At 66.0% G+C, this 57,131-nt stretch carries 53 protein-coding genes and 1 pseudogene (1 of these 54 cut by a window edge); 38 read left to right on the top strand and 16 right to left on the bottom strand.

Annotation, left to right across the window (positions count from 1 at the left end; translation table 11 throughout):
• Positions 1-498 carry the end of an ABC transporter ATP-binding protein gene (locus ACFXKN_RS18875; RefSeq protein WP_378947669.1) on the top strand. Its footprint begins 582 nt before the window's first position, so only the last 498 of its 1,080 coding nucleotides appear in the window; its start codon lies off the left edge, out of view; the stop codon is at positions 496-498.
• Between the two features lie 147 nt (positions 499-645).
• Positions 646-1,293, top strand: a complete 648-nt coding sequence (locus tag ACFXKN_RS18870) for an NADPH-dependent F420 reductase (protein WP_379433481.1) — start codon at positions 646-648, stop codon at positions 1,291-1,293.
• Here ACFXKN_RS18870 and ACFXKN_RS18865 read toward each other — a convergent pair.
• On the bottom strand, positions 1,290-1,820 hold the full coding sequence (locus ACFXKN_RS18865) for a winged helix-turn-helix transcriptional regulator (RefSeq protein WP_379433480.1): 531 nt from the start codon (positions 1,818-1,820) through the stop codon (positions 1,290-1,292). The two genes, ACFXKN_RS18870 and ACFXKN_RS18865, sit on opposite strands and share 4 nt — an antisense overlap.
• A gap of 84 nt (positions 1,821-1,904) precedes the next feature.
• On the opposite strand from ACFXKN_RS18865, the gene ACFXKN_RS18860 reads away from it, so the two are divergent.
• Together ACFXKN_RS18860 and ACFXKN_RS18855 are read left to right on the top strand one after the other, a co-directional pair.
• Positions 1,905-3,074, top strand: a complete 1,170-nt coding sequence (locus ACFXKN_RS18860) for a thiolase family protein (protein WP_379433479.1) — start codon at positions 1,905-1,907, stop codon at positions 3,072-3,074.
• 140 nt (positions 3,075-3,214) lie between these two features.
• Positions 3,215-4,180 carry an o-succinylbenzoate synthase gene (locus ACFXKN_RS18855; RefSeq protein WP_379433478.1) on the top strand — a complete coding sequence of 322 codons (966 nt, stop codon included), beginning with the start codon at positions 3,215-3,217 and terminating at the stop codon, positions 4,178-4,180.
• Positions 4,181-4,279: 99 nt separating this feature from the next.
• Here the strand turns inward: ACFXKN_RS18855 and ACFXKN_RS18850 are convergent, their stop codons facing one another.
• Both ACFXKN_RS18850 and ACFXKN_RS18845 read right to left on the bottom strand, forming a co-directional pair.
• On the bottom strand, positions 4,280-4,807 hold the full coding sequence (locus tag ACFXKN_RS18850) for a TIGR04338 family metallohydrolase (protein WP_379433477.1): 528 nt from the start codon (positions 4,805-4,807) through the stop codon (positions 4,280-4,282).
• 123 nt (positions 4,808-4,930) lie between these two features.
• On the bottom strand, positions 4,931-5,731 hold the full coding sequence (locus tag ACFXKN_RS18845) for a DUF2786 domain-containing protein (RefSeq protein ID WP_379433493.1): 801 nt from the start codon (positions 5,729-5,731) through the stop codon (positions 4,931-4,933).
• A gap of 271 nt (positions 5,732-6,002) precedes the next feature.
• Here ACFXKN_RS18845 and ACFXKN_RS18840 point away from each other — a divergent pair, with 271 nt between their 5' ends.
• The 6 genes from ACFXKN_RS18840 to ACFXKN_RS18815 all read left to right on the top strand — a co-directional run bounded on the left by ACFXKN_RS18840 (position 6,003) and on the right by ACFXKN_RS18815 (position 12,688).
• Entirely contained in the window at positions 6,003-7,280 is a 1,278-nt protein-coding gene (locus tag ACFXKN_RS18840; protein ID WP_379433476.1) for an ABC transporter substrate-binding protein, read from the top strand.
• A 45-nt stretch (positions 7,281-7,325) separates the two neighbouring features.
• Positions 7,326-8,303, top strand: a complete 978-nt coding sequence (locus ACFXKN_RS18835) for a carbohydrate ABC transporter permease (RefSeq protein WP_378947642.1) — start codon at positions 7,326-7,328, stop codon at positions 8,301-8,303.
• An 11-nt stretch (positions 8,304-8,314) separates the two neighbouring features.
• The gene (locus ACFXKN_RS18830) at positions 8,315-9,202 is read left to right on the top strand and encodes a carbohydrate ABC transporter permease (RefSeq protein WP_378947637.1); all 888 of its coding nucleotides are present in this window, start codon (positions 8,315-8,317) and stop codon (positions 9,200-9,202) included.
• A gap of 97 nt (positions 9,203-9,299) precedes the next feature.
• Positions 9,300-11,624, top strand: a complete 2,325-nt coding sequence (locus ACFXKN_RS18825) for a transglycosylase domain-containing protein (RefSeq protein WP_379433475.1) — start codon at positions 9,300-9,302, stop codon at positions 11,622-11,624.
• Between the two features lie 177 nt (positions 11,625-11,801).
• Positions 11,802-12,257 (top strand): GyrI-like domain-containing protein, encoded by a 456-nt coding sequence (locus tag ACFXKN_RS18820; RefSeq protein ID WP_378947631.1) that lies wholly within the window; start codon positions 11,802-11,804, stop codon positions 12,255-12,257.
• A complete protein-coding gene (locus ACFXKN_RS18815) occupies positions 12,257-12,688 on the top strand; it encodes a GyrI-like domain-containing protein (protein ID WP_378947628.1) in 432 nt (143 codons plus the stop codon). The genes ACFXKN_RS18820 and ACFXKN_RS18815 overlap by 1 nt, the downstream gene beginning before the upstream one ends.
• A 217-nt stretch (positions 12,689-12,905) precedes the next feature.
• On the opposite strand, the gene ACFXKN_RS18810 is transcribed toward ACFXKN_RS18815, so the two are convergent.
• Positions 12,906-14,015, bottom strand: a complete 1,110-nt coding sequence (locus tag ACFXKN_RS18810; RefSeq protein WP_379433474.1) for an inositol-3-phosphate synthase — start codon at positions 14,013-14,015, stop codon at positions 12,906-12,908.
• Positions 14,008-14,565 carry a PadR family transcriptional regulator gene (locus ACFXKN_RS18805; RefSeq protein ID WP_364410910.1) on the bottom strand — a complete coding sequence of 186 codons (558 nt, stop codon included), beginning with the start codon at positions 14,563-14,565 and terminating at the stop codon, positions 14,008-14,010. The genes ACFXKN_RS18810 and ACFXKN_RS18805 overlap by 8 nt, the downstream gene beginning before the upstream one ends.
• A 280-nt stretch (positions 14,566-14,845) precedes the next feature.
• On the opposite strand from ACFXKN_RS18805, the gene ACFXKN_RS18800 reads away from it, so the two are divergent.
• From ACFXKN_RS18800 to ACFXKN_RS18790, 3 genes are all read left to right on the top strand, one after another.
• On the top strand, positions 14,846-15,262 hold the full coding sequence (locus tag ACFXKN_RS18800; protein WP_378709354.1) for a DUF5318 domain-containing protein: 417 nt from the start codon (positions 14,846-14,848) through the stop codon (positions 15,260-15,262).
• Between the two features lie 930 nt (positions 15,263-16,192).
• Positions 16,193-18,370: a transglycosylase domain-containing protein gene (locus ACFXKN_RS18795; protein ID WP_379433492.1), complete on the top strand. Its 2,178-nt coding sequence runs from the start codon at positions 16,193-16,195 to the stop codon at positions 18,368-18,370.
• Positions 18,371-18,391: 21 nt separating this feature from the next.
• A complete protein-coding gene (locus ACFXKN_RS18790; RefSeq protein ID WP_379433473.1) occupies positions 18,392-20,131 on the top strand; it encodes a glycosyltransferase family 87 protein in 1,740 nt (579 codons plus the stop codon).
• A gap of 16 nt (positions 20,132-20,147) precedes the next feature.
• Here ACFXKN_RS18790 and ACFXKN_RS18785 read toward each other — a convergent pair whose 3' ends face one another.
• Both ACFXKN_RS18785 and ACFXKN_RS18780 read right to left on the bottom strand, forming a co-directional pair.
• Positions 20,148-21,701, bottom strand: a complete 1,554-nt coding sequence (locus ACFXKN_RS18785; RefSeq protein ID WP_378947619.1) for a TerD family protein — start codon at positions 21,699-21,701, stop codon at positions 20,148-20,150.
• A gap of 54 nt (positions 21,702-21,755) precedes the next feature.
• Positions 21,756-23,120, bottom strand: coding sequence for a TerD family protein (locus ACFXKN_RS18780; RefSeq protein ID WP_379433472.1), 1,365 nt, complete (start codon positions 23,118-23,120; stop codon positions 21,756-21,758).
• Between the two features lie 203 nt (positions 23,121-23,323).
• Here ACFXKN_RS18780 and ACFXKN_RS18775 point away from each other — a divergent pair, with 203 nt between their 5' ends.
• Genes ACFXKN_RS18775 through ACFXKN_RS18765 form a run of 3 tightly spaced genes read left to right on the top strand, consistent with a single transcriptional unit; the run spans position 23,324 to position 25,430 of the window.
• Positions 23,324-23,947, top strand: coding sequence for an AIM24 family protein (locus ACFXKN_RS18775; protein ID WP_378947611.1), 624 nt, complete (start codon positions 23,324-23,326; stop codon positions 23,945-23,947).
• A 9-nt stretch (positions 23,948-23,956) separates the two neighbouring features.
• The gene (locus ACFXKN_RS18770; protein WP_378947606.1) at positions 23,957-24,661 is read left to right on the top strand and encodes an AIM24 family protein; all 705 of its coding nucleotides are present in this window, start codon (positions 23,957-23,959) and stop codon (positions 24,659-24,661) included.
• Positions 24,662-24,665: 4 nt separating this feature from the next.
• The gene (locus tag ACFXKN_RS18765) at positions 24,666-25,430 is read left to right on the top strand and encodes an AIM24 family protein (protein ID WP_378947603.1); all 765 of its coding nucleotides are present in this window, start codon (positions 24,666-24,668) and stop codon (positions 25,428-25,430) included.
• A 45-nt stretch (positions 25,431-25,475) separates the two neighbouring features.
• Here ACFXKN_RS18765 and ACFXKN_RS18760 read toward each other — a convergent pair whose 3' ends face one another.
• Genes ACFXKN_RS18760 through ACFXKN_RS18745 form a run of 4 tightly spaced genes read right to left on the bottom strand, consistent with a single transcriptional unit; the run spans position 25,476 to position 31,152 of the window.
• A complete protein-coding gene (locus tag ACFXKN_RS18760; RefSeq protein WP_378948208.1) occupies positions 25,476-26,273 on the bottom strand; it encodes an HAD family hydrolase in 798 nt (265 codons plus the stop codon).
• A 38-nt stretch (positions 26,274-26,311) separates the two neighbouring features.
• Entirely contained in the window at positions 26,312-28,792 is a 2,481-nt protein-coding gene (locus tag ACFXKN_RS18755) for a phosphoribosyltransferase (protein WP_378947600.1), read from the bottom strand.
• Entirely contained in the window at positions 28,789-30,000 is a 1,212-nt protein-coding gene (locus ACFXKN_RS18750; RefSeq protein WP_379433471.1) for an HpcH/HpaI aldolase/citrate lyase family protein, read from the bottom strand. The genes ACFXKN_RS18755 and ACFXKN_RS18750 overlap by 4 nt, the downstream gene beginning before the upstream one ends.
• A 33-nt stretch (positions 30,001-30,033) precedes the next feature.
• Entirely contained in the window at positions 30,034-31,152 is a 1,119-nt protein-coding gene (locus tag ACFXKN_RS18745; RefSeq protein WP_379433470.1) for a hypothetical protein, read from the bottom strand.
• 288 nt (positions 31,153-31,440) lie between these two features.
• Between ACFXKN_RS18745 and ACFXKN_RS18740 the strand changes: the two genes are divergently transcribed.
• Together ACFXKN_RS18740 and ACFXKN_RS18735 are read left to right on the top strand one after the other, a co-directional pair.
• The gene (locus ACFXKN_RS18740) at positions 31,441-32,016 is read left to right on the top strand and encodes a TerD family protein (protein WP_379433469.1); all 576 of its coding nucleotides are present in this window, start codon (positions 31,441-31,443) and stop codon (positions 32,014-32,016) included.
• 69 nt (positions 32,017-32,085) lie between these two features.
• Entirely contained in the window at positions 32,086-33,201 is a 1,116-nt protein-coding gene (locus ACFXKN_RS18735) for a DUF475 domain-containing protein (protein WP_379433468.1), read from the top strand.
• Positions 33,202-33,261: 60 nt separating this feature from the next.
• Here ACFXKN_RS18735 and ACFXKN_RS18730 read toward each other — a convergent pair whose 3' ends face one another.
• Positions 33,262-34,638: a hypothetical protein gene (locus ACFXKN_RS18730; RefSeq protein ID WP_379433467.1), complete on the bottom strand. Its 1,377-nt coding sequence runs from the start codon at positions 34,636-34,638 to the stop codon at positions 33,262-33,264.
• Between the two features lie 170 nt (positions 34,639-34,808).
• On the opposite strand from ACFXKN_RS18730, the gene rpsF reads away from it, so the two are divergent.
• The 5 genes from rpsF (at position 34,809) to ACFXKN_RS18705 (ending at position 40,306) form a co-directional block, all read left to right on the top strand.
• A complete protein-coding gene (gene rpsF / locus ACFXKN_RS18725) occupies positions 34,809-35,096 on the top strand; it encodes a 30S ribosomal protein S6 (protein ID WP_056823926.1) in 288 nt (95 codons plus the stop codon).
• 87 nt (positions 35,097-35,183) lie between these two features.
• A complete protein-coding gene (locus ACFXKN_RS18720; RefSeq protein WP_378904447.1) occupies positions 35,184-35,756 on the top strand; it encodes a single-stranded DNA-binding protein in 573 nt (190 codons plus the stop codon).
• 32 nt (positions 35,757-35,788) lie between these two features.
• Complete coding sequence (gene rpsR / locus ACFXKN_RS18715; protein WP_056823934.1) at positions 35,789-36,040, top strand: 30S ribosomal protein S18; 252 nt, start codon at positions 35,789-35,791, stop codon at positions 36,038-36,040.
• Positions 36,041-36,057: 17 nt separating this feature from the next.
• Entirely contained in the window at positions 36,058-36,510 is a 453-nt protein-coding gene (gene rplI / locus ACFXKN_RS18710) for a 50S ribosomal protein L9 (RefSeq protein ID WP_378947581.1), read from the top strand.
• A gap of 784 nt (positions 36,511-37,294) precedes the next feature.
• Positions 37,295-40,306 carry a replicative DNA helicase gene (locus tag ACFXKN_RS18705; protein WP_379433491.1) on the top strand — a complete coding sequence of 1,004 codons (3,012 nt, stop codon included), beginning with the start codon at positions 37,295-37,297 and terminating at the stop codon, positions 40,304-40,306.
• A 79-nt stretch (positions 40,307-40,385) separates the two neighbouring features.
• On the opposite strand, the gene ACFXKN_RS18700 is transcribed toward ACFXKN_RS18705, so the two are convergent.
• Positions 40,386-40,817, bottom strand: a complete 432-nt coding sequence (locus ACFXKN_RS18700) for a hemerythrin domain-containing protein (RefSeq protein WP_379433466.1) — start codon at positions 40,815-40,817, stop codon at positions 40,386-40,388.
• Positions 40,818-41,121: 304 nt separating this feature from the next.
• On the opposite strand from ACFXKN_RS18700, the gene ACFXKN_RS18695 reads away from it, so the two are divergent.
• The gene (locus ACFXKN_RS18695) at positions 41,122-42,057 is read left to right on the top strand and encodes a phosphatase PAP2 family protein (RefSeq protein WP_379433465.1); all 936 of its coding nucleotides are present in this window, start codon (positions 41,122-41,124) and stop codon (positions 42,055-42,057) included.
• 49 nt (positions 42,058-42,106) lie between these two features.
• Here the strand turns inward: ACFXKN_RS18695 and ACFXKN_RS18690 are convergent, their stop codons facing one another.
• Positions 42,107-42,556: an SgcJ/EcaC family oxidoreductase gene (locus tag ACFXKN_RS18690; protein WP_379433464.1), complete on the bottom strand. Its 450-nt coding sequence runs from the start codon at positions 42,554-42,556 to the stop codon at positions 42,107-42,109.
• Positions 42,557-42,886: 330 nt separating this feature from the next.
• On the opposite strand from ACFXKN_RS18690, the gene ACFXKN_RS18685 reads away from it, so the two are divergent.
• From ACFXKN_RS18685 to ACFXKN_RS18665, 5 genes are all read left to right on the top strand, one after another.
• Positions 42,887-44,368, top strand: a complete 1,482-nt coding sequence (locus ACFXKN_RS18685) for a flavin-containing monooxygenase (protein WP_379433463.1) — start codon at positions 42,887-42,889, stop codon at positions 44,366-44,368.
• A gap of 24 nt (positions 44,369-44,392) precedes the next feature.
• Positions 44,393-45,541: a lipase family protein gene (locus ACFXKN_RS18680; RefSeq protein WP_379433462.1), complete on the top strand. Its 1,149-nt coding sequence runs from the start codon at positions 44,393-44,395 to the stop codon at positions 45,539-45,541.
• A 110-nt stretch (positions 45,542-45,651) separates the two neighbouring features.
• Positions 45,652-46,395, top strand: a complete 744-nt coding sequence (locus ACFXKN_RS18675) for a TetR/AcrR family transcriptional regulator (RefSeq protein WP_378947552.1) — start codon at positions 45,652-45,654, stop codon at positions 46,393-46,395.
• Between the two features lie 28 nt (positions 46,396-46,423).
• Positions 46,424-46,957, top strand: coding sequence for a hypothetical protein (locus tag ACFXKN_RS18670; protein ID WP_378947548.1), 534 nt, complete (start codon positions 46,424-46,426; stop codon positions 46,955-46,957).
• Positions 46,954-47,595 (top strand): hypothetical protein, encoded by a 642-nt coding sequence (locus ACFXKN_RS18665; RefSeq protein WP_378947545.1) that lies wholly within the window; start codon positions 46,954-46,956, stop codon positions 47,593-47,595. Before ACFXKN_RS18670 ends, ACFXKN_RS18665 begins: the two co-directional genes overlap by 4 nt.
• Positions 47,596-47,635: 40 nt before the next feature.
• Here ACFXKN_RS18665 and ACFXKN_RS18660 read toward each other — a convergent pair whose 3' ends face one another.
• Positions 47,636-48,064 carry a hypothetical protein gene (locus tag ACFXKN_RS18660; protein ID WP_378947542.1) on the bottom strand — a complete coding sequence of 143 codons (429 nt, stop codon included), beginning with the start codon at positions 48,062-48,064 and terminating at the stop codon, positions 47,636-47,638.
• A 67-nt stretch (positions 48,065-48,131) separates the two neighbouring features.
• On the opposite strand from ACFXKN_RS18660, the gene ACFXKN_RS18655 reads away from it, so the two are divergent.
• The 7 genes from ACFXKN_RS18655 to ACFXKN_RS18625 all read left to right on the top strand — a co-directional run bounded on the left by ACFXKN_RS18655 (position 48,132) and on the right by ACFXKN_RS18625 (position 54,242).
• Positions 48,132-48,443: a WXG100 family type VII secretion target gene (locus tag ACFXKN_RS18655; protein ID WP_378947539.1), complete on the top strand. Its 312-nt coding sequence runs from the start codon at positions 48,132-48,134 to the stop codon at positions 48,441-48,443.
• Positions 48,440-48,727 (top strand): WXG100 family type VII secretion target, encoded by a 288-nt coding sequence (locus ACFXKN_RS18650; protein WP_378947536.1) that lies wholly within the window; start codon positions 48,440-48,442, stop codon positions 48,725-48,727. The genes ACFXKN_RS18655 and ACFXKN_RS18650 overlap by 4 nt, the downstream gene beginning before the upstream one ends.
• 15 nt (positions 48,728-48,742) lie before the next feature.
• Positions 48,743-50,083, top strand: coding sequence for a putative toxin (locus ACFXKN_RS18645; RefSeq protein WP_378947533.1), 1,341 nt, complete (start codon positions 48,743-48,745; stop codon positions 50,081-50,083).
• Between the two features lie 110 nt (positions 50,084-50,193).
• Entirely contained in the window at positions 50,194-50,778 is a 585-nt protein-coding gene (locus ACFXKN_RS18640) for a HEAT repeat domain-containing protein (protein ID WP_379433461.1), read from the top strand.
• 125 nt (positions 50,779-50,903) lie between these two features.
• Entirely contained in the window at positions 50,904-51,281 is a 378-nt protein-coding gene (locus tag ACFXKN_RS18635) for a hypothetical protein (protein ID WP_378948205.1), read from the top strand.
• Positions 51,278-52,420, top strand: coding sequence for a cation:proton antiporter (locus ACFXKN_RS18630; RefSeq protein ID WP_378947527.1), 1,143 nt, complete (start codon positions 51,278-51,280; stop codon positions 52,418-52,420). Before ACFXKN_RS18635 ends, ACFXKN_RS18630 begins: the two co-directional genes overlap by 4 nt.
• Before the next feature lie 118 nt (positions 52,421-52,538).
• On the top strand, positions 52,539-54,242 hold the full coding sequence (locus ACFXKN_RS18625) for a cutinase family protein (RefSeq protein ID WP_378947522.1): 1,704 nt from the start codon (positions 52,539-52,541) through the stop codon (positions 54,240-54,242).
• Between the two features lie 82 nt (positions 54,243-54,324).
• Here ACFXKN_RS18625 and ACFXKN_RS18620 read toward each other — a convergent pair.
• Positions 54,325-55,504, bottom strand: a pseudogene (locus tag ACFXKN_RS18620) (MFS transporter).
• Positions 55,505-55,610: 106 nt separating this feature from the next.
• On the opposite strand from ACFXKN_RS18620, the gene ACFXKN_RS18615 reads away from it, so the two are divergent.
• Together ACFXKN_RS18615 and ACFXKN_RS18610 are read left to right on the top strand one after the other, a co-directional pair.
• Entirely contained in the window at positions 55,611-56,060 is a 450-nt protein-coding gene (locus tag ACFXKN_RS18615) for a MarR family winged helix-turn-helix transcriptional regulator (protein WP_378947513.1), read from the top strand.
• Between the two features lie 67 nt (positions 56,061-56,127).
• The gene (locus ACFXKN_RS18610; protein ID WP_379433460.1) at positions 56,128-57,009 is read left to right on the top strand and encodes a hypothetical protein; all 882 of its coding nucleotides are present in this window, start codon (positions 56,128-56,130) and stop codon (positions 57,007-57,009) included.
• Positions 57,010-57,131: the final 122 nt, after the last annotated feature.

Genomic DNA, 57,131 nt, shown 5'->3' with positions numbered 1-57,131 from the left:
GACCAGGTCGAGGCGATGACGATGGGCGACCGCGTCGCGGTCCTCAAGGACGGCTTGCTCCAGCAGTGCGCCTCCCCGCGCGACCTCTACCGCGATCCGGCGAACATGTTCGTCGCCGGGTTCATGGGTTCGCCCGCGATGAACCTGTTCACGCTGCCTGTCAACGACGGAACCGTCACCATCGGTGGGTACCCGGTGCGGGTGCCGCGCGCGGTGGCCGACGCGGGCGAGGGCTCCGTGGTGCTCGGCATCCGCCCCGAACACCTCGAGGTCGGCGACGGCGGCCTCGAAATGGAGGTCGACGTGGTGGAGGAGCTCGGCTCCGACGCCTACGTCTACGGCCGCGCGGTCTCCGCGGGTGCCAGCGGCCAGACCGGGGAAACGATTGTGGCGCGCGTGGATTGGCGTAACCCGCCGTCCAAGGGCGAACGCCTCTGCCTGACGGCCGACCCCGAACACGTGTATTTCTTCAGTGTCGACGGCCAGCGCCTGCGCTGATTCGAATGACGCGGGCGGCTCGTCGATCGAGTCGCCCGCTAACGATTGCGCTGTACGCGTAGACACGCGGCTCGATACCTGGTCCGGCCCTATGCTGATGCTCGGCCCGGTGATCGCCGGGCCGGTTCGCCGACATGAGGTAGTGACATGCGCATAGCAGTACTCGGCACCGGTCAGGTCGGCCGACGGCTGGCGAGCAAGCTGGTCGAGGTCGGGCACACCGTGACGATGGGATCGCGCACGACCGACAATGCCGACGCCGCCGCGTGGGCAGCCGAAACCGGTGGGGCACACGGCACTTTCGCCGATGCGGCGGCCGCGGCGGAGCTGATCGTGAACGCCACGTCGGGCACGGTATCGGTGGCCGCGCTCACCGCGGCCGGGGCGGACAACCTCGCGGATAAGATCATCGTCGACGTTTCCAACGCACTCGACTTCTCACAGGGCTTTCCACCCACACTCGTTGTCCCCGAGGCGGGCAGCGTCGCCGAGGAAATCCAGCAGGCCTTCCCCGGCACCCGCGTGGTGAAGACGCTCAACACCACCAACAATCAGGTGATGGTGGACCCGACCCGAATCCCCGGCCAGCACAACATCTTTCTCAGCGGCGATGACGCCGACGCCAAGAAGCAGGTGGCACAGCTGCTGAACTCCTTCGGCTGGGCCGACGAACAACTGATCGACCTCGGCGCCCTGAACACCGCCCGCAGTACCGAACCGGTGGTGCTGTTGTGGGTCAGCCTGTTCCAGGCTCTCGGCACCGAAGATGTGACCATCGGCGTGTTCAGCGCCTAGCTGTTCAGCTTCTTCTTTCGGCGCTCGTCGCGGTCGCGGAGGTAGTCCTGGTTGACCCGGACGGCCAGGCGTTCGAGGGGGATCTCGGTGCCGTCGGGGGTGCGCAGGTCGGCGCGGACCGGGGCGCCGGTTTCGGCGTCCACCCGCAGCAGGGGTGGGGGGCCCGGCTGGAGGTAGGTGTCGCCCCATTGCCAGAGGGCCACTACCGCGGGGAGTAGGTCTCGGCCCATGTGGGTGAGGGCGTACTCGTGCCGGGTGCGTTTGCCTTCTTCCTGGTAGGGGCGTTTTTCCAGGAGGCCCGCGGCGGTGAGTTTGCGGAGTTGGGCCGCGGCGGCGGCGTCGGTGATGCCCACTCGGCTGGCGAAGCCGTCGAAGCGGCTGGTGCCGTAGTAGGCCTCGCGCAGGATGAGCATCGCGGAGCGGGTGCCGATGAGGTCCATGGCTCTGGCGATGGAGCAGCCTGCCGTGTCCCATCTACTGAGATCGGCCAGAGGTCCTTCCATCACGGCTGCCATGAGAGACATCATAGCCAATCTGACTTGAGTCGATGATAGTTAGGATTTAAGCTGGCTATTGTCAACTAGAGTCAGTGTTGTCGAAAGAGGACTTCCATGCGAGACGCGGTCATCGTCGAAGCGGTACGCACCCCGATCGGGCGGGGCAAGCCGAACGGCGCACTTCACGACGTTCATCCTGTTGATCTGCTGGCGCACAGCCTGCGGGCGGTCGTCGAGCGCAGCGGGATCGATCCGGTGCTGATCGACGATGTGATCGGCGGCATCGTCACCCAGGTCGGGGAACAAGGGTCGAATATGACTCGGCGGGCCGCGCTGGCCGCCGGGTATCCGGAATCCGTGCCTGCCACGACGGTGGATCGGCAGTGCGGTAGCAGTCAGCAGGCGATTCACTTCGCGGCGCAAGGGGTTATCGCGGGGGCCTACGACATCGTGGTCGCCGCGGGCGTGGAATCGATGGGGCGAGTTCCCATGGGCGCCAACATGGTCGGGGCCACCGACTTGTCGGGCATCGGGTTCGCCGAGCGGTATCCCGACGACCTCGTCCCGCAGGGGATCAGCGCCGAACTCATTGCCGCGAAGTGGGGTCTGACGCGGACCCAGCTCGACGAATTCGCGCTCGCGAGTCACGAAAAGGCCGCGCGGGCAACCAAGGACGGGCTCTTCGCGAACGAACTCGCGTCGATCAACGGGCTGAACACCGATGAGGGAATCAGGGTCGGCAGCACCATCGATACGCTGGCGAAACTGAAGCCCGCGTACTACGACCCCGCGATGGCGGCGCGCTTCCCCCAGATCGGCTGGGAGATCACCGCCGCCTCGGCCAGCCAGGTCAGCGACGGTAGCTCCGCGGTGCTGATCATGTCCGGCGAACGCGCCGAACAGCTCGGCCTGCGTCCGCTGGCCCGGCTGCACAGCTTCTCCGTCGCGGGCGACGACCCGCTGCTCATGCTCACCGCGGTCATCCCGGCTACCGAGAAGGTGCTGCGACGGGCGGGGCTCGAGCTCGGTGATATCGATCTGTTCGAGATCAACGAGGCGTTCTCGCCGGTTGTGCTGGCGTGGGCGAAGGAGACCGGTGTGGATATGAGCCGGGTCAACGTCAACGGTGGGGCGATCGCCCTCGGGCATCCGCTGGGCGCCTCCGGAGCACGATTGATGACCACACTGGTACACGCGATGCAGCAGCGCGGAGCGCGCTACGGACTGCAAACCATGTGCGAAGCCGGCGGTCTCGCCAACGCCACCATCATCGAACGCTGGTGAACCGGAACGGCGGCGCTCACCACGAGCGCCGCCGTTTCACCTCGGCTGTCACACGCCGTCACCACCGAGAAGGTCTGCCGACCAGCGGTGCAGCCGACCGCGGAATCACGCACGCGCAGGCGAGTTCTACGATCGGTCGGGTGAGCGCCGACCTGTTTGTTTATGCGATTCCGTTGCGGACACGGTTTCGGGGGATCACTGTGCGCGAGGGGATGTTGATTCGAGGGGAATTGGGCTGGGGAGAGTTCTGCGCGTTTCCCGAGTATGACGATCGAGAAGCAGCCGGGTGGTTGGCTACCGCTGTCGAACAGGTGACAGTCGGCTGGCCGGCGCCGGTGCGTGATCGAATTCCGGTGAATTGCACTGTGCCCGCTGTTGATCCCGTGCGCGCGAGAAGGATTGTTCGGGACTCCGGTTGTGCGACAGCCAAAGTGAAAGTGGCCGACCACCCTGATTCGCTTGCCGAGGATCTGGCGCGAGTGGCGGCGGTGCGCGAGGCGATCGGGGACTCGGGAGCCATTCGGGTCGATGCGAACGCGGTGTGGGATGTGGAGACAGCCGTTCGCACTATCGGTGAACTCGACAGGGTCGCCGGTGGTTTGGAGTACGTCGAGCAGCCGTGCCCGACAATCGGGGAATTGGCCGAGGTTCGGCGGCGGGTGTCGGTCCCCATCGCTGCCGATGAATCTATTCGGCGGGCGGAGGATCCGATGCGGGTAGCGGTGGCGGGGGCCGCTGATGTGGCGGTGCTGAAGTGCACGCCGTTGGGCGGGGTGCGGCGGGCGATGGCGGTTGCCGGGGCGGCTGGGCTGCCGACCGTTGTCTCGTCGGCGCTCGAGACCAGCGTCGGACTATCCGCGCAACTGGCATTGGCAGGCGCGCTGCCGGACCTCGAATTCGCCTGCGGCCTGGGCACTCTCGCACTATTCGAGGGCGATCTAGTCGCGGAGTCGCTGCTACCGGTAAACGGATGGTTGCCCGTCCCCACCACACCACCCGAGCCCGATCCTGCGTTGCTCGACAAGTACCGCCACCCCGATCCCGACCGAGTCGACTGGTGGCTGCGCCGCTACGAGCGAGTCAGCGCCCTACTCGAGAACAGCTGAGCCAGGCCGAGTAATCCTGAAACGTCCCCACCTGCGTGCACAGCCCGGGCCTGGTTTTACCTGATGCGTCCCTACCGAACATCCAGCCCCAGCGACTAGCTAGCCGAACCGAACACCACATCCAGCAAAGCTCGCACGGATGAGCAAAGCAGCCTCCGGACCGATCACCCCATCGACCAATTCAACATAGCGAGTACAGAATTCGGGACCGTGGGGGGCCTGTTCCGAATCGGGCGACAGATGATGGGCGAGCTCATGCAGGACCACCAGTTCACGCAGAGCCCAAGCGGTCGAGCCGGTGTGCAGCGGAACCGCAAGAACAGCGGTTGCGGGCTCGTAATGGGCCGCTGCGGCACCACCGCGAGCACGAACCCGGATCGACACCACCGCACGTTCCCATTGCGCGCGAACCCAATTCAGCGCCAACACCTTGTCGACATAGACCTGAACCGACTCGACCGAGGCAAAGCGTCGCTCCACCGGCAGGGTCAGCTGCGAGCCGTAGACCTCTACCGTCCGATGCCCGAACTCGTCGGCCCGATCGAACACCCCACGCACCAACTGCTCACCGTCATAGACCTTGGCGCGCTGACTGTCGCGCCGCCGGCCCGACTCAGCCTCGGACACACACTGTTCCGACCCGGCTAACCGATCCGGGCCGAAGTCGAATCGACCGCCCGACCGCACCGCACGGCGCCTTTACCGCGGTGCACGACTGTGTGGTCGCTATCTGGTGACGGCGCGCGGCCATCATCTGCCGGTGAGCTTTCCGCGAGCGGCGGGGAGCTCGGGCGAGGTGCCCAAGCGTGCGGTGCGACCCGCCCGGTCGCCCGCTCGTCGAGCCGCGGCGGAATGACCAGTGGAGGTTTGGGGGCCTCGCCACGTTCCGCGCGCTTCGGAGGTAGCGGTGTAGAAGTCGGTGAGCGCGACCTCCTTGTCGCGCAGAGCCAGGGCGGTGCCGGTCGATTCGACGACGGATTCCTCGGCGACCACTTCGGCTTTCACCGCGGCGAGGCGAGCGCCGATTCGGGCGGCGAAGGCCATCTGGAAGTTCAGCCGCGCTGTCACCCCCGCCACCGGCACCTCGACTCGTCGGCGAACGGTACGGCCGAGCCGCTTCTCGGCGACGACTTTGATGACCGTGGCCTCGCGGTAGGCACCGGATTTGATGTAGTGATCGGAGGCTCGCACCATTTGGATGAGCAGGCTCGCGTACAGCGCTTCACAGGTATCGATGTCGGCGGCGAAGCCGTAGGCGTAGACCTGGGCGGAGGTGCGGGCGACATCGCAGCGAACATCGTTGGCGCCCGCGATCGCGACGAACAGCTGGACATAGGTGCGCAGGCCTTTTCGGCCCGGTTCACCGATCGGGATGATCCGCTGCACCGGCGCCGACCTGCGCTCACGTGAGGCCACATGCGAGCGCGCCACGGCGAGATCGATCGAGGATTTCGTCGCCAGCCGCTGGGCCGCGGCGAGGAAGGCCTCGGCCTCGTGCGCGTTGTCGGTCGACTCGGCCTTGCGCAGCAAACCACCGATGCGGGTGAGCATCCGATCGGGCATACCAGCGGTCGAAGGACTTGTCACAAGCATTGACCCTAAGCCACCCCGCCGACAGAAAAACTGTGTAAGTCTTTGCCCGTTCTCGGCCGCCTCGATCTGGACTGACCGAAGGGTGCGACGAAGGAGTGCCCGTAGGGAGGGAAGATCGAGGCCTCAGGGCCGAGAACACGCGGGCCCCGGCCCGCCGCGAATACTGTATGTTGCCTTGTGCACCGCACGGGTGTGCTGCTGCTCACGTCTTGACCCTGGAGTGTCTGCGATGGCCTTGAAGTTTGTCCCCAGAGCGACGATGGCTGCTGCCTCGATCGCGTTGCTCACCGCGACGTTCGCCAGTGGTTGCGCCAGTGACGACGGTGGCAACGCGCTCGACCAGAACCTGACGGGCCGCGGCCCGATCACCTACGTCGAAGGTAAGGACACCACCGAAACCGGTGTGGTCAAACAGCTCATCGACCGCTGGAACGCCGCGCACCCGAACGAGCAGGTGACGTTCAAGGAGCAGTCCGCCGACGGCACCCAGCAGCACGACGACCTCGCCGAGCACTTCCGCGCCAAGCAGGACGGCTACGACGTGGTCGCCCTCGACGTGCCGAACACCGCCGAGTTCGCGGCCAAGGGCTGGATCCAGCCGCTCGAGGACACGTTCGCGATCGACACCGCGCCGCTGCTCCCGCCGACCGTGGCCAGCGCCACCTACAACGGCAAGCTGTACGCGGCACCGAAGAACACCAACGGCGGCCTGCTGTACTACCGCAAGGACCTGGTGCCCAACCCGCCGAAGACCTGGACCGAGATGCTCGGTCAGTGCCAGGTGGCCCGCGACAACAACATCGGCTGCTACGCCGGTCAGCTCGCCCCCTACGAGGGCCTGACCGTGAACACCTCCGAGATCATCAACGCCTACGGCGGCAGCTTCGTCGGCGCCGACGGCAAGACCCCCACCGTGAACAGCCCGGAGTCGAAGGCGGGCCTGAAGGTCCTCGTCGACGCCTACAAGAACGGTGACATCCCCAAGGAAGCCATCACCTTCAAGGAAGGTGAGAGCGCGAGCGCGTTCGAGTCGGGCAAGCTGCTGTTCCTGCGTAACTGGCCCTACCTGTACGGCCAGGCCAACGCCGACGGCTCCGCGGTGAAGGACAAGTTCGGCGTCGCCCCGCTGCCGGGCAACACCGGCGTCGGCGCCTCGACCCTCGGCGGCTACAACGCCGCGATCAGCGCGTTCTCCAAGAACAAGGCCACCGCCGCCGACTTCGTTCGCTACCTGATCAGCGAAGAGGCGCAGCAGATCATCGCCTCGGGCTCGCTGCCCTCGGTGCGCTCCTCGCTCTACGACGACCCGGCCCTGATCGCGAAGATGCCGTACCTGCCCGCGCTGAAGGAGTCCATCGCCAGCGCGGTGCCGCGTCCGGTGACCCCGTTCTATCCCGCGGTGTCGAAGGCCATCCAGGACAACGCTTATGCTGCACTCACCGGTGCCAAGTCTGTCGACGATGCAGTCGCGGGCATGCAAAAGGGCATCGAGACCGCCGGTTCGTAGCGGTACGCGCAGCGGACCCGACCAGACCGTAGGAGAGTAGTAACGGTGTCGGATCCTTCGGGAGCCAAGCAGCGCGGGCTAGCGCTGGAACTGCGACAATCCGGCAAGGCGTGGCTGTTCGTCGCGCCTGTGCTCGTCGCGCTGGCCGTTGTCATCGGATATCCGGTGGTCGAGGCGATCTGGATGTCCTTCTCGAAGGACTCCGGCATCGACCCGGCCACCGGGATGTTCGTCGAGGGTGGCAGCGCCGGATTCAGCAACTACACGCACTGGCTGATGCAGCAGTGCGCGTCGCTGAACGGCACGGTGCCGTGCCCCACCGGCACGCTCGGCTCGCAGTTCTGGTCGGCGGTCGGGATCACCCTGTTCTTCACCGTGGTGATGGTCTCGATCGAGGCCCTGCTCGGGCTCGGCATGGCCATGGTGATGGGCAAGACCTTCCGCGGTCGGGCGCTGTTGCGCGCCGCCGTGCTGATTCCGTGGGCGATTCCCACCGCGGTCACAGCGCGACTGTGGGAGTTCATGTTCCAGTACGACGGCGTGGTGAACCGGGTGCTCGGCACGAACATCCTGTGGACCTCGGACATGTGGGCGTCGCGGTTCGCGGTGATCGCGGCCGACGTGTGGAAGACGACGCCGTTCATGGCGCTGCTGATTCTGGCTGGGCTGCAAGTGATTCCGGCCGACGTGTACGAGGCGGCCAAAGTCGACGGCGCGACTGCCTGGCAGCGGTTCGTCCACATCACGCTGCCGCTGCTCAAGCCCGCACTGCTGGTCGCGGTCCTGTTCCGCACCATGGACACGCTGCGCATCTACGACCTGCCCGCGATCATGACGCTCGGTAACCCGTCGACGAACACCCTGTCGATCCTGGTGGTCGACCAGGTGCGCCAAGGTCCCAACAGCGCCGCGGCACTGTCGGTGATCACCTTCCTGCTCGTCTTCGCCGTTGCGTTCGTACTGGTGAAGGTGCTCGGCGCCAACGCTGTTCGCACGCAGGAAGAACAGCGGAAGGCGAACTGATGAGCATGTCGATGACGAAAGAACCCGCCGCCGAGTCGAAGACGGTGCCGGTGCAGCCGGTGTCGTGGCGCAAGCGGTTCGGCACGGTGCGGCTCTATCTCGGTGTCGCCATCGTGCTGGTGTGGGGACTCGGGCCGTTCTACTGGATGGCCGTGGTGGCGTTCCGCGACCCGGCCCACACCTTCGACAGCACGCCGTGGCCGACCCACGTGACGCTGGAGAACTTCCGCAACGCCTTCGACACCAGCCGCGGCAACGACTTCGGCAAGGCGCTGCTCAACAGTGTGATCATCGGTTCGGCGACCACAGCCATCGCGCTGCTGCTCGGTGTGCTCGCTGCCTACGCGCTGGCCCGGATGACGTTCGCGGGCAAGTACCTGGTCTCGGGGCTGATCCTGTCGGCGTCGATGTTCCCGGCCGTCGTGCTGGTGACGCCGCTGTTCCAGCTGTTCACCGATCTGGGCTGGATCGGCCAGTACCAGGCGATGATCATCCCGAACATCTCGTTCGTACTGCCGATGACGGTCTACATCCTGGCCTCGTTCTTCGCCGAACTGCCGTGGGAGCTCGAAGAGGCCGCGCGCATCGACGGCGCGAGCAAGTTCCAGGCCTTCCGGTTGATCATGCTGCCGCTGGCCGCGCCCGCGGTGTTCACCACCGCGATCCTGGCGTTCATCGCCGCGATCAACGAGTATCTGCTGGCCCGGCTGCTGTCGGGTGATGACACCAAGCCGGTGACGGTCGCCATCGCGAGTTTCTCGGGCAACGACCCGCTGGTGCAGCCGTACGCGGCGATCATGGCGGCGGGCGTGATCGTCACCGTGCCGCTGGTGATCATGGTGCTGATATTCCAGCGTCGCATCATCTCCGGTCTCACCGCGGGTGGCGTCAAGAGCTGACCTGCCGGGAACTGCGGCCACCGCCGGGTAGAGTCGCCTGCACCGATATCGACGTCGGTGCAGGTGAGTTCTTCTGCTCCCTCCGAAAGGAGATGGTGTGGCCTCCCAGCGCGGGCGCGGCCGTTCCGATCCGGACGCGCCGTACACCTCGATTGCCGGGTTCCGCGATCCACTGGCGAATGAGCAGAAGCCGAGTAAAGGCGCGGCGCGACGGGCACAAGCGGCGCGACTGGCCGCCACCGACGGGCCCCGTGACAAGGGAGCCGCGCGGCGGGAACAGGCCGCACGGCTCGGCACCGACGAACCGCCCGCCGAACGTAAGCCGCGCACCAGGGGTCAGCGCATCCGGCGGCTGCTGCTCGCGTTGTTCGTGATCTTCGTGTGTGTGCCCGCGCTGCTGTTCGTCGCGGTGTATTGGAGCTCGGAGATCCCCGAACCGGCCGAGGTCGCGGTCGAGCAGCCCGCCACCGTGCTGGCCGCCGACGGCACCACGGTGCTGACGAAATTCATTCCGCCACAGGGCAACCGGATTCCCATCCCGCTCACCGAGGTGCCGTATCCGGTGCGTGACGCCGTGCTGGCGGCCGAAGACCGCACCTTCTATACCAACGCCGGTTACTCGACCAGCGGCTTCCTGCGCGCCGCCCGCGACAATATGACCGGTCAGGACAATGCGGGCGGCGGCTCGACGATCACCCAGCAGTACGTGAAGAACGCCTTCCTCAGCTCCGAACGCACCGTCACCCGCAAGATGCGGGAGCTGATCATCGCGGCCAAGATGGCACGGCAGTGGAGCAAGGACGAGATCCTGTCCGCCTACCTCAACACCATCTACTACGGGCGCGGGGCGTACGGAATCGCGGCCGCGGCCAAGGCCTATTTCGACAAGCCGGTGCCTGCGTTGACCCTCGCCGAGGGCGCGGTGCTGGCGGCCGTGATCCGCTCGCCCTCGGTGCTCGACCCGGAGAACCATTTCGACCAGTTGCGGGCGCGCTGGCAATACGTGCTCGACGGGATGGTCGAGATGAGCGTGCTCGCGCCCGGCGACCGTGACGCGACGGTGTTCCCGCCGATCATCCCGCTCGACGATGTGCCCGTGGAGGCGGCCACGCTCGGACCGGAAGGGCATATCCGCACCCAGGTGCTGCGCGAATTGCGTGCCGCGGGCCTCGACGACGCCGACATCAACACGGGCGCATTGCAGATCATCACCACCATCGACGCCGCGGCGCAGGCGGGCGCGGTCGATTCGGTGCGTGAGCGGTTGTCGTGGCAGCCACCGGAACTGCGCTCGGCGGTGGTGTCGATCGATCCGCGCAGCGGGGCGGTACGCGCCTATTACGGCGGTGAGGACGGGGCCGGCTTCGATTTCGCGCAGGCGCCGCTCCAAACAGGTTCCGCGTTCAAGGTTTTCGCGCTCGTCGCCGCGCAACGGCAAGGCATTCCGGTAACGCGGGCGATGGACAGCTCGCCCATCACCGACCGCGGTACCGAGATCACCAATGTCGAGGGCGACTCGTGCGGGCGCTGCTCGCTCGCCGAGGCGCTCAAACGCTCACTGAACACCAGCTTCTACCGGCTCACCATGACGATGGCCGACGGCCCGCGCTCGATCGCCGAGGCCGCGCACCTGGCAGGCATCCCCGAGTACATTCCCGGCGTCGATGGCGTCACCCTCGCCGAACCGGACGGTTACCCGCTCAACGGGATCGTGCTCGGGCAGTACCTGGTTCGCCCCATCGACATGGCGTCGGCGTACGCGACGCTGGCCGCCTCCGGTGTCTATCACCAGCCGTACTTCGTGCAGAAGGTGAGCACCGGCGACGGGCGGGTGCTGCTCGACCGCAGCTGGGAAACCGCGACGGGCAAGCGACATTCAGAGCCCGAGCAGCGGATCTCCGCCGAGATCGCCGATGCGACTACCTCGGCGATGCTGCCGATCGCCAACTACTCCAACGGCCACGGGCTCGCCGACGGCAGGCAGTCGGCGAGCAAGACCGGAACCACCCAGCTCGGCGAGACCAAGGACAACAAGGACGCGTGGATGGTCGGGTACACGCCCTCGCTGTCCACCGCGGTGTGGGTGGGCACCGAGCAGCCCCAGGCGCTGCGCACCGGTCGCGGTGGGGCCGTGTGGGGTTCGGGACTGCCCGCCGACATCTGGAAGCAGTCGATGGACGCCGCGCTGGCGGGGACACCGGTCGAACAGTTCGACGCACCACCGTTGCCGAGCCCGCCGCTGGTTCCGGTGCCGGGTACCGGGCCTGCGCCGACGCAGGGCCGTGGCTTCGACATCTTCGGTCCGCCGACGAACGCGCCGAACACTCCGGCACCACCGCCGTTGATCATCATCCCGCCCGCACCCAACCCACCGGTCCCCGGTGAGTTGTTCCCCGGACTCGGTGGTGAAGGGCCGCGATAGATCACGAGTTGGCGCACCCACACCCGGCTACCCTAGGGACATGGCAACATCGTTGCCCAGAGCGCGAACCGCCCGACCAGGGGTCGAATGATCCCGGCGCGGAACCTGTCGGACCGATACGGGAGGATGTGCGGTCGGTACCGACATGCGACGACACTAGACATAGGGGCTACGCAGGTGGATTTCAATGTCGTTGACCGTCCCGAGACGCTGATCGCGGGCACGGTGCTTCGCAGCCCGGCGCTCGCCGTCGAGGGGCCGCGCCGCGCCAAAGTGGTCGAGGCGTGGGCGAACCTGCGGACGAGGACGTTACCGGGGCCGGTCGCGACGGGCTATGTCGATTTCGCGCCGGAGATCAACTCCTACCTCACTCACATCGTCGGCTACGAGTGCAAAACTCTCGCCGACCTGCAGGCGGGCGACGTACTCGGCCGGATTCCAGCGGGCCGCTACGCGCGATTCGTGGCCAGTGGCGACAATCTCGGCGACACCATCGTCGGGCTGTGGCGCCAGGTGTGGGACGCGGAGGCAGCAGACGAATTCGTGCGCGCCTATACCGGCGATTGCGAGCAGTATCCCGACGAGCGCACGGTCGAGATCTTCGTTTCGCTGATCGATGAGAAGGACAGCTGATGGCCGTGGATTTCGAAATCGTCACCCTCGACGACGGTTTGATCGCCGGTCTCACGGTGCCGCTGGCCGGGCGCGAGGTAACCGCACGCGATCTTGATCTGGTGAATTTCACCTGGGATCGGTATTTGTCGCGGGAGAAGCCGGTTCCCCGCGCGGCTGCCTATATCGGCCAGAACGATCACGCGGTGGCCGTGCTCGGCTACGAGGTCGCCGGGCTGGACGACATAGACGAAGGCGACGTGCTCACCCGCATTCCCGCGGGGCGCTACGCCAAATTCGTGGTCTCGGACAAGCCCTACGATCTGCTGCGCACCGCCTGGGCCCAGGTGATCAAGGCCGAGAACGCGGGCACCATCACCCGCTCGCACACGGCGGAGCTGGAGCGCTACACCGGCCCGACTTCGGTCGAGGTGTACGTCTCCCTGGACTGAGAGCAACGAAAGAGGCCGGGCCCCAAGGTAATACCCTGAGTCCCGGCCTTCGCCGATCAGTCAGCCACAACGACCCGACCTCGAGGAGGGTCCGCCGCGCAGCGGCGTAGCGGCCCGGCCGCGAGTTAGCCGCCGTTGCGTCCGAGGCGCAGCCTCTAGCAACGGTGGCTAACTCGCGGCCCCCCAGGGGCCGCGCTCGAGCGCGCCAGCGCTCCAGCTATTCGGCACCGATGATGAACGCCTCGAGCTGAGTGCGCGCGACATCGTCGGCGATCTGCTCCGGCGGGGACTTCATCAGGTAGGCCGAGGCCGGGATGACCGGTCCGCCGATGCCGCGGTCCTTGGCGATCTTCGCCGCGCGGACAGCGTCGATGATGATGCCGGCCGAGTTCGGCGAGTCCCACACCTCGAGCTTGTACTCCAGGTTCAGCGGGGCGTCACCGAACGCACGACCCTCGAGGCGCACGTAGGCCCACTTGCGGTCGTCGAGCCACTCCACGTAGTCCGAGGGACCGATGTGGACGTTGCGGTCGTGGACCTTGCCCGCGAGCGAACCGGTGAGGTTCGACGTGACGGCCTGGGTCTTGGAGACCTTCTTCGACTCCAGACGCTCACGCTCGAGCATGTTCTTGAAGTCCATGTTGCCGCCGACATTGAGCTGGTAGGTGCGGTCGAGCACCACGCCGCGGTCTTCGAACAGCTTGGCCATCACGCGGTGGGTGATGGTCGCGCCGACCTGGGACTTGATGTCGTCGCCGACGATCGGGACACCGGCGTCGGTGAACTTCTTCGCCCAGACCGGGTCGGAGGCGATGAAGACCGGCAGCGCGTTGACGAAGGCGACGTCCGCGTCGATCGCGCACTGCGCGTAGAACTTGTCGGCCTCTTCCGAACCCACCGGCAGGTAGGAAACGAGCACGTCGACCTTGGCGTCCTTGAGCGCCTTGACGACGTCGACCGCGGGGGCCTCGGACTGCTCGATGGTCATCGCGTAGTACTTGCCGATGCCGTCGAGGGTCGGGCCACGCAGGACCGTCACATCGGTCGGCGGCACATCGGAGATCTTGATGGTGTTGTTCTCGCTGGCGAAGATGGCCTCGGCCAGGTCGAAGCCGACCTTCTTGGCGTCGACATCGAACGCGGCCACGAACTTCACGTCGCGCACGTGATAGGAACCGAACTTGACGTGCATGAGGCCGGGAACGACCTGGTTCTCGTCGGCATCCTTGTAGTACTGCACGCCCTGCACCAGCGACGACGCGCAGTTGCCCACACCGACGATCGCGACGCGGACTTCGCCGGATCCAACCTTGTTGACATCACTCATGGCCGCTCTTTCCCTCTTTCTGTGGTGCCGCCTTCGTCGATTGCTCCGCCGCAATCAACTCGTTGAGCCAGCGCACTTCGCGCTCGCTTGATTCCAATCCGAGCTGGTGGAGCTGCTTGGTGTAGCGATCCAGTGACCCGCTGGCCTTCTTGATCGCTTCCCGCAGTCCCTCTCGGCGCTCCTCGACCTGACGTCGCCTGCCTTCCAGAATCCGCATCCTCGCCTCGGCGGGAGTGCGGCTGAAGAAGGCCAGGTGAACGCCGAAGCCGTCATCGGTGTAGTTCTGCGGACCGGTGTCGGCAAGGAGTTCGGAGAACCGTTCCCGGCCGACCGGTGTGAGCCGGTAGACGCGGCGCGCACGGCGCGCGAGCGCGCCGACCGGTTGCTCCTCGGCGATCAGCCCGTCGGCCTGCATCCTGCGCAGCGTCGGGTAGAGCGAACCGTAGGAGAAGGCCCGGAACGCTCCGAGCAGGCCCGTCAACCGCTTGCGCAGCTCGTAGCCGTGCATGGGCGCGTCGAGGAGCAGGCCGAGAATCGCCAATTCGAGCACTGCCGACCTCACTCCCTGACTATGACGACCTGATCGGCCGAACGGACCTAACCGTGGATGCGACTTCCAACTATATCGGAGCGATACATCTACGCACAGTCGAATGTGACGCAGGCGTCATCGGCGCAGGTCAGTGCAGTGGGGTGCGCAGGAGCTTTTCGGGGGCGCACCCCACCTGCGAAAACACCCGAATTGGCCCGAAAATAGCCGGGGTGGTCGGGGAGATCGGATCAAACGATGCCATGGGCACGGGTATGCGAACCCCGCTACTCTGGTGATCGTGCGAATTCAGCGGCAGGTGGTGGACTATGCGCTCAGGCGCAGGTCCCTGCTGGCCGATGTCTACGCGGGGCGGGTCGGCGTCGCCGAGGTGTGCGACGCGAATCCGTACCTGCTCCGGGCCGCCAAGTTCCATGGCCGGGGCAGCGAGGCGACCTGCCCGATCTGTCGGAAAGAGCAGCTGACGTTGGTTTCGTGGGTGTTCGGCGATGGGCTCGGCCAAGCGGCCGGGTCGGCGCGGACGCCCGAGGAACTGATTCGGATGGCCGAGGCGAACGAAGAATTCTCGGTGCATGTCGTCGAGGTATGTCGCTCGTGCAGCTGGAACCATCTGGTGCAGTCGTATGTGCTCGGCACGGCTCCCGCCCCCGCCCGGCGACGGACGAGTTCGCGAGCCCGGCGCTCTGCTGCCGAATGATGGCTTGCCGAGCGACGGGGCTGCGCAGTGACGGGCGGCCCGCACAAGTGATGGTGGCCACCGCGTGATGCGCCACTGTTCGGGGTGCACCTTCTCCGCGCCGGTTCTCCGGCGCGGATGTTGTGTGCCCGAACCTTACAAGTTATGGAGATCTGGTCAGTGAGTTCGCCCTACGAGTCCTCCCCCCACGGCGATGATCCGCGCGGCGGCCGTCCGGCGCGGGGCGCACAACCGGGTCTCCCCCCACAGTCGGGTGATCGGCCCGGCGGTCCCCCGCCGCGTCGGCCGATGCCGCCCCAGGGTGCGCCCGGTGGTCCCGCGCAGGGTGGGCGTCCGCAGGGTGGTCCGATGCCTGGCGGACGTGGCCCGCAGGGGCCGCCGCCGAATCGTCCGCAGGGGCCGCCGCCGGGTGGGATGCCGCCGCGTCGGCCGGGTCAGCCCCCGCAGCGTCCGGGTGGACCGCAGGGTGGACCGGCTCCGCAAGGTGCGCCCGGTCAGGGCAGGCCGCCGCAGGGTAGGCCCGCTCAGCCGGGTCGTCCCGGCGCGCCCGCTGCCGGTGCCACGCAGAAGTTGCCGCGTCCCGGCGGCCTCGACGAGTCGACTGTGCGTTCGGGGCAGACCGGTGCGGGCCGAACCGTGCGTGGTTCGAACGATGACGTAGCCAGGACCGCCCGCGCGGGCGGTGCCGCCGCGGCCGCACGGGCCGGCGCGGGGCGACGCCCCGGTGGCCCCACGTCCGGTGAACGTCGTGCCACCGCCGCGGGTGGCCCGACCACCGGCGAACGGCGCGCCACGGGCGCGGGCGGCACACCACCGCCGACCGGTCCGCGCAACCGCCGCGGTGGTGGCGGGGGCGACGACGGCTCGGGTAGTGATGGTGCGGTGAAGAAATCGCCGTGGCGGATCGTTCGCCGGACGCTCTATGTCCTGATGGCGCTGGCCATCGTCGTGCCGAGCGCGGTGTTCCTGGTCGCCTACACGGCGGTGTCGGTGCCCAAGCCGGGCGATCTGGAGACCAACCAGGTAGCGACGATCTTCGCCAGCGATGGCACCACCGAGATCAGCAGAGTGGTCCCGCCGCAGGGCAACCGCACCGAGGTCTCGATCGATCAGATCCCGCCGCACGTGCGCAATGCCGTGATCGCCGCCGAGGACCGCGACTTCTACACCAACCCCGGCTTCTCGGTCTCGGGCTTCGCCCGCGCCGCCCGCGACAACATCCTCGGCAAGGAAAGCGCCGGTGGTGGTTCCACGATCACCCAGCAGTACGTGAAGAACGCGCTGGTCGGCGACGAGCGGTCGATGACGCGCAAGATGCACGAGCTGGTGATCTCGGCCAAGATGGCGCGGCAGTGGAGCAAGGAAGACATCCTCGCCGCCTACCTGAACACGATCTACTTCGGTCGTGGCGCGTACGGCATCGATGCCGCGTCCAAGTCCTACTTCGGCAAGCCGGTGCAGGAGCTGACCGTGGCCGAGGGCGCTGTCCTCGCCGCGACGATCCAGCTGCCCTCCATGCTGGATCCGGAGAAGAACCCCGACGGCGCCAGGACGCGCTGGAACTACGTGCTCGACGGCATGGTCGCGGAGAACAACCTGCCCGCGACGGAGCGTCAGGGAATGCAGTACCCGCAGGTGGTCTCGCTGGACTCGTTGGGCGACAAGAACAACGACGAGGGCCCGTCCGGCTTGGTGAAGAACCAGGTGCTCCAGGAGCTCTCGACCGCGGGCATCAGCGAGCAGCAGTTGAACACCGAAGGCCTGCAGATCACCACCACGATCGACCCGCAGGCACAGGACGCCGCGATCAAGGCCGCGCAGGGCAAGCTCGAAGGTGAGCCGGAGAACCTGCGCACCGCGGTGGTCTCGGTCGACCCACGCACCGGCGCGGTCCGCGCCTACTACGGCGGCAACGACGGTCAGGGCTTCGACTTCGCCAGTGCCGGCCTGCCGACGGGCTCCTCGTTCAAGGTGTTCGGTCTTGCCGCGAATCTCGAACAGGGCATTCCGCTTTCGCAGCTCTACGACAGCTCGCCGATCACCGTCAACGGCATCAAGATCGGCAATGTCGAGGGCGAGGGCTGTGGCATGTGCACCATCGCCGAGGCGCTCAAGCGTTCGCTGAACACCAGCTTCTACCGCATGCAGCTGGATATGCAGAACGGTCCGCAGAAGGTCGCCGATATGGCCCACAAACTCGGTGTCGCGGAGGAATTGCCCGGGATCGGCGAGACACTGACCGAGCCCGGCGGCGTCGGCCCCAACAATGGCGTCATCCTCGGCCAGTACCAGTCACGACCGCTCGATATGGCCTCGGCCTATGCCACCCTGGCGGCGTCGGGCGTCTACCACGCGCCGCACTTCGTGCAGAAGGTCGTGACCGCCGACGGGCAGGTGTTGCTCGATCGCGGCGAGCCCGCCGGTGAGCAGCGGGTGAGCGCGGCCGTGGCCGACAACGTCACCGCGGCGATGAAGCCGATCGCGGCGTACTCGCGCAACCACAACCTGGCCGGTGGCCGGGACTCCGCGTCCAAGACCGGTACCCACCAGCTCGGCGACACCGGCAACAACCGCGACGCGTGGATGGTCGGTTACACCCCGTCGCTGTCGACCGCGGTGTGGGTCGGCACCGAACAGGGCGACCCGCTCAAGAACTACGGCGGCGGCAGCATCTACGGTTCCGGTCTGCCTTCCGACATCTGGAAGGCGACGATGGACGGCGCGCTGTCCGGCACGTCGAACGAGTCGTTCCCCAAGCCCTCCCCGATCAAGGGTCAAGCCGGTGTGCCGGAATGGTCGGCGCCCTACACCGCACCGTCCACCACCGCTCCGGTGCTCGTGCCGCCGGTGATCGTGCCCTCGCAGGTCGAGATCCTGCCCGGCATCCGGATTCCGGTGCCGGGAGTGCAGCAGCCCGCGGTGCCGCAGTCGCAGCAGGCGCCGGAGACCGGTGCGGGCCCGCTGCCCGGCCAGCCGACGGCGGGACCGGACGGCTCGCCGTCGACGCCCGGAAATGGCAACGGCGGGTCGACCAGACCGAACAACGGCGCCGGCGGCAACGACGACGAGAGCAGCGGCGCGGGAACCACGCCGACCCGATCCCGGTAGCCACCGGTAGCCTCGGATGTCGTGACCGATCAGCAACTCGCGGACCAGCCGGCGTCGAGTAGTACCCGGCCGGGCCGCGAGGTGGGGTACGTGGCGCCGGCCGGCCTGGCGCCCGACCTCCGCTCGATCGACGCGCGCGACCGGCCCAGCCGCAACGATGCACTGACCGCGCAGCTCTCCACCGTGATCGGCGGCCCGGTCGGCGATCACGCGCTGATCGGGCGGGTGCGGTTCTGGACGCCGCTGCGGGTGCTGTTCGCTTTCACGGTGATCTTCCTGGCGCTGGGCTGGACGGCCAAGGCCGGCTGCATCCAGCAGACCAGCGACGGCGAGGGCGGCCTGATGCTGGACTGGAACAACGGCCGCCAGTACGTGGCCATGTGCTACTCCGACACGGTGCCGCTCTACGGCGCCGAACGGCTCAACGAGGGCGCGTTCCCGTACAAGAAATCTTGGACCGAATCAACGCCCGACGGTGGTACCGAGACCAGATACATGGAGTATCCGGTGCTTTCGGGTCTGTACCAGTACGCGGCGATGCAGATCGGCAATGTCTGGGATCACCTGCCGCTACCGGGCGCGATGTCGGTGGTGGTGTATTTCAACGTTGTCGCGCTCGGCCTTTCGGTCGGCTGGCTGATCACGGTGTGGGCCTCGTCGCGATTAGCCGGGCGACGGGTGTGGGATGCCGCGTTGATCGCGGTGTCGCCGTTGGTGATCGTGCATATGTTCACCAATTTCGATGCCCTCGCAACGGCTTTCGCGGCCACCGGACTACTGGCGTGGGCCCGGCGTAAGCCTGTTCTGGCCGGGGTGCTGCTCGGACTCGGCGGGGCGGCGAAGTTGTATCCGTTGTTGCTGCTCGGGCCGATCGTGGTGCTGTGCATGCGGATCGATCCGATGCAGCGTCAGCCCGCCGCACGGGCCGGGCTGCGGTTGCGTGATGTCGGCAGTTTCGACAGCGCGCGCACCTGGTTGCGCGAAACACCAGCGAGGACACACCTTTTCGCGTTGCGCCCGCTCGGCGCGGCCACCCTCACCGTGCTCGCCGCCGCGGGAACATGGGCGGCGGTGAATCTGCCGATCGCGGCGCTGTACCCGGAGGGCTGGCGAGAGTTCTTCCGGCTCAACACCACTCGGCACGCCGACCCCGACTCGATCTACAACGTGATCACCTCGTTCACCGGCTGGGCCGGCTTCGACGGGCCGATCGGGCACGGCGAGCCGCCGACCATCCTGAACACGGTCTCGCTGCTGGCCTTCGTGGCCGCCTGTGCCGGCATCGCCTACCTGGCGCTCACCGCGCCACGGCGCCCGCGCCTGACCCAGTTGTGCTTCCTCGTCGTCGCGGCCTTCCTGCTGACGAACAAGGTGTGGAGCCCGCAGTATTCGCTGTGGCTGGTGCCGCTGGCGGTACTCGCGCTGCCACATCGGCGAATCCTGCTGGCCTGGATGACGATCGACGCGCTGGTCTGGGTACCGCGGATGTACTACTACCTCGGTGAGGACAACAAGGGCCTGCCGGAACAGTGGTTCACCGGCACCGTCGTCCTGCGCGACCTCGCGGTGCTCGGCTTGTGCGCACTGATCGTCTACGAGATCCTGCGCCCCCAGAACGACGTGGTCCGCCGCGACTTCGTCGACGACCCCGCGGGCGGTGTCCTCGACCGCGCCCTCGACCCGCTACTCCCCTGGCTCCCGGAATTCCTGCGCCCGAAGCAGGCGAAGGTCAGCGCACGGCCCGTGTCGGTGCTGGACTGACCGGACCACCCCGGTTCTACATTCGCAAGTAGCGGGCTTGGAGTTCGGGTTCGGCGGGGAGCATGTCGAGATCGAGTTCCCAGGCGTTGCCTGTCCATGGGTCGAACAGGGGGGTGCCGGGCATCGTCGGCAGGTGCCTGCACGACTGGGCGAGGAAATCTACTGGGCCGTCACCGAATTCGCCGCTGCCGCTGCCGACGATGACCAGGGACAGGCCGATCAGGTCGCCGCGCACCATCAGCTGGCCGAGGCGCACCACGTCGCTGCCCTGATAGCCGTGCGGGAAGTCGGCGGCGACCAGGATGCGGTGTTCGGTTGGGGGTACGGCTTGTCCACTGTTGTAAGCGATTTCGGCGAGCTCGGCCGCGTGGGCGAGCTCGGCGAGGCGGGCGGAGATGTCGCCGTGGTCGGCGATCACCGGGCCTGCCAACAATGGCGCGAGGGGGGCGGCGAGGGTGCGCAAGCCGCCGGTGAGGTCGATCAGGTCGACCTTGGTCGGCTTGTCGGGGATCGCGGCGACGAGGCGGGCCACCACCGCGCCGATCACGCGCGCGGCCGCGCCGGTGGATTCGGTGTCGACCCACAGCGGCCGATTCAGCGGCACCGGAACGCAATACGGCACGCGCAGGCCGCCGCGGTCGAGTGCGTAGAGCTCGCCGAGCCGGATGCCGTCGCTGCGGGCGGCGCGGGTGGTCCATGCGGGAGCGAGCCAGGAGGCCAGCGCGGCGGGCATGGCGGCGTCGGCCTCGGCGATCTCGTTGCCGAGTTGGTCGCTGTCGCGACGGTGGTCGGCGTCGGCGAGGGCGACGAGTTCGTCGTGGCGACGCTGAGCTTCGGTGCGGGCCGCGTCGGCGGCGGGGGTATTACGGGTAGCCGGATTCGACACCGCTTCGGAGAGTTCTTGATCGAGGCGTCTGGTCGCGTAGTCGCGGGCCGAGACGAGCGCGGCGGCCGAGCGCGCGGCGTCTTCGAAGATCATCCACATGCGTTGCAGGCCGTGGTCGACTTCGAGCGGAATGCCTGATGCGGGTCCGGGTCTCGCGACCGTCTCGGTGGGGGCGCTCGGCGGTGCCAGTGGTGCGGCCTGCCATGCCTGCGCCGGTGCGGGCTCGGGCGCGGTCACGCCGTGCGCGGCGAGCAGTTGTGCCGCGCCGCCCGCGTAACCCTGGCCGAGCGCCCGCAACTTCCAGCCACCACCGCGCCGATACACCTCGAGGCAGATCAGCGCGCTCTCACCGGCAGTCGGCGCGATCACGAATTCAGCCGCCGGACTGCCCTTTTCGAACAGCGCGGCGGTGACGGTGCCGAGCGTCTGCCCGCCGACGACGTACAGCAGCACAGCGTGCGCGTCGGGCCTGATCTGCGACAGCGTGAGATCCACCGCCGCCCCGGCGAAGCTCACGCCAGGTGCCGCGGGCCGCGACGCGCACACATGATCGTGCACGTCGCGAACCCGCAGATCCTCGCCGACCACCAGCGCCCCGAGTTCGACGGTGCCTGCGGTCTGCGCGGTGAAGCGCACGGAATCAGCGGTCAGAGCAGTGTTCTGCCCCGCCTTCAGGTGAATCACGGTGTCTGCCCTGCTCTGTCGCTATCTGATTGTGTCTCGGTCAGTCCGCTCGGTTCAATTGCCGCCGAGGAATCGGCCCAGTTGCGGCACCGCTTCACCGGGGTGCTTGGCATTGAAGCCCTCGCCGAGCGCCTGCATCTTCCAGTCGGCGCCGACGCGGTACACCTTCGCCATCGCCATCGCGGTGAACGGCATGCCACCCGCGAGGGTGTAGCGCGCCAGCTCGGCGTTGGTGGTGCCGTCGATCAGGCGGCTGAACGCGTTCTGCACCTGTTCGAAGGAGTGACCCTTGTACGAGGTGACGATGAACAGCAGCGTGGTGATGTGCGCCGGGATCCTGGTCAGGTCGACGAGGATCATCTCGTCGTCGCCTTCGCCCTCGCCGGTGAGGTTGTCGCCCTGGTGGCGCACCGAACCGTCCTTCGACGACAGCTGGCCGTAGTAGGCCACGTCGACGAGGTTCTGGTCGGCGAACAGGCAGACCGAGGCGTCGAGGTCGATGTCGACGGTGCGGTTGCCGAACATTCCGCGCGTGCGCACCGGGTCCCAACCCAGGCCCATCTTCACGAAGGTCAGCGCGGCGCCGCCTTCCTTGCGCAGCGTGACCCGCTGGCCCTTTTGCAGGCTGACCGGGCGATCCTTGCTCAAACTGATCTCGCCGGGCGGCTGCTGCTGCGCCAGCGGCGCACCCTGCGCGGGCGGCGGGTAGCCCTGTCCGGGCGGCGGCGGGTAGCCACCACCGGGCGGCTGCTGGGCCGGGCCGGGCGGGGGCGGATAGCCACCACCGGGCGGGGCGTAGGCAGGGGCGGGCTGCTGCGGGTAGCCGGGCGCGGATTGCGCCGGGTACGCGGGCGGGGCCTGCTGCGGCGGGGGCGGCGGGGGCGCGGCCTGCTGCGGAGCCGCCTGGGCAGGCGAATCATCAACCTGCACACCATGATCAGTGACAAGTGCCGCGAACCCACCGGCGTAGCCCTGACCGACAGCGCGCACCTTCCAGCTGCCCTGACGGCGGTACAACTCGAGCGCGATCACAATCGACTCGGCGTTCAGACCGTCGATCTGGTAGCTGAACAGCTGATTGCCCGACGCGTCGGAGACGATGGCGGTGGGCGGGGCGAAGCGGCCGAAGTTGCTGTTCGCGTCGTCGAGGGTGATCACCGCGCGGATCTGATCGATGTCGGCGGGTACCGCGGGCAGCGAAACAGCAAGCGAGGCAGGCTGACCCGCCGGTCCGGGACGTAGATCGACACCCGGTCCGCTCGGCTGGTTGTAGAAGACGAAATCAGCGTCGGTGCGGACCTTGCCCTGCTCGGTCACGAGCAGCGCGGACAGGTCGGCCGGTGCGGTGACCTGGAGCGAGATCACCACGTCACTGACGGCCACCGGGCCGTTCTGGCCCTTGGCGAGTGTTGCAGACAAGTTCGACCCTTCGCTTGTCGTTGGTTGGTGTCGACGGAACTCGCCTGCCACTCTACGAGAAACCGGGCGCACGCGTCCGTGCTCTTCGCCGTGGGTACCCATTGTTCGGCGGCGCGGGCGGAGTTTCACCTGATCGGTTAGGGTGACGACGCAGTCGGACGACGGCGGTTCGCCCGCCTATTCAGAGGGGACAGCGGCCTGTCATGGCGCAATTGTTCGAAAAGTCGAAGAGGGTGATCGAGGCGCAGCTCGCGGGGACGAGTATCCGCGCGATCGCCGGCTCGATGGTGGCCTACGAAGGCAATGTGGGATTCAAATCGGCCGGGTTCGGCGGCGGCGAGGGCGTGCTCAACGGCCTCAAGCGCCGCGCCACCGGCGAGAAACTGTCACTGATGGAGTGCAACGGCAACGGGCGCGTGTTCTTGGCGGTGAACGGCCAGAACGTCACCGTGGTGAACCTGAACAACGAGACGTTGCAGGTGGAGTCGCAGCAGCTACTGGCCTTCGCGGGCAATCTGCGCACCGATGTGCGGTTCGCCGGGGTCGGCGGGATGTCGGCGGGCAGCGGGCTGTTCACCACCTCGGTCAGTGGTCAGGGCCAGGTGGCGCTGCTGTCGGCCGGTGGGCCGCTGATTCACCTCGAGGTGTCGCCGCAGTATCCGCTGATCGTGGATCCCGATGCGTTCGTCGCTTCGCGCGGCAATCTCAACCAGTCGTTCGTCACCGATGTTTCCTGGCGGACGATGGTCGGTCAAGATGCGGGCGAGGCGTTCTCGCTGCGGTTCGACGGCCAGGGTGTCGTGCTGATCCAGCCGGCGGAACGGTAGGGGCAGGCTATGTTCGAGATGGTCAACAGCAAGGTCGTCAAGGTCGATGTCGGGCAGGCGGGCGGAGTAGTCGCTCGCTCCGGCGCGATGCTGTTCTACACGGGTCAGGTGGCGTTCGCGCCGCACCAGATTCCCGGTGCCGGTCAGGGCATGGGCGGCGGCGGTGGTTTGATGCGGATGGCCGGGCAGATGATGGCCGGTGAGCACGAGCGGACCATGCTGGCGCAGGGAAACGGTGTTGTCCATTACGGATTCGCCGGGCTCGAGGTGCACGTGGTGCAGATGCAGCCGGGCGCGGTGATGCGGGCCGAGGCTTCCCGGCTGCTCGCGCAGTCGGCCGGTTTGCAGGCTTCCGTTGTGTCCGTGGCCAGTTCGGGTGGCGGCGGCGGTGGCGGCGGTGGCCTGATGGGCGCGCTGCGTGGTGCCGCTGCGGGCGTCGCGACCGGCACGGGCATGTTCACCACGCAGCTGAGTGGACAGGGCTCAGCGGTGCTGCTCGCGCACGGTGGATTCCTGGAACTTCAGGTGGGCGGACCGAATCCGATCGTTGTCGACCCGCAAGCGTTCGTCGCCGCGTACGGCAATGTGCAAACCGAGTTGAAATCCGCGATGAGCTGGCGCGACGCGGTGGGACGCGGCGCGGGCGAGGCGATGCAATTGCATTGCCACGGACAGGGTGTGGTGTACGTGCAGGCCTCCGAAGAGAAGTTGTGAACCGATGAGCGAAATCCTCTCGCCGATGAATCTCGGTGCCAGCGACAACATTCCGGGCAACAGCTACGCCTACAGCATCGACCTGACCGGTCCGTGGTTCATGCGCAAGGGCGCGATGATCGCCTACTACGGCCAGATCGAGTTCCAGATGCTCACGCACGGGCTACAGGGCGGCCTGATGCACATGGTGAGCAGCCAGTTCTCGGCGCCGCTGTTCGCGGGCGACTACGTGGTGGCGCAGGGTCACGGCAAGCTGATCATCGGCGACCGCGGTTACGACATCAATTCCTATGACCTCGAAGAAGGCAACCTCACCATCCGTGGTGCGAATCTGCTGGCCTTCGAGCCGGGACTGGCGCTCAAGCAGTCGATCGTGCCCGGCTTCCTCACGCTGATCGGCACCGGCAAGTTCCTCGCGTCGTCCAACGGGCCGGTGATGTTCGCCGAGCCGCCCCTGCGCGTCGACCCCGAATCCCTGGTCGGCTGGGCTGATTGCCCGTCGCCCAGTCACCACTATGACCAGGGCTGGATCGGCAGCTTCCTCGCGGCGGGCGCGGCCAGGATGGGCGCCAACTCCGGCGAGGAGCGTCAGTTCGACTTCACCGGCGCGGGCACTGTGCTGATTCAGTCGACCGAGAAGATCATGAGCGACAACGCGCTGGTCCGCACCATCGAGGGGCAGCTCCAGAGCGGTGTCACGGTCGGTGGTCTGCAGCGCATTCAAGGTGTGATCGCTCAGCAGCTGGCTGGTCAGCCGCAGCAGTACTGATCGCGTCGAACCCGGGTGCCGTTGCGGCACCCGGGTTTTCGCTGGTTAACCGACCGGCACGGTGGCGCGCTGCGCTGCGGCGTGGAACCAGTCGAGGATCTCCTCGCCTGCCAGGATCCCCGCTGCCGTGGTGACCGTGAGGTTGGGCGCGGTGAAGTTCAGTTCTTCCAGTTCGCCGTGGCGCGGGCGGATCGCGGCATCGGCCGCCTTCAGCATCTCGGCGTCCAGAGCGCCGTCGCCTGCGGTGAACAATGTTGCTCCGGTTGCCAATTCACCGGACTCCGTCAGCCTCCGGCGAACTTCGGCGACGGCGAGACTCTTGCAGACGGCGTCGGGCATGGTGTAGATCTTGCGGCCCTGCTGCGACGCCGACCAGCCGTTGGCGCGGCACCAGGTATCCCATTCGGCGAGGAAACCGGCGGGGACCTCGTCGGGGAGGACCACCAGGTAGCAGAACAGCTCGTCGGCCTCGCGGTACTTGGTGACCCAGGAATCGTCTATGCGCGAACGTAATTCGGCGCCGACATCGGCGAGGGTGGCCCCAGACGCGTTGACTTGGTCGTCGATGGCGACGCGCCACGCGGGGTCGGGAATGCCGTCGACGAGGATGTTGCCACCGTTGCTGGTGATGGCGTAGCGCCACGGGGCACCGGGGAGGGTGATGCGCTGGAACTGTTCGATCGTGCGGGTGGTCGTGGGGATCACCGGGGCGATGCCAGCGAGTTCGCGCAGGGCGGCGATGGCGGTGGTGGTCATGTAGGAGAGGGGCTCGCCCTCGTAGTACTCCACACACTCCTTCGCGACGGCTTCGGCACCACCGAAGCCGTTGCGGGAGAAGATCATCGTGCGATCCAGATCGGTCGCGAAGAGGGACTCGGCGGTCACCGGGATAGCTCCTTGATCAGGCCCATACAGGAGTAGGCCAGGTCGGGGACCACTTCCACCGGGACATTGCGCGCCGCGGCGAGCAGGCGGATGTGGGCGTGCTCCGGTGCGTCTGCCTCGCGGACCAGCACCCGCCACGGTACCCGGCGCAACAGCACGCGGGTGGTCTCACCGACGCCGGGTTTGACGTAATTGACTGTGCTGATGCCGTATTCGGCGCGCACCTTATCCACCGACGCCCAACCGGACCAATCCGGCGTGCGGTCGGAATCTCTGATCGCGGCGACGGCGGCCGGTACCTTGTCGCCGATCGCGTCGAAAGCCTCTGTGACGGTGTTGATCAGCTGATTCGAGACATCGGCGCCCATCAGGTCGCGGTAGAACTTGGCACCGTGGAACTCGCCGGGGCCGATCAAGGTGTCGTTGAGGACCGTTCGTGAAACTAGCCCTGACACTGTCGAATTCAGGCAAGCCGAAGCGATGAGAAAGTCATCGCGGGTGCCGTAGGTTCGCACACAGTTGGCGGGATCGGCCAGAACGACGAGCTCGTCGTTGAACCTGGCGCCACCCGCGGCGTGATACGCGTCGAGAGCGGCGGTGAGTTCGTGGGTGATCGCGCCCTTGCCGGTCCAGCCATCGACGAAGACGATCGAGGACGGGTCGTGGTGGTGGGCGAGGTAGTCCAGTGCCACCGCGTCGATCCCGCGGTCACGCACGATGGAGACCGCGTAGTGCGGGACAACCAAAGGCGCGCGGCCGATTCCGCTCGTGAGCCAACGGCGCATGAGTACACCGACCGGGGTTCCCGCCCTCGCCAACGAAACGAGCACGACGTTCTCGCCGCGTTCCGCGACCACTAGTTCGGCCACGGTCGCCACCGCCAGCGCGAGTCGCTCGGCACTGTCGGCCAGCACGCGATCGAAGAGGTCGCGGTACTGGGCGTCGGGCTGGAACTCCACCGGCAACGACTCGGCGTAATGGGCCACACCGGCCTGGATGCGCCGTTCACGCTCCGTCACATCGGCTTCCAGATCCGCGTCCGAGAGATCCTTCAGCAGCCACGAAACATCCTCGGGCGCATAAGAACCGAACTCAGGGCCGTGCAGGGCCACGGGGAGCCGACCAGCACCCGGCTCAGCGGACCGGCCTGCGTGCAACGCACGTGGATCCGCGCCGGGGAGCACTGCGATCAGGACGTCGGCACCTGACGCGGTGAGGACGTCGACCAGGCCGCCGGGGGCGACCAGTTCTGGGGTGTCGGCGGGGGGATCGATGACGACCAGGAGGACGGGGTCGGCATCGGGCCACTGGGCGTTGTACACGTAGCGGTGTGCGGTGGGGTCGGGTTCCGGGGCAGTGAAGCGGAAGCCACGGCGGAGGGGATAGCCGGGTTCGTCGAGGACGTATGCCGGTGAGCGGGTGGTGGTTTGGAAGCGCGTGGGGGTGCCCGCGTCGGCCAGTTCGGCGGCTAGGCGGAGGGGGAGGTACATGAGTTCTTCGTGGCCGATGACGATGACCGGGCGGCCGGCGAATTCGGCATCGAGGCGGGTGTTCACCTCGTCGGCGACCGATTTCACCGCGACGTCGAAGGCCGCGCTGTCCGAGCGAAGGATGCCGTGTCTGCCGCCCTCTGGAACATCCGCGGGCCAGGTCAATTCGATGCGACCGGATGAACCCGGCTGGGTTGCCATCGGATTCAGCTGCGGATCGGGCAGTGCGGTGACGGTGTCGATCAGTCCCGATGGTAGCTCCGCGCGACCGGATGCCAGGCAGACCGTGTCGATCCGCGCACCGAGTTCGGCTGCGGCAGCTTCGAATTTGATCCGATCGGCGGGGGTACGCATATCCACCAGCGAGGCGAGCACGTAATGCGAACGCGGCGCGAACGCGTGCAGCGCGCGCACCGCGTCGATGGCGGTGTCGCCGGTGGAGATCTCGTCGTCGACCAGCACCAGCGGGAGATCGTTGGTGAAGATCGCCGCGGGCGCGGGCTGCAGCAGGTGTGAGGTGGCGTGCGAATGGCCTTCTTCGAAACCGGTCAGCGTGGTGGCTCGCGACTCGTGCCTGCGAGTGGAGTGCAGGTAGCAGCCCGCGTCGATCCGCGCGGCCACGCAGTGACCCAAACCTGTAGCGGTCTCGGCGAATCCGAGCACCACAGCTTCACGATCGCCCAGCACCTCGCGCACCAGATCGGCCAGGCGGTTACCCGCACCGATCACAATGCGCGGATCGGTCGGCAGGTGCTTGCCCAACACCGTGGACACCAGCAGATGCGCCCGACGCGGATTGCGACGCAGGCCCGGCTGCACCAGCGCGCCGATCGAAAGCGCACCCGTCAGCACGCTTTCAGCGGACAACGCGACAAACCCGCTGTCAGCCGGGATGGCATCCTCGACCGAGCGCGCGGCGAAGGACGCACCGTGATGCAGCTCGATACCGAGATTCACCGTCGCCCATGGTGTTTCGAACGCACTCATTCGGCGATCATCGCTGTCAGCAGATCCACGAAAGACACTCCCTTGTTCGCGACCCCGAACGCACGGGCCCGAACCAGCGTCTGGCGGGCCCAACTGCGGTGCGGGCGCATCTCATTCATCTTGTTGCGGTATTCCGAGGCCGCGACGCCACCCGCGTCGGCCTCCATGATGTCGAGCGCGTCGGCGTACTCCTCGTGCGTCACGACCTGTAGCGCGTGCACGACAGGCACGTGCGAGGGGTGGATCACCGTCTTGCCCTGGATGCCGTTGGCACGGTCCAGGGTGATCTCGCGCAGCAGGCCGTCGAGGTCGCGGCTCACCAGGTACTGCCGGAAAGTCACCGCGTCGGATTCCTCGAACGGCGCACTGCGCAGCAGCGGCCGGAACATCCGCTCGTGATCGGCGAAGTACTCCCACACCGGTCCGGTGATGATGAAGCCGGTGCCGTCGACGCGCCCGAGGTAGTTGACGATGTCGGCGATCACGTCGGCGACCACCCGCACGTCGTAGATCGTGAGGTCGCGGTCGCGGCGGATGCCGAAGGTCGAGCACATGTCGGTGGCGCCGACCCGCACCGCCAGCAACTGCTCACGGTGTCCACCGAGCAGTTCGGCGATGGTCGAGAGCTGCTCGTCGCGGGTCTGCCGGTGCACCAGGTTCGCCGATTCGAGCACCGGCATCGCGTAGACGGGACGGCCGAGCTCGCGGTTGGCGGCGTCGAGGGCGGCCAGGTAGGCGGGCCCGCTGACAGCGTCGAACTTGGGGAAGACGAATCCGGTGAGCACGTCGGCGCCCGGCCCGAGCGCGGCGACCAGCTCGCCGACCGACGCCGCGTCGCGGACCCGGATGAACAGCATCGGATTGGCGGATTCGCTGCGTGCGAGCAGATCCAGGGTGTCCACCGCGTGCTGTTTAGCGGCCTCGACCTGGTGATCGGCGACGGCGTCCTCGAGGTCGATCACCATCGAGCACACCCCCCGCGCGGCACGCCGGCGGATCGTCGCGGCGAGATCGGGACGGGTCGCGGGCACATACAGGGTCGCGCCGAGCGCGGTCGCCAATAGCTCCCGGTCGTCGTGGCCCTGAATCGGCTGCGGTTCGACCAGGAACAATTCCCGGCTGCGGGGACCCTGCAACTGCTGGAAATGGCGCAGCGGTACCTGCTTACGCAAGCAAACTTCCGGTGCGATGGCGTAGCCCGCGGTCATTCCCCCCACCTCTTCTGTCGACCCATGTCATTTCTACTGTTCGGCAACGTGTTTTCTGATGCGCTCGACCACTCCGGCGATGAACTCTGCGACGGTACCCAGCTCAGTCACATACGCCCAATAGTCTGGATGACGACCCGTCAGTCCAGCAGTGACGCGGTCGAGGCGTTCTGCTTGTGCATCGAGAACCGAGCCCCACTCGGCGACCAGTCCTCGGTCGACCGCGAGCATCTGCGCGTCCCGCAGCCGGAATCGTACGGTGCGGGCCTGAGCCTCGGGGTCGGTACGTACCTCGCGCAACAATTCGAGGCGCCGGGTGACGGCGTCGACCAACTGCTCGGCCTCGGCGAGGTACTCGCGTGCGGTGGCGGTCACATCAAGGGCGGTCTCCGGATCACGATCGGCTGCCGCGACGCGCGCGCCGACCAGCGCCTCGTCGGCGGCGTCCATGCCACGACGGCTTTCCCGCTCATTGTTGGTCAAGTCCGCCGAACTCGCAGCACTGAACTCACGTAACAGCGCGGAGTAGGCCGGGCCGAGCGCGCCCGCGCGATTGCGGACGGCGGCCAGCCGGGTGGTCACCGAGGCGATTGCGTTCGCCGCGGCCGATGCACGAGAAGGGGCCTGCGCCAACACATTCGACAATTCCGCCGTGGCCTGTTGCACAGCGTTGGCGGCCTCGCGCGCGCCCGCGACCGCCGTGCCGGGATCGACCGAAGAGGCTGTGATCAGAGCCTCATTCAGCCTCCTTACACCCGCGGAGATCGAGGGGTAGTTCGTGAATCCGGACGACGCGGCGGCCGCCAGTACCTGCTCGCCCTCGGCACGCACATGCGTGAGCAGCTGCGGCACCGACGCCCGCACGTTCGCGGCTTCGGCCAGGCCCGCACGATGCGCGTTGTAGAAATCGTCGACCCCACGTGCGGCGTCGTTCAGCTGCCTGACCAACCCGTCCGCTCTGGCCTGGCCGTCGGCGATCGGGGTGCCCGCGGCTTCGGCGGCGTCGAGCTCATCGGTGAAGCTCAGATACGCGCCCGCCGCGGCGTAGCACCGCGCGCGCACCGGCTCCCAGCTCGCGCCGATCCGGCGCTCGGGGAAGACCTGCTCACTGGCCACCACGCCCGCCTCCGCCGCCGTTTGCCTGCGATCCATATCCAGAAAGGCGGCCGACGTCGCGGCCCGCGCCCCGCTGATCCACTCATGATCCGCCCCAGATCTGAACCATCCGCGTCTGCGAGGTGTCACCGGCACATCCCCTTTCCGAACCGCGCATGCGGACCTCGTCGATCACTGCCGTCGATGGTAGGAGATTCCCCCCGTTAACCTGGGCTGCAGACGGTTCCTACGCAAGATCCGCGAAACCTATTACTGTCGTAGCGGTACCCGGCGATTCGGACATGCTGGGAAACGACACACCGGACTAACCGAAGGGATTCCCGCATGGGTGTCAGTCTGTCCAAGGGCGGCAACGTTTCGCTGACCAAAGAGGCTCCGAACTTGACCGCTGTGTCGGTCGGCCTCGGCTGGGACGTGCGCACCACCACCGGCAGCGACTTCGACCTCGACGCCAGCGCCATCGCGACCGGCGCCGACAAGAAGGTCGTCTCCGACAAGCACTTCGTCTTCTTCAACAACCTGAAGTCTCCCGAAGGTGCCATCGAGCACAAGGGCGACAACACCACGGGTGAAGGCGAAGGCGACGACGAGGTCATCGACGTCAACCTCGCCAACACCCCGCCGACCATCGAGAGCATCTTCTTCCCGGTCTCGATCTACGATGCCGAGACCCGCTCGCAGTCGTTCGGCCAGGTGCGCAACGCGTACATTCGCGTGGTCGACAAGGCCAACGGCACCGAGCTCGCCCGCTACGACCTGTCCGAGGACGCCTCGACCGAGACCGCGATGGTCTTCGGCGAGCTGTACCGCAACGGTGCCGAATGGAAGTTCCGCGCTGTTGGACAGGGTTACGCCTCCGGCCTGTCCGGTATCGCCCGCGACTACGGCGTCAACGTCTAGTCATCATCGCGAACAGGGGGCTCGACATATCGGGCCCCCTGTTTGTGCGAAACAGAAAGGTCCCTCCGCGTGATTACGCGCATCTTCGGCCTGTCCATCGCCATCACGGTGGTCTCGCTGGTCGTGGCTTACCTCTACGGTGGCTTGACCGCTCTCGCACTGTGCGCCATCCTCGGCATTCTCGAGGTGTCGCTGTCGTTCGACAACGCCGTCATCAACGCCACCGTCCTGGAACGGATGAGCGAGTTCTGGCAGCGGATCTTCCTGACCATCGGCGTGCTCATCGCCGTGTTCGGTATGCGTCTGGTGTTCCCGCTGGCCATCGTGTGGGTCACCGCGGGACTGAACCCGGTCCAGGCCTTCGATCTGGCCCTCAACCCGCCGGCGAACGACGCGCCGTACTTCAACAATGACCCGAACCAGCCCAGCTACGAGACCCTGCTCACCGACGCGCACCCGCAGATCGCGGCGTTCGGTGGCATGTTCCTGGCGCTGCTGTTCCTGAACTTCATCTTCGAGGAACGCGAGCACACCTGGCTGAGCTGGATCGAGAAGCCGCTGGCCAAAGCGGGCAAGCTCGACATGCTCTCGGTGGTCGTGTCCGGTACCGGCCTGGTGCTGGTCGCGGAGTTCCTCGCCGATGCCGACGACCGCTCGACCGTGCTTGTCGCCGGTCTGCTCGGCATGATCGTCTACATCCTGGTCGACGGACTCGGTTCGATGTTCCACACCGAGGAATTCGAAGAGGGCCCGCAGGGCGGACCGTCCACGCTGGTCAAGGCGACCGGTAAGGCCGCGTTCTTCCTGTTCCTCTACCTGGAAGTGCTCGACGCGTCGTTCTCCTTCGACGGCGTCATCGGCGCGTTCGCCATCACCTCCGACCCGATCATCATCGCGCTCGGCCTCGGCCTGATCGGTGCGATGTTCGTCCGGTCGATCACGGTGTACCTGGTTCGCCAGGGCACGCTGGCGGACTACGTGTACCTCGAGCACGGCGCCCACTGGGCGATCGGTGCGCTGGCGACGATCCTGCTCGTCTCGATCGGCGTGCACGTCAACGAGCTCATCACGGGCCTGGTCGGCGTGGCGTTCATCGGCGCGGCGCTCATCTCCAGCGTTCTGCGCAACCGCAAGGCCGAGCCCGACGCTGTGGAGGACGCCAAGGAATCCACTTCGGTCAGCTGATCCACGGCTGAAGGTTCACAGCGGCGGCGAGTCCCTTCCGGGATTCGCCGCCGTTGTCGTTCACGCGGGTTGCAGTTGGCGGCCCAGCGCTGTGCTCGGTTCGATGCGCGGGCCGCGCACCCTCGCCCGCAGGAAGAGGAAGAACAGGGTGATCAACAGCGCGGTGCGCAACCACACGCCGAACTGGACGATCCCTTCCATCAGCTCGACGCCCTCGCCCTCGCCCAGCGCGGCGAAGTACCGGAACACCCCGACACCCACCGCCGCATCGGCCACCAGATAGGCCGCGACCAGCGACCACGGCACCTCCAGCAACACCAGGAACGGAATTATCCACAGGGTGTACTGGGGTGAATGCACCTTGTGGAAAAGCATGAAGGCGGCCAGCATCGCCGCACTCACGCCCACCCACGGGTACGCCGAACTCAGGGTCCAGCGCCGCCAGCCCAACCACATGGCCAGCGCGAACCCGCCGAAGATCAAGGCGGGCGAGGCAATCGAAACGGCGTCGTGCCAGGTCTGTGTCGTTTCCGCGGCGCGGCCGAAGAGGAGCTGGTGACCCCAGTACCAGATCGAGTTGGTGGTGATATCGGCCTGGCGCAACTGCTGGAACGTGATCGAGGCGCGCCAGCCCTCCACCCCGGCCAGCACGAACGGCAGGTTCACCGCCACGACCGTGGCCATCGCGGCCAGCAAGGTCTGCGCGGCCCCAGCCACGTCGAGTTCGCTGACCCGGCGCCGACCGCGTGGGGCGCCCTCGGTGAGCACGAACACCGCGAGCGGGAGCACGAAGATTCCCGGATAGAGCTTGAGACAGAAACCCAGCGCGAGCAGCACCGCGGCGATGATTCCGCGGGTGCGCACGGACAGGCCGGTCAGCATTGTCATCACGTAGACCGCTGCCACCGCCGTGCACACCACCGGCAGTTCCCAGTTGTGGAAGGCATAGAACACCAGCGGCGGGCCGATCGCCCACAGCAGCGCCGCCGGGCCTGCGAGCCTGGCCAGCATCCAGGCTGTGAGCAGGGCGAACGGTGCGAGCAACAGCGCCGAGTGCCACAGGAAATCGGCGTCGTTGTCCACCCCGATGGCACCCGCCCACATCAGCACGCCGCTGAGCACCGGGTATTCCACCGCGCCGCCGGTCAGCGCGCCGTCGTCGGTGATCGCGCCGTCGACGTACGGGAAGACGTGATTGTCGATATCGCGGCCGAGCCACAGGAATTGGATGTCGGAATAGCAGACATCCGAATCCTTGCGCTCCTCGAATACCAGACTGCGACCGGATTCATCGATCGCGCCGCCCGCGCACCGGGCCTTGTTGGCATAGGCCAGCGCCAGGGTGAGTCCACACAGCAGCATCACCAGGATGCTCAAGACCGCGGCCCGCGTCGCGCCGCGTCGTGCTGCGCGCTGTCGCGGGCCGACTGTGGTCATGGCGACCACATTATGCGGCGGTGCCGCGATGACCGGCGTTCACCCGCGGCAGGCATCGATTTCGCTGGTCACTACCCGCTCATGTAGCCTTGGCGGGTTGCTGACGCAACGAACCCTCCTGCCATGGAGAGTCCATGGCCGTTTCCTAGTCCACAGGAGGTGATTGGTCCGTGCGTCAATATGAAGTAATGGTCATCCTCGACCCGAGCCTGGACGAGCGCATCGTCGGGCAGTCCCTGGATACCCTGCTCACGGTCGTCAAGACCGAGGGCGGCAACGTCGACAAGGTCGACATCTGGGGCCGCCGCCGGCTCGCCTACGAAATCGCCAAGCAGGCCGAAGGCATTTACGCGATCGTCAACCTGACCGCGACCCCGGCCACCGTGAGCGAACTCGACCGCCAGCTGGGCCTGAACGAGACGGTGCTGCGCACCAAGGTTCTGCGCAACGACAAGTAGTCCGCACCTCGAATTTGTCGGAGCCTGGCTTTAGGCTCGAGCGCAAATCCCGAGATTGCGGACTGCACCCCGAGCAGGAGGAACCCCATGGCAGGCGACACGGTCATTACCGTCATCGGAAACTTGACGGCAGACCCGGAGCTTCGTTTCACGCCCGCAGGCGCAGCGGTGGCGAATTTCACCGTCGCGTCGACTCCCCGTGTGTTCGATCGCAATTCGAACGAATGGAAAGACGGCGAGGCTCTGTTCCTGCGCTGCAACATCTGGCGTGAAGCAGCGGAGAACGTCGCCGAGAGTCTGACCCGAGGCGCTCGCGTCATCGTGAGCGGACGGCTCAAGCAGCGCTCCTACGAAACCCGCGAGGGTGAGAAGCGCACTGTGGTCGAGCTCGAGGTCGACGAGGTCGGTCCCTCGCTGCGATACGCGACTGCGAAGGTCTCCAAGGCCGGTCGCGGTGGCGGAGGCGGCGGTGGCGGCTTCAGTGGTGGTTCCGGCAATGCCGGTGGTGGATCTAGCGCAGGCGGCTACAACGCCAACAATGGCGGCGGACGTCCGGCCGGCGGCAGCAATGCCGGTGGCGAAGACGATCCGTGGGGTAGCGCGCCCGCGGCCGGCTCCTTCGGGGGCGGCGGCCGCATGGATGACGAACCGCCGTTCTGATCGAACGGCACTCATAGTACGGAGAGAAAACCATGCCTAAAGCGCCCGCGCGCGAAAAGGTACTGAAGAAGAAGGCCTGTGCTTTCTGCAAGGAAGCAAAGTCCGGAATCGTCAATATCGATTACAAGGACACCACGCTGCTGCGTAAGTACGTCAGCGATCGCGGCAAGATCCGCGCTCGCCGCGTCACCGGCAACTGCGTCCAGCACCAGCGTGACATCGCTGTCGCCGTCAAGAACTCGCGTGAGGTGGCTCTGCTTCCTTACGTGTCGACCGCTCGCTGAGAAAGGGAGTCACACAGATGAAGCTCATCCTCACCGCTGATGTCGACAACCTCGGCGCCCCCGGCGACCTTGTCGAGGTCAAGGACGGCTACGGCCGCAACTTCCTGCTGCCCCGCGGTCTGGCCATCCAGGCCACCCGTGGCGCCCAGAAGCAGGTCGACGGAATCCGTCGCGCCCAGGACGCCCGCAAGGTGCGCGACCTGGATCACGCCAACGAGCTGAAGCAGGCCATCGAGGGCCTCGCCGAGGTCAAGCTGGCCGTGAAGACCGCCGACAGCGGCAAGCTGTTCGGTTCGGTCACCAACACCGACGTGGCTTCGGCCATCAAGGCCGCTGGTGGCCCCGTGGTCGACAAGCGCAGCATCGAGCTGCCGAAGTCGCACATCAAGGCGACCGGCAAGCACGGCATCGTGGTGCACCTGCACCCCGATGTGGCCGCGAAGTTCAACCTCGAGGTTGCTGCGAACTAGTTCTCGGCCGCCTCGACTCTGGACTGACCGAAGGGTGCGACGAAGGAGTACCCGTAGGGAGGGAAGAGTCGAGGCCCACAGGGCCGAGAACTGCGGCGCCAGCCGCCGATGACACAGTTCGCCGGAAACCACCCCTGTGCTTGCATAGGGGTGGTTTCTGCTTGCCTTTTTCGGGCCGATTTCGCGATAACTGATGGGTAGCCCATATCGCGGTCGGCGCACGTCGTGTTGCGCGGCTCACGGTCGGTAACTGGTTGACCTCCGGTTATTCACCCTGTGGATGACCGAGGAAACCGACCGGCAGATTTGTGACTCCAGTCATAGCCTGCACCATCGCTGTTTACCCAACACGCCCGGCTGTTCACCTTTACCGACACGCCGGAACTTCTTTCATCCACAGGGCCGAAGTTGGACAAACTAGGTCCTAGCAGGGTGTTTTACCGTATTGACCTGGGTTTTCCCCATGTTTTCCACAGGCGCTGCACAACAACGGGTGAACTACCCCCAAGTTATCCACAGTTGTGTGCACATGCCGGGTTGGCGAGTCCCGAAAACGTCGCCTAGGTTCGTCGCATCGCCCTGCGCGGCGCCCCGGGAATCACGCAGGCAACCGATTGCTGACATCGGTGTCGGTGTCCGGGAGTACAACGAGTACATCGATGTGTAACCCCCGGTTCTGCGGGCAGAGAGGACTCCCCTGGTGACAACCACCGGTGACCGCGCGCAAACCGAGTTCACGCCTGAACCCCCCGGCGAGGACTTCGGCCGTCAGCCTCCGCACGACATGGCCGCCGAACAGTCCGTCCTCGGCGGCATGCTGCTGAGCAAGGACGCCATCGCCGACGTGATCGAGGTGCTGCGCCCCGGCGACTTCTACCGCCCCGCGCACCAGGCCGTCTACGACACCATCCTCGACCTCTACAGCCGCGGCGAACCCGCCGACCCCGTCACCGTCTCGGCCGGTCTCGACCGCCGCGGCGAACTCAAGCGCATCGGCGGCCCGCCCTACCTGGTCACCCTCACCCAGACCGTCCCCACCGCGGCCAATGCCGGCTTCTACGCCGAGATCGTGGCCGAGAAGGCCATCTTGCGCCGCCTCGTCGAAGCGGGCACCCGCATCGTCCAGTTCGGCTACGCGGGTGCCGACGGCCAGGACGTCGCCGAAGTGGTCGACCGCGCCCAGGCCGAAATCTACGAAGTCACCGAACGCCGCACCACCGAGGACTTCACCCCGCTGGAAGAACTCCTCCAGCCCACCATGGACGAAATCGACTCCATCGCCTCCCGCGGCGGCATCTCCCTCGGCGTCCCCACCGGTTTCACCGAACTCGACGAGCTCACCAACGGTCTGCACCCCGGTCAGATGATCATCGTGGCGGCCCGGCCCGGTGTCGGTAAGGCGCTGGCGCTCGACACTCCGCTGCCGATGTCCGGTGGTTGGACCACGATGGGTGAGGTTCGCGTCGGTGACGAGCTGCTCGGGGCAGACGGCAGACCGACCAGGGTGGTCGCGGCCACCGAGGAGATGACCGACCGGCCTTGCTACGAGGTCGAATTCTCCGATGGCACCGTGATCACCGCTGACGAAGAACATCAGTGGACCACGCTCGCCCCCACCCTGGCGCCGCATCCGGTGGTCCGGACGACCGGCGAGATCGCGCACAGCCTGCGCACCCCGAGAGACAATTTCGCCCACATGGTGCCCCGAACCCCGCGTTCGGCGGCCCGGCAGATCGTCGATGTCCGCAAGGTCGACCCGGTACTCGTCCGCTGCGTCGAGGTCGACAACACCGATCACATGTACCTGGCCGGCCGCACCATGGTGCCCACGCACAACTCCACGCTCGGCATGGACTTCATGCGCAGTTGCTCGATCAAGCACGGCATGGCCAGCGTCATCTTCTCGCTCGAGATGAGCCGCACCGAGATCGTCATGCGTCTGCTCTCGGCCGAGGCGAAGATCAAGCTGGGCGACATGCGCTCGGGCCGGATGAGCGATGACGACTGGACCAAACTGGCTCGCCGCATGAGCGAGATCAGCGAGGCACCGTTGTTCGTCGATGATTCGCCGAACCTGACGATGATGGAGATCCGGGCGAAGGCGCGGCGACTCAAGCAGCGCCACGACCTGAAACTCGTTGTGGTGGACTACCTACAGCTGATGAGCTCGGGCAAGAAGGTCGAGTCCCGCCAGCAGGAAGTCTCGGAATTCTCGCGCCACCTCAAGCTGCTCGCCAAGGAACTCGAGGTTCCGGTGATCGCGATCTCGCAGCTGAACCGTGGCCCGGAACAGCGAACCGACAAGCGGCCGATGGTCTCCGACCTCCGCGAGTCGGGCTGCATGCCCGCATCGACGCGAATCCTGCGCGCTGACAACGGTGCTGAAGTTACCTTGGGCGAACTCCTCGCGAGTGGGGAGCAGCCGCTCGTATGGTCGCTCGACGAGCGGATGCGAATGGTCGCCCGCCCGATGGTGAAGGTCTTCCCGAGCGGACGCAAGGAAGTACTCCGGCTCAAACTCGCCTCCGGCCGCGAGGTGGAAGCCACCGGCAACCACCCGTTCCTGACGGTCGACGGCTGGATCGCCCTCGACAAGCTCGCGATCGGCGACCGCCTCGCTACCCCGCGACTCGTTCCGGAACCCGTGCACACGACGCGACTGCCCGAAGCCGAGATCGTGATGCTCGCGCACATGATCGGCGACGGCTCGTGCGTGAAGCGCCAGCCGATCCGCTACGCCAGTATCGACGAGGAGAACCTCGCCGCCGTCACCACAGCCGCCGAGCACTTCGGTGTCAGTGCGGTACGCGACGAATACGCCGCAGCGCGCGTCACCACCCTGCGCCTGCCCGCGCCGTTCCATCTCACCCACGGCAAGCGCAACCCGATCGCCGCATGGTTGGACACTCTGGGCCTGTTAGGACTGCGTAGCTACGAAAAGTTCATCCCCGAACCTATTTTCGCGCTACCCAACGATCAGATCGCGCTGTTCCTGCGACACCTGTGGGCAACCGACGGATCCGTACGCTGGGATGCCAAGGCTCGACAGGCCCGCGTGTACTACGCCTCGACCAGCCGTCGCCTTGTCGACGATGTGAACCAGTTGCTGTTACGCCTCGGCGTACACGGCCGCATCAAAACCGTCCGTAAGGCGAACTACCGCGACTGCTACCACCTGACAATCGACGGCGGCGAGAACCAGACGACGTTCCTGCGCGACGTCGGCGTCCACGGCGCCCGCGGCAAGTCCGCAGAAGCTGCTCTGGTCGAGCTTGCCCCCCTGGCCCGAAACACGAACGTCGACACAGTCCCCGCCGAAGTCTGGAACCGCGTTCGAACGCTGCTTGCCGATAAGCAGATGACGCACCGAGAGTTCTCCGCCGCCATGGGTTCTCGCTTCTGCGGCAGCACCATGTGGAAGCACTCCCCGAGCCGCTCACGCCTTGCTCGGGTTGCCGCCGTCCTCGACAACGCTGACATCGACATGCTCGCCACCAACGATGTCTTCTGGGACAAGATCGTCGAAATCACCAGCCTCGGCGAACAAGATGTCTACGACGGAACCGTCCCAGGAACACATAATTTTGTCGCACAAGGCATTTCAGCGCACAACTCGCTCGAGCAGGATGCGGACATGGTCATCCTGTTGCACCGCCCCGATGCCATCGAACGCGACGACCCGCGTGGCGGCGAGGCCGACCTCATCGTCGGCAAGCACCGTAACGGCCCCACCGCGACGATCACCGTTGCCCACCAGCTGCATCTGAGTCGCTTCGTGGACATGGCCCGCGGCTGATTCTCTGCCGGGTAGTTGGCTTGCTCGAGCTCCTACCAATAACTGGAGGTCAGCCGCAAGGGAAGAAGTGAAACAGGCTTCAAGGGCGGACCGGGCGGTGGTGGACCTGTTCCCATGCCGCGATGGCGGCGTCCCATTGTTCGCCGGACAGAGTAGTGAGCGACATGGGAAACAGGCCGTCCTCTTCCTTTTCGATATGCGGCCACAGCGTCGCCAACGACGCCAAAACCTGTTCCCGCCCTTCCGGATCGGCTAGGTCGGCGGTGGCCAGCACGACCGTCATCTCCCGATGCTCGGCCTCCAATGCCTCGATGTAGGTGACGCACTCCGGGTCGTCCCGCATCACCGCGAAGAACCCCTGTTCTTCCCCGGCCCAGTGGTCAACGAGTTGGTGCTGGAGCTGCACCAGATCTCGCTTCGCGTCGGTGAGTTCGCCACGTTCGAGCGCACGGCGGATGTCGCCCGAGAGGTTGTAGACGGCTTCGTGTTCGGCGATGAATTCCTTGATCAACGGAATCTCCCGGCAGCCGCAGTAATGGCACACGTCCGTCAGTCCTTCACCTGGCCGAAGCCCAGAAATTTGATGGCAGGAACCCAGATGGCCAGGGCGAGATTCAGGGTCTGCGACCCGGTGCGTACCGCTGCCCGAAGCGAGGTCACCCGCCCAGGAAACCACACCCGAAAGCGGGCACGGCATCGGACACGCAACAATCCAGCAATCTGACCCGGTCTCGAATAGAACGCCGACGACCGACGACGCCACCGCCCGGCGTGGCGAATCGCCGCCGGTTTCTCATCCGGCATACCGTGACGCGATGTCCGATTCGCTGACGCTGCCACGATGGCGGTGGCCGATCATCGCCGGTATCGGGGTCGTCGTCGCCGCGGCGGCCTATCTTCTCGCGGTGCGTACCGGCACCGGTCAAGCCATCGAGAACGCCGCGTTGCGTGGCGCGGACCAGGCGTCCGAGCGGGACGCGAACAGAGCCTCGAGCAGCCTGCACCAGATCACGATGTACTCACTCGGGCTCGCGGTGCTCGTCGTGGCCGTGATCGCGGTGGTGCGTCGGCGATTCGATCTGCTGATCGCCGCGGTGGGGGTGATCGTGGCTGGGCAGGTGGTCGTGCAGACGCTCAAACGGTATGTGTTGCCGCGACCCGAACTGGTCGAGCTCACTGGGCATTTCGCGCAGAACAGCCTGCCGAGCGGGCATACGACAATCGCGATGACGGTGTTGTTCGCGACCGTCATCGTCGTGCCGTATCGCTGGCGCGGACTCGCCATGATCGTCGTGCTCACCTGGGCGGTCGGGATCGGCCAGTACACCTTGACCGCGAAATGGCATCGCCTGAGCGACACCATCGCCGCCGACGCCATCTCGCTGGCACTGGCCTGCCTCGCGTCATGGTGGCTGGTCGCGCGCGGCGGTGTCGGGCGCTATACCGGGCGCGCCAAGGTTATTCCGGTGCTCGTCACGGTGCTGGCGGCAGCATCGGCGCTGATCATCCTGTTGCTCGGGGCCGTGCTGTGGGGTGCGCCGCTGCGCGAGGAAGGCGTCGCCACCGCCACCCGCGACGACGAATGGAACATCTACCTCGGCGCCACAGCGTTCGCGTCCGCCGGTTCCGTTATTACCGCCCTGGTTTTTCTCGCCGCCTGGCACCGCCTCGACACGGCGGAAATCTCTACCGACGAACAGAAACGAGGCCTCGACTCTGTTCATCGGTCCGACGGCGACCGCGTCACCTGAGGACGGGGACGGCGGTCTGGGTGGCGCCTGGAATCGGCAGCGGTCCGGATCACCCCGCTGACGGGACCAGGGTGTTCTGCCGGGCCGCGGTCCACCACTGCCCGTCCTGCTTGACCAGTACGTAGAGCGCGACCATCGCCGGTTCGGTGTCGATCAGGGTGCCGTCGGCGGTGGTGGCGCGTGCTGTTTTGTGGGCTATGGCCAGGTCCGGGCGCAAGAAGGTGATGTCGACGACGTCGTAGCGGACGTATTCGTCCTTCAGGAATCCGGCCAGCCCGCGCCGGTTCGCGTCGAGCAGCGTGTCGTGGCCGGTGATCAGCATGCCGGCCGCGTTGCCGACCACGGCGTTCGCGGTGAACTGCGCGGTCATGAGTTCCGCGTCGTTGGTGTTGTACGCGGTCTGTGTGTCGGCGATGATCTGGCGGATCGCGGCGATGTCGGCCGTGTGGTCCACGGTGGCGTCGTCGACGACTGGGGGCTGAATCATGTTGGAGCTCATGAGAGAACCATCGACCCTCAACCATGGTTTAGGTCAAGAGGGTGTGGTCTGCGACTCATCCGGTTGAGTCCTGCTTGAATTCGATTCAGCATTTTGGCCGATAGGCGACTGCGTACACCGCATTCGTCGGCAGTTCTCCGCAGGTTCTTGAATTTGATTCAATACATGTGGCAGTCTGAGGCTGTCGATGCGATCACCCGTCGAGACATCCACGCCGCGGAGGGAGCGGCGCGTACCCCTGACGGGCCCGACATCGTGGAATCTCAGTGCTGTGCGGAAGGACCTTCTCCATGAGCAAGACGCCATCCCGTGACCCAGGGTTGTGATCAGATGACGACACGCTATGTCGACGTATTGATCATCGGTGCCGGTCTGTCCGGGATCGGCACGGCCTGCCAGCTCACCAGGGAGAAGACCGGTCGTAGCTTCGCGATCATCGAACGCCGCGGCAATGTCGGTGGAACGTGGGACCTGTTCAAATACCCCGGAATCCGGTCGGATTCGGACATGTTGACCTTCGGTTTCGGATTCCGCCCATGGATCGGCACCAAGGTCTTGGCCGACGGGCCCAATATTCGTCGCTACATCGAGGACACCGCCCGCGAATACGGCGTCTTCGAAGATATTCACTTCGGCCGCAAGGCGATTCGTGCCTCCTACGACAGCACCACTGGACTGTGGACGAGCGAGGTCGTCGACGAACGCTCCGGCGAGACCGAGAGCTGGACGTCGAAATTTCTCGTCGGCGCCACCGGCTACTACGACTACGACCAGGGATTCCAGCCCGAATTCCCCGGTGCCGAGGACTTCACCGGCCAGATCGTGCACCCCCAGCATTGGCCCGAAGACCTTGACTACCAAGGCAAGAAGGTCGTGGTCGTCGGTTCGGGTGCCACCGCGATCACGCTGATTCCGGCGATGGCCGACGACGTCGAACACATCACCATGCTGCAGCGCTCACCCACCTACATCATGGCGCTGCCCTCGGACGACCCAGCCGCGATCGCGATGCGCGCGGCCCGCGTGCCCGACAAGATCGCCTATCGCATCGGGCGCGCCCGCAATATCGCGTTGCAGCGCGCCAGTTTCCAGCTCTCGCGGACCAGCCCGGAGTTGGCCAAGAAGGCGTTGCTGAAGCAGATCAAGCTGCAGGTGGGCGACAAGATCGATATGAAGCACTTCACGCCGTCCTATAACCCGTGGGATCAACGGCTGTGTGTGGTGCCCAACGGCGATCTGTTCAAAGTCCTCCAGAGCGGCAAGGCCGACATCGTCACCGACCGCATCGCGGAATTCACCGAGAAGGGCATTCTGCTCGAATCGGGGCAGGAGCTCGAGGCCGACATCATCGTCACCGCGACCGGCCTGAACGTCCAGATCGCGGGCGGCGCCGAACTGGTTGTCGACGGTGTGCCGGTCAACACCCGCGAGTCGGTGCTCTACAAGGGGGTGCTGATGTCCGGCGTGCCCAACGCCATGATCGTCCTCGGCTACACCAACGCTTCGTGGACGCTCAAGGCCGACCTCGCCGCGCAGTACTTCTGTCGCTTACTCAACGCCATGCGCGACGGTGGATATTCACAATTCTCGGTGCGGGCGAGCGCCGACGACTTCGCTGAAACATCCGTCATGGGTGACGACCTGACCGCCGGATACATCAAACGCGGTGACGGGGTCATGCCACGGCAGGGACGGCGCGCTCCCTGGAAGGTCGTCAACAACTATTACCGCGACCGTGTATCGCTGGGCAAAGACGAACTTCTCGACGGTGTCTTGCGGTTCGACACAATCACCGCGCCGGCGCGGCGCTGATCTCACCTGATGCGAAAACGAAAGATGACAATGATGTCGACCGGGCGCGGGCGCCGCACACAGTTCTACCGAGATCTCCCTGACGTGACCGTCGGCCGGGCCGAGAGCGGGGAGGTGCTGCGTGTCAGCACGATGACGGCGCGGATCGCCCCTGGCATCACGATGCGTGCCGACGCGTATCGCGTGCTGTACCGCTCAACCGACCTGGCGGGGAACCCGATCACGGTGTCGGGCGCGATATTGATTCCCCGGCAGAGTTCCGGGTCTGTTCCGCTGGTCGGGTTCGCTCCCGGTACACAGGGAATGTCGCGTTCGGCGTCGGTATCACGGCTGCTCGAGCAGGGACTGGAATACGAAGGCGTGTTCATATCGCTCGCGCTTGCTCGCGGCTGGGCGGTCGCGGTCACCGACTACCCCGGACTCGGCACGCAGGGAACCCATCCCTATGTGATCGGTTCGACCAACGGTCGCGCGCTGCTAGATGTCATGCGGGCCGCGCGCTTTCTGCTCGGAACCCGATCCACGCAGGTGAGCCGGTACGGGATCTACGGTTACTCCGAAGGCGGCAACGCGGCCGCCTGGGCCGCGCAGCTCAACGCCGCCTACGCCCCGGATCTGCCGTTGGCCGGTGTCGCCGTCGGCGCTCCGCCCGCCGACCTCGCGGAGATGGGCAGAAGCCTCGATCGCACTGCGGGCGTGTTCCTGCTCATGTACTCGGCGTTGGGTCTGGCAGCCAGCTTCGATGACTTGGACCTCGAGCGATGCCTCAACACCGCGGGCAAGGCCATGATGCCGTTCGTCCGTCGACTACACCCCTTGTTGCTCGCCGCGGCCGGGTTCATGCTGCCCAAATCTCGCACCTTCTACCTCAGCACCGACCCGTTCGAGGATCCGGCGTGGATCGAGCGGATGCGGGAGGTCAGCCTCGGGTATCTGCCGCCGACCGCGCCCGTGCTCGTCGGGCACGGCGAGCGCGACCGAGTGGTCGCCTATCGGCAGACCGAGCTGCTCACACAGCGTTGGCGCGAACTCGGTGTCGAGATCAGCGCTCACCGGATCCCATTCGGCGGCCACTTCACCTCGGCACCGCGATTCGCCCGCGCCGGGTTCGCATTCCTTGCCGATCGCTTCGCCGAAGCGGACCGAAAGCCGAGCTCAGAGCTCGCATCTTGATGCCGTGTCGGGGGGTGTCACGCTGCGCGGAGCTGGTTTGACGTGTCGACGGGACGGGACATATCTTCAACTCGACCAGTCTTCAACGGCTGTTCCAGGGCGGAGGTTCAGTGGCAGGCAACCGACGCGGGGAGGCGGCGCGAGCGGCGCTGCTCGACGCGGGCAGGGATGCGTTCAGCCACCAACGGTACGAGGAAGTCTCGATTGTCGACCTCGCGCGCACCCTCGGTGTCGCCGCGGGCTCGATCAGCTACCACTTCGGTGGCAAGCGTGGCTTCTATCTCGCCGTTATCGAGCAAGCCTTCGACGAGTTCCGCGCCGACATCCTGGCAACGCGGGGACCGGCACTGGAGTGGCTCAACCGCGTCATCGACAGCCTGCTCGACCGGGCCGAGCAGCATCCTGGCGGGTACGAGCTGATGGTCGCCGATGTCGCCGACACCCAGGTCCGCCAGATCAGGGACCGGAGCTTCGACCAGATCACCGAGCAACTCGCGCTCGAGCTCACCGGCGCCGAACCCGGCCCCGTTCTTCGCGCCGCGATCACCGGCTGTATCGCGTCGATCGAAGGCTTGGTCCTGCACTGGCTGCACACCGACGCCCTCACCCGCGACCAAGTCCGCGAGCTCATCGTGACCAACTACATCGGGGCGGTGATCAGCGCGATCCGCGTCGACCCGACCATCCGGATCCGCGATGAGATGATGGACTCGATCCTCGCCGACCCGCAGGCACTCGCCGAGTTCGTTCCGCCGGAACTGCGCTACAAGCTGATGGAGATCGTCATGGCCAACCCCACGATCCTGTCGATGTTCCTGCCCGTGGACCCGCCGGTATCGGCCGAAACCACCTGAACACAACGCGACAGAGATCGGGATCAGGGTGGGGAAGACGAAGCTGTTGTTCAGTCCGATGGTGTTCGCGTACTGGATCGTGTCGGCCGTGGCAGCGGTGCTGTATTACTTCTGGTCGATCCGTGCGGCGACCTTCGTGGCTTCCTGGTCCTGGTCCGATGAGTCCGTGGCGGTTGTGGTCGGCCTGCTGGGTGGACTGCTGTTCGCAATGATCACGTGGCCGTTCGTTCTCATGGTGGTGTGGTGGGGCAGGCGGGCGTACCTGCAAAAAGTCGCAATGCCGGTCACCGGGACAGTGACCGAGTCCGGGCATCGCGTGACGCACACCAGCAACAATCCGTTCGCCACTCATCGGGTGCGCCTGAAGGTGGCGTTCACACACCCGACCACCGGGGTCGAGTGCTGGACGAAGAAAGAATTCGCGATGGCCGAGTTCCGGCGATCCACGGCGAAAGCGCTGCTGCACCGATTCCCGGCCGGCACCGAGCTACCGATGCTGGTACGCGGACGAACCACCGGCTTCGACCTCCAACATCGACCACAGTGGGTCGACCTCTGGTGAAAACAACGCTGCTCCGGGCACCGATGGTTCTGATGACGTTGGCGGTCGTCACCTCCTGCGCAACCCCATCGACCGAACCACAACTGACCACAACCTCGCAGCCAGCCAAATACATGCCCCGAGCCGACTACTCGTGCGATGCTGACGCACCGACCGGCCGAGTCTTCGCCCTCGAACGCTCCGACGAACACCCGTTCGATGTGCAGGTTCCCGAACTGCGTGGATGGGTGCGCAACGAGGTCCCCGGAGCGCGGACCGGAGGCCTATCGCTCTGGCGCCGTGACCAGCTTCCGAACGATTTCCGCAGCCCAGCCGCGATGATCACCGTCACCATTTCCAGTCGGCAACTTTCGGAGGCAGAAGCATTGGAAAGCATGCGTCGTGCTCGGCACGCCATGCCCGATTGGCAATCCCACGTCGATGAACAGCTGGCCGCCTGCGGCCGGAGCAGTCGGCACGTCGTCGGCACTTTCACCAGCTCATCGGAGGAATGGTGGGAAGACCGCCGACTAGTCGTGTGCGTCTGCGGTGGAGCTGTTCATACGATCCATTTGGCAGGGCGAGCCAAGATGACCGACTTGGACAGGTTCGGGCCCGACCTAATCTCCGTCCTCAACGGGCTTCAGATCCTTGTGTGACAACTGTCAGGCGTCACACTGAGGCCCTACTCACACGCAGTCAACCCCATAGCCGACTGACACCCACCGCGCCGTCCGCTCGGGTGAAGTCGATCCGCAGATCATCGCGGGTTGCCACATAGGGCACCAGCACATCGATGGCGGGCCCTTCCCTATGCTCGAGTAAGGCCTTGACCGCAGTGCCGAAGAACGGCGCTGAGACAGTGACATCGAACACAATTACGCGGGCTCGCAGCGTGACGCGATCACCCGGGAGTTCGATCGTCGCTGTCACAGCATGTTCTTCGCCGATCACAGACTGCCCAGCAAATCTGCGCATACCTTTCCGTCCGGCGCGGTCGATGACCAGCATGAACGGTTGAAATGACTCTGCCTCGGCCAAGACCTGAGCCGCCGCCTCGACACCGTCTCGCAGAAGGGTGTCGTAATCGTCCTGTACATGCTGCGGGGCTACGGTTCGCCAGTCCATTGGGATACACCTTGCTCGAGCGAACGATGTGTCAATAAGCTTGTCCCCGTTATACGGGGGTGTGTTCATGAACCTACAGGTCGATCCCGAAGCGCTCCGACTAGGAGCATCAGAGCTGCGGGTCCAACGCGGACTATTCGACGATGTACTTTCCGGCATCAGATTCGAGTACGCAAACCTTACCGATGTCTGGACCGGCTCGACCGCAGACTACGTGACCGCCCTGTGGGATCAGCTGTTACCGCAGGTGAGTATCCACATCGATGCGTTGAATCGCTTAGCCACGGCCTTGACCACCGCCGCTGATTCGTTCGTTGCCCAGGATCAACAGTTCGCCGAACGGGTCTCGGCTGTCGCATCGAGTCTGGACCTACCGTGACGTCCCGCAAGTACGACTTGGAAGCGATGCAAACGTTCATCGACCTACTCGACCAGGCGATAACGGCCATCGGTCAGCGCACCGAAGCGACCAAGAACGTTGCCGACGGTGTGCTCTCCCAGTTCAGCGGCACTGCCGCCCAGGCCTTCTCCGACAGCCAAACCGACTGGCTCACCGGCACCAAGTCCTACACCGACGAGCTCCGCATGGTGCGAGACAAAATTGCGTTAGCCCATCGCAACTACTCGCAGGCCGAGCAAGCGAATCGCGAGATGCGTGCGTGACCAACAGGACTCGTGATGACCACCGTTAACCCCGGCACCTACTACAACGTCGGCGGTGGACTGATCAAGGTGAGCGCCATCCTCGAAGGTCAGCTCCGCGCATTAGACCGCGGGCTGGATGTTTCCCGGTCCGCAGGCCGATATCCCTACGGCGGCTCGAAGTGGGGGCGCAGTTTTGATCAGTCGGCTTCAGATCTCTTCGAGGCTGGTTCGACCGCAGCGATGGCATGCAACGCCCTCGGCATTCAGATCCATATGGCTGGCGAGAACCTCGCACGTAGTGAAAATATCTCGCATCCTGGAACTCAGACTGTAATCCCAGTCATTCCGACGGGAACAAGCCTCACGATGAATCTGCACCCAACACAACTGTCAGTCGGTGGCACCGAGACCAACCCGAATCTCTGGGAGTTGGTCGAGGCGGAGGTGACCCGGAAATGGGCCGACTGCGACGAAACCAGGATCGGCACGGCGGGCGAGCTTCTGAAATCCCATGGCACAACGACATCGGATTACGCCACTCAGCTGTACGTCAGCATCAACACGCTATTCCCCGAAGACGCACAACGCGACGATACGATCCTTGCCGAGTACGTCCAAGACACCGCGTTCGTCTGCAAGGCGATTCAGGCGCACTCGGATGCCGCGAACTACCTTGGCATCGCATGCGACACCGTCGCACAGACCGCCAAATCAGCAAAGGAAGACTGCCGAAAGTCGCTGAAACTGCTCTCAGCCATCATCACCTCGTACGAGTTGGACAAGATCGCGGTCGAGCGATTGCCAGCAAGCGATGGCGGGCAAGAGTATCTCGACTGGATGATCGCATCCAACAAGACCGAATACGCGAAGGCCATCTCCGACCGGCTCGGAAACATCGAAACAACGGTCGGCGAAGCCGTTGAGTCGAATGAGGGTATCTATGTGATGGTGACGGCCGAGATGGCTGATTTGAAGGCCATCTTGGGTCGGACACCGCGAAGCACCAAATATATCTCTCGGGAAGCGGGGCAGAACAGCAAGGCAGGCAAGGACGGGGAGGCTCGCGCTGGCATCGACCCGACCACCCGGAAGCGGCAAATCGCTATCATTGACCGCGATGGCGAGAAGCACACGTCTTTCCCGGACCGCATCGATGACGAGAACAGGCAGATCACCGAGGTCAAGAACACAAACGAAATCGCCCCGTCGAAGCAGCAAATTCTCATACAGGAGCAATATGCAAGGGACAATGGCTACACCATGACCCTGATTGTCGATCACCGCACACAGATCAATGATCCAGACATCCAGGGCATGATCGATACGGGACAGATCGAACTGATTCGGATGGAACTGGACGACGGGCCATCATGAACATCGAATACGCCCGGATGCCGTTCGGGAGCGAAAACGGCGGCACCGCGTGGATGGCCGATCTTCCTGTTCGCTACAGGCACGGAGAGAACGGGTTCGACCGGCGGATCATGGAGGATCTCGCCGCAGTGGGGGTTCCTTGCTACACGCTAGGTGACCTCGCCAATGGGCCCCGGACGATTCCGCAGGGAATTCCGGTCTTCATCGACTGGCTGGGGAACCTCGATGCGCGGATTCCTGGGCCCGAAACCGAGCATCGCTCGGCGATCCGCTCGGGGTTGATTCGCAACCTCATCGATCCGGCAGCGAGGGGCAATCAGGAAGCCATCGATCTTCTCATCGCTCAGGTCCGTCGGAACCCCCCGATCCCTGAGCGGATGCAGACCTGGGCATGCGACGGACTGCGGCTCATCGGGCGGCCGGAGCACTTCAGCCAGATTGTCGAGCTACTCGACGCATTGCCAGACGGGACGGCGATGTACCCGCTGATCGAGTACCTCGGGAAGGTGAAGACCTCGGACTCGCGCGATGTAGCCGTGCGGTACCTGGACAGCATCGCACGTGGCAGTGCGATCAAGGCATTGGTTCAGATGAAGGCGGCCGGAGTTCGCGACCTCGTCGAACCATTCGTTCGAGACCGGGTGCCCTCCGTGCGCAAGGCGGCTGCGCGGGCGTTGGAGAAGCTGCCTGAGTGAGGACGAGCCGCAAGCTTCGCTCGCCGACCACGGCCCGGTACCGATCGCGCAACCGATCGACAACAGATAGCGACCTCTCGGCAAACCGGGTGGATGCGGCGGATGATGGTTCGATGACCGACCCGATCCTGCAGGTGAAGTGGAAGTCTGCGCCCGAAGACCATGATTATTCCGCTGCCGCCGACTATCTCGAGTTATTGGGTGACAAGGCGATGGTCGACGCGATCGTGGCCGGGCTCATGGCCGCGCCGGTGGTTGTCAAGAAGGCCAAGGATATTCTGCGGGCCTCTCAGCTCGATGCCCTCACCCCCGACAACCCGCATGTCCGCAAGGACCTGCTCAAGGTGAACGAGGGCAAGAAGCTCTCGCCGATTCTGCTGGTGCGCGGTGACTGCCGCCGGAACGTGCCGATGCTGATCGCCGACGGGTATCACCGCGTGTGCGCGCTGTACTGGGCCGACGAGAACATCGAGATTCCCGCCAAGATCGCCACGATGCCATGACATTCGCGACCCTGGCGCTGGTGGTCGCGCTCGGGTTGATCGGGCCGCTGCTCGCCTTGCCGAAGCAGCTGTATCTGCCGGTACTGCTCGGCGAACTGATCGCGGGAATCATCTTCGGCACCACCGGTTTTCGTATTCTCGACCCCACCGACCCGATCTTCGTGTTCCTCGCCGACATGGGGTTCGCGCTGGTGATGTTCGCCGCGGGGACCCACGTGCCCGTGCGTGATCCGCGGGTCCGGACCGCACTCGGCAGCGGGGCGGCGCGGGCCGTGCTCGTCGGCGTGGTCGCGGCGGTCGCGGGCTGGGCGGTGGCGCAGGCGTTCGATCTCGGGCACGCGGCCGTGTACGCGGTGCTGATGGCGTCGTCGTCCGCGGCGATGGCGTTGCCGATCATCGACTCGATGCGGTTGAGCGGGCCACCGGTGCTCGCGCTCACCGCACAGGTGGCCATCGCCGACACCGCGTGCATCGTCGCGCTGCCGTTGGTGATCGATCCGGCGAACGCTGCGAGAGCCGCGCTCGGCGCGGTGGTCGTCGCGCTCTGTGCCGTCGTGATGTTCTTCGTCCTGCGATTTCTGCAGAAGACGGGTGCGCAGCGTCAGGTGCACGAGGTGTCCGAGGACCGGAAGTTCACGCTCGAACTGCGGGTGAGCCTGGTCCTGGTGTTCGCGCTGTGTGGGGTGGCGAGCACGATGGGAGTCTCGATCATGCTCGGCGGGTTCGCGGCGGGGTTGGCGGTGGCCGGGGTCGGCGAGCCACGGCGGGTGGCCAAGCAGGTGTTCGCGATCAGCGACGGACTGCTCGCTCCGCTGTTCTTCGTGTGGCTGGGCGCCCGGCTCGATCTGCGGGAATTCGGGGAGCATCCGCGGTTCATCCTGCTCGGCCTCGCCCTCGGCTTCGGTGCTGTCGCAGTGCACTGCGCGGCGCGCCTGCTCGGCCAGCCGGTGGCCTACGGCGCGCTGGCCGCGGCACAGATCGGGGTGCCGGTCGCGGCGGTGACCGTCGGGAGTCAATTGGGGGTGCTCGTGCCGGGTGAGGGCTCGGCGATCATGCTGGCGACGCTGTGCACCATCGCGGTGGCGGCGCTGGCGGCCGGGCGACTCGCGGCGAAGATGCCTGCCACTGCGCTCGGGTGAGCCGATCGGGTTCCTGTTCGCGTCAGTAACGATCTTGCTGGTGGTCACGACATTGTTCGTGACATGCGGCCCGTCGGGGGGCCTGCCCACCTGTAGGTCATTCGAACGGGATCAACATATGAATCTGCGTGAGTTTCTTGCGAAACATCGCATTGCTTCGGCTGTTGCCGCGCCTGCGGCGTTGGGCGTCGCGGCGATCGTGGCCGCTTCGTTCGCGGTGACGTCGCAGCCGGCTTCGCCGAGCTACGAGCTGACCACGTCGGTGACCGAGTGCCGCGAGATGGTGACCATCTCGGTGGCCGGGCGCAACGACACCCCGGTCGATGGCACGACGGCGATGCTGCTCGATGCCAATGGGAATCCGCTGCCCGCCGCGCTGTCGGGTGACCACAGCAGTGTGTGGGTGGATCCGGTGGTGAACGCCCCGCGCGATGCTGTGGCCGAGGGTGATTACGCGGCGGTGTACATCGCCTACCCGGCCGATCTGGCGAGTTATGAGGACGCGGTCAACCGCGGTGTGGAGAACACCCAGCAGGTGATGCGGGAGATCTCGGCGGCCTGCCCGGACACCAAGTTCTCGATCGTCGGCTACAGCGAGGGCGCCGATGTGGTGCGTCGCGTGGCCGAGGGCATCGGCAACGACGACCCCGCCGACGGCTACGCGACCGTGAACCCGGACGACGTGCTCGGTGTGGTGATGTTCGCCGATCCGGGCCGCAAGTCCGGCGACGGCACCTTCCTCGGTGCGGACGACCCGTTCGCGCGCCCCGACAACTTCGACCAGAAATACCAGGACGGCAAGACGCCGGTCTCGGGCCAGGGCGTAACCACGGGCGCTGATTTCGGCGCGCTCAACGGCAAGATCGCCTCGTTCTGCTCCGAGGGCGACCTCACCTGCGCGGCACCGGACAACATCTCCCTGCTGCAGCTGGCCGCGAATGTGGGTCGTCAGATCAATATCGACGAACTGCAGCGCGCCGACCTGGAGCGCAACGGCATCACCGCGATCACCCCGGCGATGGGCCAGGACATGGCCTTCACGCTGGGCCGGATCGCGATGGCCGCGTTCTCCGATATCGGCTCGAACCCGAACTGGATGGCCAGCGACGAAACCTTCCTCGACGTGCTGCTGAAGGTGTCGGACCCGGATTACAAGCCGGGCCAGACCACCACTGCGGTCAAGGCCGACACGATCTCCGGCGAGCAGATCTCGCCGCTGGCGTACCTGCCGCAGAAGATCTTCAACGAGATCGTCGGACTGATCGTGACGAACCAGAACACGATCCCGGTGGCGATGAACGATCCGTACCAGCTCACCCTTGGCCCGAACGGCACCGGTCACCACTTCGACTACTGGCGTGACTCCGACGCCACGAACGGCAAGCCGCTGACCTCGGCGGAGTACGCCGCGGCGTGGCTGACGCACCTGGCCAAGCAGGCGCAGGCGGGCGAGACGGTGGACACCAAGGCCGCGCCGGACGATGCCTCGGTGACGGCCGCGCTGGCAGCTCCGACCAAGCCTGCGACGACGACCACCGCGGCGCCGACCAGCACATCGAAGAAGTCGACGACGACCAGCGCCAAGTCGACTACTACGTCGAAGGAACCGACCACGACCCCGTCCACCACCGTCGCCCCGTCGACCACCACCCCGGAACCGGCAACCAACCAGGCGGTCGCCCCCGCGCCGACCACCGAGGTCGAACCGACCACCACCGTGGCTCCCACCACGACGGTCGCCCCGACCACCACCGTGGCCCCCACCACGACGGTCGCTCCGACGACCACTGTTGCCCCGACCACTACCCCGTCGGCCAACTAGTCACCGACCACGAATCCCCGGCGAGGCAGCAAGCTGCTACCTCGCCGGGGATTGTGCTTTGTCCGGCAGGAGACTCGCGTAATCACACCGCGACGGGTTCCGCGACCACCGGGCGCTCGGCACGCTCACCGCGGGTAGCGACGATCAAAACCAGCAGCCCGGTCACCGCGAATCCCATCCCGACCCACAGTGGCGACACCCAGCCGAACCCGGCACTGATCGCCAGCCCCGACAGCCACACGCCGAGGAAGTTGCCCACGTTGAAGGCCGCGATATTGGCCGAGGAGGCGAGAGTCGGTGCGGCACCGGCATTGTCGAGCACCCGCATCTGCAGGCCGGGGGTGGCGCCGAAGCCGAAGAATCCCATGGCAGGCAGCAGGAGCAGTGCCGCGATCTTGTAGTCGGCGAGCAATGCGAACGCCGCCAGCGAGAGCGCAAGGGCCAGCGTGAGGGCGACCAGGGTGCGGGTGAGGGCGCGGTCGGCCCAGCGGCCGCCGAGCAGATTGCCGAAGAACAGGCCGACACCGAACAACACCAGTAACCAGGGCACCACGCCCTCGGAGAATCCGGTGACGCGGGTGAGCAGCGGTTCGATGTACATGAACGCACCGAACATGCCACCGAACACCAGCACGGTCATGACCAGCGAATACCAGACCTGGGTGTTGCGGAATACCGATAGTTCGGCCCGCAGGTCCGGCCGTTCGCGGGTGGCTGGTGCGTCGGGGACGAGCGCGGTGATGCCTGCCAGCGCGACCAGCCCGACGACGGTGATCACCACGAACGTGGCTCGCCAGCCCCACTGCTGCCCGATGAACGTGCCGAGCGGAACACCGAGAACGTTGGCGACGGTGAGCCCGCCGAACATGATCGAGATGGCCCCCGCCTTCTTCTCCGGTGCGACGAGCGAGGAAGCGAGCACGGCCCCGATGCCGAAGAACGCACCGTGCGCGAGTGCCGCGATGACCCGCCCGCTGAGCAGCGCCGCGTAGCCAGGAGCCAGCGCCGAGGCCGCGTTGCCGACGGTGAACAGCACCATGAGCAGCTGCAACGCGCGCTTGGGCGGCCAGCGGTTGACGAGCGGAGTGAGCGCGAGTGCCCCGATGACGACGGCGAGCGCGTAACCGGAGATCAGGTAGCCGGCCGTGGGCACCGAGACGCCGAGGTCGGCCGCCACCGGGGAGAGCAGCCCCGGCGATGACGAATTCGGTGAGCCCGATGCCGAAGCCCCCGAGCGCGAGAGCGATGAGACCGAGTGGCATGTGAACGCTTCCTTCCATCAAGAGCCGATTACCCGCGTGTGCAACTAACTCCACACGAAGATAGTTGCACACGCTCTATATTGCAACCGCCAGCTATACTCGTCACATGGGCATTGCTGATGACGCCATCGAGGTGCGGGCGACCGGCTGGCGTACCCTGGCCGCGCTGCACGGGCACATCGAGACCGCGCTCGAACGCGAACTGGTGCGCGAGCACGAGCTGTCGATCGTCGAGTTCACCGTGCTCGACGCACTGGCCCGCCAGGACGGCTGGCACATGCGGATCTCCCAACTGGCCCGCGCCGCCGCTTTGTCGGCGAGCGCGACGACCCGACTGGTCAATCGACTGGAAGCCCGCGGCTTCCTGGTGCGCGTGCTGTGCGCCGACGACCGCCGCGGCATCTACACCGAACTCACCGATACCGGCCGCGCCGCCTACGAGAAGGCGAAACCGACCCACGATCGAGCGCTCGAGAAAGCGCTCGCCGACGCCGAACAGATCCCGGAACTGGCACCTCTCATCGGTTTCCTGCACCGGGTTCCGGCGCCGAACTGACACGCGACATCGATACCAACGCGCCGATCATGGTGACTGTTGCGAGCACCGGTGCAATGATCGCCTGGTGACTCAGTGGCTCCCCCTCCTCGGCTCGCTCCCCGTCGCCGGCGCAGTTCTGGTCGGCGTCATGGCCAACAACCGAACCCACCGTGCCGGAATCACGGCCGCCGACGAGCGCGGCAGGCAGGCACTCGACGCCGCGCAGCGCAATGTCGAGCTGTCGAACATGGTGGGCGACCAGCGCGATCACGAGGCGTGGCGCCGCGAGGCGGTGCTCGCCGCGGTCGCCTCGATCCTGGAGACCTCGGCCTCGGTGCGCGCCGATCTGACCACCTGCGGTGAATGGGATCTGGTGACCGCCGACGAGATCGACAGCGTCGGCGCGCAGATGCACAAGGTGATCTGGGATCGCCCCGGCGGCATGCTGACTCGCTTGCGGGTGGTGGCCCATCGCCGGATTCCCAACAAGTGCGAAGACCTGTTGCGCACCCTCACCGCTGCTCAGCACATCACGATGCAGCGGCTGAAACTGCACATCGACGTGGAGGCGACCGTCGAGGAGCTCGAAGAGATGGCCTCGCTGTGGCAGAAGGCTATGCGCCATGCCGCCGAGCAGGAGCGGGCACTGGTCGAGACCACGCGCATCGAACTGGGTATCGAGATCGCCACGAAAGGCTTCGGCGTAGATCCTGTTCCATTGCCGCAGCCGGTGGTCGCCGAAACCGGTTCGGCGGAAGTCGAATTCGAGGCAGTTATCGAGGAGCGGCCCACCGAGCTGGAGCAGTCGGCCGAGCCGCAGCACGCCGAGCCGCAGTCCGCCGCCGAGCCGCAGCCCGCCGCCGAGCCGCCGCACGCGACCGCAGCGCTGCCCGCGACCGAAGCACCGCAGCAAGACGATCCGCGCGACGCCGTCGACCCGCGCGAAGCACAGACCGTCAAGGTCTGACCCCCTCGACAAGAAGCGGGGGGGCGCGCCGGCGGGGGCGGGCCCCGCCGGGGCATAAGAGGCACCCACCCCGTCAGGGGGAGCCGCGGAGAAAAAAGCGGACAACAAAGAGTTGGAGGAGG

Origin of the sequence: Nocardia sp. NPDC059195 (assembly GCF_042754695.1) — a bacterium.
In the GTDB taxonomy this organism is placed as follows: domain Bacteria; phylum Actinomycetota; class Actinomycetes; order Mycobacteriales; family Mycobacteriaceae; genus Nocardia.
This window is presented reverse-complemented; position numbering and strand designations above follow the sequence as displayed.

What these genes read in the sequence shown, in the direction of transcription:
- ACFXKN_RS18680 (WP_379433462.1), top strand. Translation starts at nt 44,393, where the DNA reads ATGACAATGATGTCGACCGGGCGCGGGCGCCGCACACAGTTCTACCGA.
- ACFXKN_RS18810 (WP_379433474.1), bottom strand. Translation starts at nt 14,015, where the DNA reads ATGAGTGATGTCAACAAGGTTGGATCCGGCGAAGTCCGCGTCGCGATC.
- ACFXKN_RS18615 (WP_378947513.1), top strand. Translation starts at nt 55,611, where the DNA reads ATGGGCATTGCTGATGACGCCATCGAGGTGCGGGCGACCGGCTGGCGT.
- ACFXKN_RS18840 (WP_379433476.1), top strand. Translation starts at nt 6,003, where the DNA reads ATGGCCTTGAAGTTTGTCCCCAGAGCGACGATGGCTGCTGCCTCGATC.
- ACFXKN_RS18860 (WP_379433479.1), top strand. Translation starts at nt 1,905, where the DNA reads ATGCGAGACGCGGTCATCGTCGAAGCGGTACGCACCCCGATCGGGCGG.
- ACFXKN_RS18745 (WP_379433470.1), bottom strand. Translation starts at nt 31,152, where the DNA reads ATGGATCGCAGGCAAACGGCGGCGGAGGCGGGCGTGGTGGCCAGTGAG.
- ACFXKN_RS18755 (WP_378947600.1), bottom strand. Translation starts at nt 28,792, where the DNA reads ATGAGTGCGTTCGAAACACCATGGGCGACGGTGAATCTCGGTATCGAG.
- ACFXKN_RS18630 (WP_378947527.1), top strand. Translation starts at nt 51,278, where the DNA reads ATGACATTCGCGACCCTGGCGCTGGTGGTCGCGCTCGGGTTGATCGGG.
- ACFXKN_RS18730 (WP_379433467.1), bottom strand. Translation starts at nt 34,638, where the DNA reads ATGACCACAGTCGGCCCGCGACAGCGCGCAGCACGACGCGGCGCGACG.
- ACFXKN_RS18705 (WP_379433491.1), top strand. Translation starts at nt 37,295, where the DNA reads ATGGCCGCCGAACAGTCCGTCCTCGGCGGCATGCTGCTGAGCAAGGAC.
- ACFXKN_RS18775 (WP_378947611.1), top strand. Translation starts at nt 23,324, where the DNA reads ATGGCGCAATTGTTCGAAAAGTCGAAGAGGGTGATCGAGGCGCAGCTC.
- ACFXKN_RS18760 (WP_378948208.1), bottom strand. Translation starts at nt 26,273, where the DNA reads ATGATCTTCTCCCGCAACGGCTTCGGTGGTGCCGAAGCCGTCGCGAAG.
- ACFXKN_RS18685 (WP_379433463.1), top strand. Translation starts at nt 42,887, where the DNA reads ATGACGACACGCTATGTCGACGTATTGATCATCGGTGCCGGTCTGTCC.
- ACFXKN_RS18740 (WP_379433469.1), top strand. Translation starts at nt 31,441, where the DNA reads ATGGGTGTCAGTCTGTCCAAGGGCGGCAACGTTTCGCTGACCAAAGAG.
- ACFXKN_RS18640 (WP_379433461.1), top strand. Translation starts at nt 50,194, where the DNA reads ATGGAGGATCTCGCCGCAGTGGGGGTTCCTTGCTACACGCTAGGTGAC.
- ACFXKN_RS18690 (WP_379433464.1), bottom strand. Translation starts at nt 42,556, where the DNA reads ATGAGCTCCAACATGATTCAGCCCCCAGTCGTCGACGACGCCACCGTG.
- rplI (WP_378947581.1), top strand. Translation starts at nt 36,058, where the DNA reads ATGAAGCTCATCCTCACCGCTGATGTCGACAACCTCGGCGCCCCCGGC.
- ACFXKN_RS18750 (WP_379433471.1), bottom strand. Translation starts at nt 30,000, where the DNA reads ATGACCGCGGGCTACGCCATCGCACCGGAAGTTTGCTTGCGTAAGCAG.
- ACFXKN_RS18645 (WP_378947533.1), top strand. Translation starts at nt 48,743, where the DNA reads ATGACCACCGTTAACCCCGGCACCTACTACAACGTCGGCGGTGGACTG.
- ACFXKN_RS18660 (WP_378947542.1), bottom strand. Translation starts at nt 48,064, where the DNA reads ATGGACTGGCGAACCGTAGCCCCGCAGCATGTACAGGACGATTACGAC.
- ACFXKN_RS18655 (WP_378947539.1), top strand. Translation starts at nt 48,132, where the DNA reads ATGAACCTACAGGTCGATCCCGAAGCGCTCCGACTAGGAGCATCAGAG.
- ACFXKN_RS18870 (WP_379433481.1), top strand. Translation starts at nt 646, where the DNA reads ATGCGCATAGCAGTACTCGGCACCGGTCAGGTCGGCCGACGGCTGGCG.
- ACFXKN_RS18865 (WP_379433480.1), bottom strand. Translation starts at nt 1,820, where the DNA reads ATGATGTCTCTCATGGCAGCCGTGATGGAAGGACCTCTGGCCGATCTC.
- ACFXKN_RS18720 (WP_378904447.1), top strand. Translation starts at nt 35,184, where the DNA reads ATGGCAGGCGACACGGTCATTACCGTCATCGGAAACTTGACGGCAGAC.
- ACFXKN_RS18830 (WP_378947637.1), top strand. Translation starts at nt 8,315, where the DNA reads ATGACGAAAGAACCCGCCGCCGAGTCGAAGACGGTGCCGGTGCAGCCG.
- ACFXKN_RS18770 (WP_378947606.1), top strand. Translation starts at nt 23,957, where the DNA reads ATGTTCGAGATGGTCAACAGCAAGGTCGTCAAGGTCGATGTCGGGCAG.
- rpsR (WP_056823934.1), top strand. Translation starts at nt 35,789, where the DNA reads ATGCCTAAAGCGCCCGCGCGCGAAAAGGTACTGAAGAAGAAGGCCTGT.
- ACFXKN_RS18845 (WP_379433493.1), bottom strand. Translation starts at nt 5,731, where the DNA reads ATGCTCACCCGCATCGGTGGTTTGCTGCGCAAGGCCGAGTCGACCGAC.
- ACFXKN_RS18625 (WP_378947522.1), top strand. Translation starts at nt 52,539, where the DNA reads ATGAATCTGCGTGAGTTTCTTGCGAAACATCGCATTGCTTCGGCTGTT.
- ACFXKN_RS18795 (WP_379433492.1), top strand. Translation starts at nt 16,193, where the DNA reads ATGGCGCTGGCCATCGTCGTGCCGAGCGCGGTGTTCCTGGTCGCCTAC.
- ACFXKN_RS18765 (WP_378947603.1), top strand. Translation starts at nt 24,666, where the DNA reads ATGAGCGAAATCCTCTCGCCGATGAATCTCGGTGCCAGCGACAACATT.
- ACFXKN_RS18815 (WP_378947628.1), top strand. Translation starts at nt 12,257, where the DNA reads ATGGCCGTGGATTTCGAAATCGTCACCCTCGACGACGGTTTGATCGCC.
- ACFXKN_RS18695 (WP_379433465.1), top strand. Translation starts at nt 41,122, where the DNA reads ATGTCCGATTCGCTGACGCTGCCACGATGGCGGTGGCCGATCATCGCC.